Source organism: Streptococcus tangpeifui (assembly GCF_011038795.1).
Taxonomy (GTDB): domain Bacteria; phylum Bacillota; class Bacilli; order Lactobacillales; family Streptococcaceae; genus Streptococcus; species Streptococcus tangpeifui.
The window spans coordinates 1-57020 of sequence record NZ_JAAKDU010000012.1; the positions used below are offsets into that span (position 1 = coordinate 1).

Annotated in this window: 59 protein-coding genes, 3 tRNA genes, 1 pseudogene and 1 other annotated feature (1 of these 64 running past the window's edge); of the genes and pseudogenes, 51 read left to right on the plus strand and 12 right to left on the minus strand. The window is 42.5% G+C overall.

Annotated elements, in window-relative coordinates; all coding sequences use genetic code 11:
* The 16 genes from G7Y32_RS08725 to radC form a co-directional block, all read left to right on the plus strand.
* The coding region (locus G7Y32_RS08725; RefSeq protein WP_165212965.1) for a putative Ig domain-containing protein at positions 1-1007 on the plus strand (1007 nt) is incomplete at its 5' end.
* 648 nt (positions 1008-1655) lie between these two features.
* Positions 1656-2891 carry a PTS sugar transporter subunit IIC gene (locus G7Y32_RS08730; protein WP_165212967.1) on the plus strand — a complete coding sequence of 412 codons (1236 nt, stop codon included), beginning with the start codon at positions 1656-1658 and terminating at the stop codon, positions 2889-2891.
* Positions 2888-3733, plus strand: coding sequence for an alpha/beta hydrolase (locus tag G7Y32_RS08735; RefSeq protein WP_165212969.1), 846 nt, complete (start codon positions 2888-2890; stop codon positions 3731-3733). The genes G7Y32_RS08730 and G7Y32_RS08735 overlap by 4 nt, the downstream gene beginning before the upstream one ends.
* Before the next feature lie 350 nt (positions 3734-4083).
* Entirely contained in the window at positions 4084-4350 is a 267-nt protein-coding gene (locus G7Y32_RS10430) for a hypothetical protein (RefSeq protein ID WP_241154230.1), read from the plus strand.
* A 410-nt stretch (positions 4351-4760) separates the two neighbouring features.
* Positions 4761-5033: a 30S ribosomal protein S16 gene (gene rpsP, locus G7Y32_RS08745; protein ID WP_165212971.1), complete on the plus strand. Its 273-nt coding sequence runs from the start codon at positions 4761-4763 to the stop codon at positions 5031-5033.
* A gap of 11 nt (positions 5034-5044) precedes the next feature.
* A complete protein-coding gene (locus tag G7Y32_RS08750) occupies positions 5045-5284 on the plus strand; it encodes a KH domain-containing protein (RefSeq protein WP_004229971.1) in 240 nt (79 codons plus the stop codon).
* A 376-nt stretch (positions 5285-5660) separates the two neighbouring features.
* Positions 5661-5732 (plus strand) — tRNA-Gln (locus tag G7Y32_RS08755).
* A 19-nt stretch (positions 5733-5751) separates the two neighbouring features.
* Positions 5752-5835, plus strand: a tRNA-Leu gene (locus tag G7Y32_RS08760).
* A gap of 85 nt (positions 5836-5920) precedes the next feature.
* A tRNA-Arg gene (locus G7Y32_RS08765) sits at positions 5921-5993 on the plus strand.
* 226 nt (positions 5994-6219) lie between these two features.
* The gene (gene rimM / locus G7Y32_RS08770) at positions 6220-6741 is read left to right on the plus strand and encodes a ribosome maturation factor RimM (RefSeq protein ID WP_165212973.1); all 522 of its coding nucleotides are present in this window, start codon (positions 6220-6222) and stop codon (positions 6739-6741) included.
* Positions 6731-7492 (plus strand): tRNA (guanosine(37)-N1)-methyltransferase TrmD, encoded by a 762-nt coding sequence (gene trmD, locus G7Y32_RS08775; protein ID WP_165213080.1) that lies wholly within the window; start codon positions 6731-6733, stop codon positions 7490-7492. The genes rimM and trmD overlap by 11 nt, the downstream gene beginning before the upstream one ends.
* The gene (locus tag G7Y32_RS08780) at positions 7470-8468 is read left to right on the plus strand and encodes an NAD(P)/FAD-dependent oxidoreductase (protein ID WP_165212975.1); all 999 of its coding nucleotides are present in this window, start codon (positions 7470-7472) and stop codon (positions 8466-8468) included. Before trmD ends, G7Y32_RS08780 begins: the two co-directional genes overlap by 23 nt.
* Positions 8469-8841: 373 nt before the next feature.
* Positions 8842-9585, plus strand: a complete 744-nt coding sequence (locus G7Y32_RS08785; RefSeq protein ID WP_346773316.1) for a DeoR/GlpR family DNA-binding transcription regulator — start codon at positions 8842-8844, stop codon at positions 9583-9585.
* Positions 9582-10493 (plus strand): 1-phosphofructokinase, encoded by a 912-nt coding sequence (pfkB, locus tag G7Y32_RS08790; RefSeq protein WP_165212979.1) that lies wholly within the window; start codon positions 9582-9584, stop codon positions 10491-10493. The genes G7Y32_RS08785 and pfkB overlap by 4 nt, the downstream gene beginning before the upstream one ends.
* Positions 10490-12448, plus strand: a complete 1959-nt coding sequence (locus G7Y32_RS08795) for a PTS fructose transporter subunit IIABC (RefSeq protein ID WP_165212981.1) — start codon at positions 10490-10492, stop codon at positions 12446-12448. Before pfkB ends, G7Y32_RS08795 begins: the two co-directional genes overlap by 4 nt.
* A 130-nt stretch (positions 12449-12578) precedes the next feature.
* Complete coding sequence (radC, locus tag G7Y32_RS08800) at positions 12579-13274, plus strand: RadC family protein (protein ID WP_165212983.1); 696 nt, start codon at positions 12579-12581, stop codon at positions 13272-13274.
* Between the two features lie 147 nt (positions 13275-13421).
* On the opposite strand, the gene G7Y32_RS08805 is transcribed toward radC, so the two are convergent.
* From G7Y32_RS08805 to G7Y32_RS08830, 6 genes are all read right to left on the minus strand, one after another.
* The gene (locus tag G7Y32_RS08805; RefSeq protein ID WP_165212984.1) at positions 13422-14114 is read right to left on the minus strand and encodes a gamma-glutamyl-gamma-aminobutyrate hydrolase family protein; all 693 of its coding nucleotides are present in this window, start codon (positions 14112-14114) and stop codon (positions 13422-13424) included.
* Positions 14115-14326: 212 nt separating this feature from the next.
* The gene (locus tag G7Y32_RS08810) at positions 14327-14965 is read right to left on the minus strand and encodes a redox-sensing transcriptional repressor Rex (RefSeq protein ID WP_165212986.1); all 639 of its coding nucleotides are present in this window, start codon (positions 14963-14965) and stop codon (positions 14327-14329) included.
* A 125-nt stretch (positions 14966-15090) separates the two neighbouring features.
* Positions 15091-15453: a DUF1831 domain-containing protein gene (locus tag G7Y32_RS08815; protein ID WP_004227302.1), complete on the minus strand. Its 363-nt coding sequence runs from the start codon at positions 15451-15453 to the stop codon at positions 15091-15093.
* Between the two features lie 4 nt (positions 15454-15457).
* The gene (locus G7Y32_RS08820) at positions 15458-16579 is read right to left on the minus strand and encodes a cysteine desulfurase family protein (protein WP_165212988.1); all 1122 of its coding nucleotides are present in this window, start codon (positions 16577-16579) and stop codon (positions 15458-15460) included.
* A 3-nt stretch (positions 16580-16582) separates the two neighbouring features.
* Positions 16583-17548 (minus strand): ribose-phosphate diphosphokinase, encoded by a 966-nt coding sequence (locus tag G7Y32_RS08825; protein ID WP_165212990.1) that lies wholly within the window; start codon positions 17546-17548, stop codon positions 16583-16585.
* 168 nt (positions 17549-17716) lie between these two features.
* Positions 17717-18301 (minus strand): CYTH domain-containing protein, encoded by a 585-nt coding sequence (locus G7Y32_RS08830; protein WP_165212992.1) that lies wholly within the window; start codon positions 18299-18301, stop codon positions 17717-17719.
* Positions 18302-18437: 136 nt separating this feature from the next.
* On the opposite strand from G7Y32_RS08830, the gene yjbM reads away from it, so the two are divergent.
* From yjbM to G7Y32_RS08855, 5 genes are all read left to right on the plus strand, one after another.
* On the plus strand, positions 18438-19103 hold the full coding sequence (yjbM, locus tag G7Y32_RS08835; RefSeq protein ID WP_165212994.1) for a GTP diphosphokinase: 666 nt from the start codon (positions 18438-18440) through the stop codon (positions 19101-19103).
* Positions 19078-19917 (plus strand): NAD kinase, encoded by an 840-nt coding sequence (locus G7Y32_RS08840; protein ID WP_165212996.1) that lies wholly within the window; start codon positions 19078-19080, stop codon positions 19915-19917. Before yjbM ends, G7Y32_RS08840 begins: the two co-directional genes overlap by 26 nt.
* Positions 19914-20810 (plus strand): RluA family pseudouridine synthase, encoded by an 897-nt coding sequence (locus tag G7Y32_RS08845; protein ID WP_165212998.1) that lies wholly within the window; start codon positions 19914-19916, stop codon positions 20808-20810. The genes G7Y32_RS08840 and G7Y32_RS08845 overlap by 4 nt, the downstream gene beginning before the upstream one ends.
* Before the next feature lie 12 nt (positions 20811-20822).
* The gene (gene pta, locus G7Y32_RS08850) at positions 20823-21809 is read left to right on the plus strand and encodes a phosphate acetyltransferase (RefSeq protein ID WP_165213000.1); all 987 of its coding nucleotides are present in this window, start codon (positions 20823-20825) and stop codon (positions 21807-21809) included.
* Between the two features lie 249 nt (positions 21810-22058).
* Complete coding sequence (locus tag G7Y32_RS08855; RefSeq protein WP_165213002.1) at positions 22059-22814, plus strand: SDR family oxidoreductase; 756 nt, start codon at positions 22059-22061, stop codon at positions 22812-22814.
* 121 nt (positions 22815-22935) lie between these two features.
* Here the strand turns inward: G7Y32_RS08855 and G7Y32_RS08860 are convergent, their stop codons facing one another.
* Positions 22936-23322: a sodium transporter gene (locus tag G7Y32_RS08860; protein WP_165213004.1), complete on the minus strand. Its 387-nt coding sequence runs from the start codon at positions 23320-23322 to the stop codon at positions 22936-22938.
* Positions 23323-23461: 139 nt separating this feature from the next.
* Here G7Y32_RS08860 and G7Y32_RS08865 point away from each other — a divergent pair, with 139 nt between their 5' ends.
* On the plus strand, positions 23462-24307 hold the full coding sequence (locus G7Y32_RS08865; RefSeq protein WP_165213006.1) for a Cof-type HAD-IIB family hydrolase: 846 nt from the start codon (positions 23462-23464) through the stop codon (positions 24305-24307).
* Between the two features lie 246 nt (positions 24308-24553).
* Entirely contained in the window at positions 24554-25444 is an 891-nt protein-coding gene (locus G7Y32_RS08870; protein WP_165213008.1) for a lactate/malate family dehydrogenase, read from the plus strand.
* Positions 25445-25515: 71 nt separating this feature from the next.
* Here the strand turns inward: G7Y32_RS08870 and G7Y32_RS08875 are convergent, their stop codons facing one another.
* Positions 25516-26427, minus strand: coding sequence for a polysaccharide deacetylase family protein (locus G7Y32_RS08875; protein WP_165213010.1), 912 nt, complete (start codon positions 26425-26427; stop codon positions 25516-25518).
* Positions 26424-27599: a hydroxymethylglutaryl-CoA synthase gene (locus tag G7Y32_RS08880; RefSeq protein ID WP_165213012.1), complete on the minus strand. Its 1176-nt coding sequence runs from the start codon at positions 27597-27599 to the stop codon at positions 26424-26426. Before G7Y32_RS08880 ends, G7Y32_RS08875 begins: the two co-directional genes overlap by 4 nt.
* Positions 27600-27894: 295 nt before the next feature.
* Between G7Y32_RS08880 and G7Y32_RS08885 the strand changes: the two genes are divergently transcribed.
* From G7Y32_RS08885 to mmuM, 7 genes are all read left to right on the plus strand, one after another.
* A complete protein-coding gene (locus G7Y32_RS08885) occupies positions 27895-28734 on the plus strand; it encodes a thymidylate synthase (RefSeq protein WP_165213014.1) in 840 nt (279 codons plus the stop codon).
* An 85-nt stretch (positions 28735-28819) separates the two neighbouring features.
* Complete coding sequence (locus G7Y32_RS08890; protein WP_165213016.1) at positions 28820-29335, plus strand: dihydrofolate reductase; 516 nt, start codon at positions 28820-28822, stop codon at positions 29333-29335.
* Between the two features lie 11 nt (positions 29336-29346).
* The gene (locus G7Y32_RS08895; RefSeq protein ID WP_004227880.1) at positions 29347-29517 is read left to right on the plus strand and encodes a hypothetical protein; all 171 of its coding nucleotides are present in this window, start codon (positions 29347-29349) and stop codon (positions 29515-29517) included.
* Positions 29518-29544: 27 nt separating this feature from the next.
* Positions 29545-30774, plus strand: coding sequence for an ATP-dependent Clp protease ATP-binding subunit ClpX (gene clpX, locus G7Y32_RS08900; protein ID WP_004226719.1), 1230 nt, complete (start codon positions 29545-29547; stop codon positions 30772-30774).
* 9 nt (positions 30775-30783) lie between these two features.
* Complete coding sequence (gene yihA / locus G7Y32_RS08905) at positions 30784-31380, plus strand: ribosome biogenesis GTP-binding protein YihA/YsxC (protein ID WP_165213018.1); 597 nt, start codon at positions 30784-30786, stop codon at positions 31378-31380.
* Positions 31381-31592: 212 nt separating this feature from the next.
* Positions 31593-32966, plus strand: coding sequence for an amino acid permease (locus G7Y32_RS08910; RefSeq protein ID WP_165213020.1), 1374 nt, complete (start codon positions 31593-31595; stop codon positions 32964-32966).
* A gap of 45 nt (positions 32967-33011) precedes the next feature.
* The gene (gene mmuM / locus G7Y32_RS08915; protein ID WP_165213022.1) at positions 33012-33959 is read left to right on the plus strand and encodes a homocysteine S-methyltransferase; all 948 of its coding nucleotides are present in this window, start codon (positions 33012-33014) and stop codon (positions 33957-33959) included.
* Positions 33960-34273: 314 nt separating this feature from the next.
* On the opposite strand, the gene G7Y32_RS08920 is transcribed toward mmuM, so the two are convergent.
* The gene (locus tag G7Y32_RS08920) at positions 34274-35446 is read right to left on the minus strand and encodes a CynX/NimT family MFS transporter (protein WP_165213024.1); all 1173 of its coding nucleotides are present in this window, start codon (positions 35444-35446) and stop codon (positions 34274-34276) included.
* Positions 35447-35680: 234 nt separating this feature from the next.
* Positions 35681-35839, plus strand: a sequence feature (ribosomal protein L10 leader region).
* 26 nt (positions 35840-35865) lie between these two features.
* On the opposite strand from G7Y32_RS08920, the gene rplJ reads away from it, so the two are divergent.
* The 17 genes from rplJ to G7Y32_RS09005 all read left to right on the plus strand — a co-directional run bounded on the left by rplJ (position 35866) and on the right by G7Y32_RS09005 (position 52623).
* The gene (rplJ, locus tag G7Y32_RS08925; protein WP_165213026.1) at positions 35866-36366 is read left to right on the plus strand and encodes a 50S ribosomal protein L10; all 501 of its coding nucleotides are present in this window, start codon (positions 35866-35868) and stop codon (positions 36364-36366) included.
* A 72-nt stretch (positions 36367-36438) separates the two neighbouring features.
* A complete protein-coding gene (gene rplL / locus G7Y32_RS08930; protein WP_002262825.1) occupies positions 36439-36807 on the plus strand; it encodes a 50S ribosomal protein L7/L12 in 369 nt (122 codons plus the stop codon).
* A 273-nt stretch (positions 36808-37080) separates the two neighbouring features.
* Positions 37081-37632, plus strand: coding sequence for a carboxymuconolactone decarboxylase family protein (locus tag G7Y32_RS08935; protein WP_165213028.1), 552 nt, complete (start codon positions 37081-37083; stop codon positions 37630-37632).
* A gap of 29 nt (positions 37633-37661) precedes the next feature.
* Positions 37662-38729 (plus strand): acyl-CoA dehydrogenase family protein, encoded by a 1068-nt coding sequence (locus G7Y32_RS08940; RefSeq protein WP_165213030.1) that lies wholly within the window; start codon positions 37662-37664, stop codon positions 38727-38729.
* 842 nt (positions 38730-39571) lie between these two features.
* Positions 39572-40234 (plus strand): sugar transferase, encoded by a 663-nt coding sequence (locus tag G7Y32_RS08945; protein WP_165213032.1) that lies wholly within the window; start codon positions 39572-39574, stop codon positions 40232-40234.
* Between the two features lie 40 nt (positions 40235-40274).
* Positions 40275-41723, plus strand: a complete 1449-nt coding sequence (locus tag G7Y32_RS08950; RefSeq protein WP_165213034.1) for a flippase — start codon at positions 40275-40277, stop codon at positions 41721-41723.
* Between the two features lie 15 nt (positions 41724-41738).
* Positions 41739-42530: a DUF4422 domain-containing protein gene (locus G7Y32_RS08955; protein ID WP_165213036.1), complete on the plus strand. Its 792-nt coding sequence runs from the start codon at positions 41739-41741 to the stop codon at positions 42528-42530.
* A gap of 87 nt (positions 42531-42617) precedes the next feature.
* Positions 42618-43730, plus strand: coding sequence for a UDP-galactopyranose mutase (gene glf / locus G7Y32_RS08960; RefSeq protein ID WP_165213038.1), 1113 nt, complete (start codon positions 42618-42620; stop codon positions 43728-43730).
* Between the two features lie 4 nt (positions 43731-43734).
* Positions 43735-44604: a beta-1,6-N-acetylglucosaminyltransferase gene (locus tag G7Y32_RS08965; protein ID WP_165213040.1), complete on the plus strand. Its 870-nt coding sequence runs from the start codon at positions 43735-43737 to the stop codon at positions 44602-44604.
* A 61-nt stretch (positions 44605-44665) separates the two neighbouring features.
* A complete protein-coding gene (locus G7Y32_RS08970; RefSeq protein ID WP_165213042.1) occupies positions 44666-45886 on the plus strand; it encodes a hypothetical protein in 1221 nt (406 codons plus the stop codon).
* A 56-nt stretch (positions 45887-45942) separates the two neighbouring features.
* Complete coding sequence (locus G7Y32_RS08975) at positions 45943-46950, plus strand: glycosyltransferase family 2 protein (protein WP_165213044.1); 1008 nt, start codon at positions 45943-45945, stop codon at positions 46948-46950.
* A 4-nt stretch (positions 46951-46954) separates the two neighbouring features.
* On the plus strand, positions 46955-48106 hold the full coding sequence (locus tag G7Y32_RS08980; protein WP_165213082.1) for a glycosyltransferase family 1 protein: 1152 nt from the start codon (positions 46955-46957) through the stop codon (positions 48104-48106).
* Positions 48093-49085 carry a stealth family protein gene (locus tag G7Y32_RS08985; protein WP_165213046.1) on the plus strand — a complete coding sequence of 331 codons (993 nt, stop codon included), beginning with the start codon at positions 48093-48095 and terminating at the stop codon, positions 49083-49085. Before G7Y32_RS08980 ends, G7Y32_RS08985 begins: the two co-directional genes overlap by 14 nt.
* Positions 49086-49099: 14 nt before the next feature.
* Positions 49100-50161: a sugar transferase gene (locus G7Y32_RS08990; RefSeq protein WP_165213048.1), complete on the plus strand. Its 1062-nt coding sequence runs from the start codon at positions 49100-49102 to the stop codon at positions 50159-50161.
* A gap of 44 nt (positions 50162-50205) precedes the next feature.
* Positions 50206-51222: a sugar transferase gene (locus G7Y32_RS08995; RefSeq protein ID WP_165213050.1), complete on the plus strand. Its 1017-nt coding sequence runs from the start codon at positions 50206-50208 to the stop codon at positions 51220-51222.
* A gap of 15 nt (positions 51223-51237) precedes the next feature.
* Positions 51238-52245 (plus strand): acyltransferase family protein, encoded by a 1008-nt coding sequence (locus tag G7Y32_RS09000; RefSeq protein ID WP_165213052.1) that lies wholly within the window; start codon positions 51238-51240, stop codon positions 52243-52245.
* Positions 52246-52377: 132 nt separating this feature from the next.
* The gene (locus G7Y32_RS09005) at positions 52378-52623 is read left to right on the plus strand and encodes an Abi family protein (RefSeq protein ID WP_165213054.1); all 246 of its coding nucleotides are present in this window, start codon (positions 52378-52380) and stop codon (positions 52621-52623) included.
* A 292-nt stretch (positions 52624-52915) separates the two neighbouring features.
* On the opposite strand, the gene G7Y32_RS09010 is transcribed toward G7Y32_RS09005, so the two are convergent.
* Entirely contained in the window at positions 52916-53527 is a 612-nt protein-coding gene (locus tag G7Y32_RS09010) for a Fic/DOC family protein (protein ID WP_165213056.1), read from the minus strand.
* Positions 53520-53708: a hypothetical protein gene (locus G7Y32_RS09015; RefSeq protein ID WP_165213058.1), complete on the minus strand. Its 189-nt coding sequence runs from the start codon at positions 53706-53708 to the stop codon at positions 53520-53522. Before G7Y32_RS09015 ends, G7Y32_RS09010 begins: the two co-directional genes overlap by 8 nt.
* Before the next feature lie 388 nt (positions 53709-54096).
* On the opposite strand from G7Y32_RS09015, the gene G7Y32_RS09020 reads away from it, so the two are divergent.
* The 4 genes and pseudogenes from G7Y32_RS09020 to G7Y32_RS09035 all read left to right on the plus strand — a co-directional run.
* Positions 54097-54990 carry a DNA-binding protein gene (locus G7Y32_RS09020; RefSeq protein WP_165213060.1) on the plus strand — a complete coding sequence of 298 codons (894 nt, stop codon included), beginning with the start codon at positions 54097-54099 and terminating at the stop codon, positions 54988-54990.
* 90 nt (positions 54991-55080) lie between these two features.
* Positions 55081-55675: pseudogene (locus G7Y32_RS10560) on the plus strand (transposase); the annotation flags it as partial.
* 489 nt (positions 55676-56164) lie between these two features.
* Positions 56165-56857 (plus strand): gamma-glutamyl-gamma-aminobutyrate hydrolase family protein, encoded by a 693-nt coding sequence (locus G7Y32_RS09030; protein ID WP_165213062.1) that lies wholly within the window; start codon positions 56165-56167, stop codon positions 56855-56857.
* A 105-nt stretch (positions 56858-56962) separates the two neighbouring features.
* Positions 56963-57020: the beginning of an amino acid ABC transporter substrate-binding protein gene (locus G7Y32_RS09035; protein WP_165213064.1), read on the plus strand. 770 nt of this gene lie beyond the right edge of the window; 58 of the gene's 828 nt are visible here — the first part of the coding sequence; the start codon lies at positions 56963-56965; its stop codon lies off the right edge, out of view.

A 57020-nucleotide genomic window follows, 5' to 3' on the forward strand; every position in this document is an offset into this window, starting at 1 on the left:
GCAAGGACACTGAAGCCCCAGTCATTAGTTCCAATGATAAGACGGTAACCGAAAAGACCTCATTTGAGATTCCAGTTAGTGTGACTGATAATGATGATCCAGATGCCAAAGTAACAGACGTTTCAGGTCTGCCAGAAGGAGTAACTTATGATTCGGCAAGTGGTAAGATTTCAGGTTCTGCTGATCAAGAAACTTGGAGCGGTGACTCTGACGAAGTTCACACTTACCCAGTAACCATCAAAGCTACTGATGGTTCTGGCAACGAAGGTACGAAGGAGATCACCATCACGGTACAACGTGATACGGACGGTGACGGAGATCCAGACGTGACTGATCCAGATGATGATAATGATGGTATTCCAGATGATAAGGATAAAAATCCAAAATCGAAGGATGCCGAAGGTCCAGTTATTAATGCCGATGATAAGACAGTTACGGAAAGGACGCCGTTTGAAGTACCTGTATCTGTCACCGATAACGATGATCCAGACGCTAAGGTTACTGAGGTCACCGGTCTACCTAAGGGTGTTAATTTTGATGAGGCTGGTAGTAAGATTTCAGGTTCTGCCGATCAAGAAGATTGGTCAAACGATCAAGATGAAGCCCACACTTACCCTGTAACACTCAAGGCTACCGATGGTGCTGGCAATGAAAGCACTAAAGAAATCACCATTACGGTTCAGCGCGATACGGATGGCGATAGCATTCCTGATGTCGATGACTCGGATGATGATAATGACGGCCTTCCAGATGATAAGGATAAACATCCGAAAGACAAGGATACTGAAGGTCCTGTTGGCAATACAAGTGTTGAGAAGGCTCTTAAACCAAATGACACTGCTCAATCGCATCAAACTATCAATCGATCTTCTTCGGAAGCGAACTTGCCTAAGACAGGAGACTCGAATAATTATTTACCTTTAGTGGGTGTTATCTTCTTACTGTCAGCTTTAACATTCTTTGCTACCGGAAAAAGAAGAGAAGGTGATGAGGAGGATGTACTTTAATCTTTACATTGCTTGAGAGATTAAAAAAAGAATAAAACAAGGTTGGTATGATCGTTCCAACCTTGTTTTTATACGCAAAGGAATTTCCCATTCTCTAACCCAGCTACCGCAGTAGCATTGATTGCTACAGTTCTTATCGTGACAAGGTGCGGATAACTCAAAAAATGGATAAAACGAAACTTTTCACAAAAGTACAACAAACTGAAAGAAGATGCAAAGTCCTTAAGTAGTGTTTCAAAGAAAATTAGGAAGTTTGTTTGACGCAGGGTCGTTAATTGAAAGGCTTAAGGAAAACAGTTCTATTTTCGCAGCAGCATAGGTGTATTCGGTTTGCAATGACGTTTTTCAGATTGGTGATAACATCAGTTGCAGGAAAGTTTTTTTAAGAGGCCATTCGATTTTAAATTCATTTATATGTGTTTTCAGCCCAATTCATGAAGCATATCTTAGTAAAAGATAGACTTTGAGACTGCACTGCTCGTTTTTTCTTCAAATAGTTCTTAGCCATTCAGCGAGAAACTTTTCTCCATTGGCTGTATGCTATGTTATTTTTTTGCTCTTACTGTATAAGTGATATAATGGTTTTATCATTCGATTGTGCTTTACGTTGACTGCTTTTTCAAAGCTTAGCAAATGAAGGTTAATTTTATGAAAGATGCTCATTTTAAGCGTTCTCTGAGGTTTAGCTACCAACTTTATCAGAGCTTTAGTGATGTTTTTCCTTTTGCGATGATTTATGCCTGGCTGGCCATTTGTCAAAATCTTTTTGTTTCAGAAAATTCCTTTTTGGCAGAGACCTGTCAATGGGATTTTTATCTGCAAGAGTGGTGGCTGTTTTTATCTCAGACACTGGGAAATGTTTTGCGGTTCTTGATGATTTTTATAGCCGCTTATTTTGTGGCCAGTTTTATTAGACGTCATTTAAGCTTTATGAAGCGAGAATTCTACCTGACTAGTCTATTAGGGTTTCTGGTCACTTGGCTCTTTTTAGCTAGGATGGGGCAGGGGGTGGATCTTCTCGGTCCCAGTCAGCCATTTTGGTTGTTTTTGTTAGTTATTGCTTTTGTATTTCTTCTTGGGGTTAAGATTTGGCCTTTTAAATCTTCAGCTTTGTCTTATGTGGGTTTAGGAGGAGTGCTTCTCTTGATTTGTCTCGGTTCCAATCTTTTGAAGCGCTTCCCCAGCTTTAAACCAGAATATCTCTTGCAGATGGGCTTTTCGAATTGGTTGGGGGGTGGTCCTAGTCATTTGTGGCAGGTCCTGTTCTGGTCTTTATTGGCAATTTTTATGTTGAACTTTGGCTTTCTGGTTCCTAATGCCCTCCTGCACCCTTATACTGAATTAACAGTTGTAGGGGAGAATCTCGATGCAGCCCTAAGTCAGGCAACTGACAAGATTCCCCATCTTTTTACTCTTTATACCTTAAAAGATAGTTTTGCCATGTTTGGCGGAATTGGTCTCCTTTTGGCTCTCTTACTTGCTGTGTTGATTGAAAGTCGTAAAAGGGCCAGTTCACACTACCGTCAATTAGCATTATGGACTCTTGTTCCTGTAATTTTTGATCAAAATCTTCCCTTCCTTTTAGGGCTGCCAGTTATCTTGCAACCTATTTTGTTGCTTCCTATGATTTTAACAACTCTTTTAGCAGAAGGCTTAGGTGCCCTTTGCTTACAAATAGGCTGGTTAAATCCGGCAGTTTACGCAGTACCTAATGGCACTCCCAGTCTACTCTTCGGTTTTTTGGCATCCAATGGGGACTGGCGTTACCTCTTGGTCACTGCTCTGATCTTGATTCTGGCAGTATTGATCTACTTACCCTTTGTCAGACTTGTCTTGAAAAGAGAACATCAAGCTGCTGAATGGATAGAAAGAGTGGACTCATGAAAAAGCACCTGAAATCTCTGGCTTTTTCCCTCGTTGCTCTTCTTTTAATAGTCATGACAATTTTGGGAAAAGCCTATGTTAATGAAGTAACCAGACACAAGACCAAGCTTTATAATTCGCAAATGATTCCAACGATTTTAGTGCCAGGTTCAGATGCGACTCAAGAGCGTTTCAATGGACTGCTAGCTAGTCTGAATGAGCGTGGTCAAAGCCATAGTATTCTAAAACTAACTGTTAAAAAGGACGCGTCCATCACTTATTCTGGCAAGCTTAATAGCAAGGATCAACATCCATTTATCGTTATTGCTTTTGAAAATAATCAGGACGGCTATGCCAATATTAAGAAGCAGGCGGAGTGGCTTGACTTGGCTCTGACAACCTTGCAGGATAGGTATAAGTTCAAGCGCTTCAATGCTATTGGTCATTCTAATGGTGGACTCAACTGGACCATTTTTCTTGAGAAGTATTACAGCAAGGAGGATTTTCAAATACAAACCCTGCTGACGATTGCTACTCCTTATAATTTTGAAGAAACTAATATTTCCAACAAGACCCAAATGCTTAAAGATTTGATGGCTGCAAAAGAACTGATTCCAGAAAATTTGACGGTTTATAACCTTGCAGGTACGACGTCTTATGATGGGGATAAAATTGTCCCTTTTGCCAGTGTAGAGACTGGGAAATACATCTTTCAAAAGACGGCTAAACACTATACTCAAGTAACCGTATCAGGAGACGAGGCTAGCCATTCTGATTTGCCTAGCAACCCTGAAGTCATTCAATATATTGCTGAAAAAATTGTGATGGAACGTCCAGATAGGCTAGTAAAACCTGATCGTTAAATGGGGCAATTTATTTTGAAAAACGGTTATTTCTATAGAATTGTTTTTCAAAATCATAAGGGCTAGAGGTTAGTATGAAAGTGAGGAAACAATAAAAACAATTATTCTTACAGGTGGAACCTCGGGCATCGGATTAGAGCTAGCTAAACTGCTCGCCAAAGAAGCCAGACGGATATTTCAGATTGCCTGAAATTAAACAAGATTATCTCAGGCTAAAGCAACCTTGGAAGCCTGAAATGCTAATCTTGAAGTTTTTACTATTAGTGCTGAATTATCAACAATCGAAGAGATTCACCAGTGTATCCAGCAGGTTGAGGTTTTGGAGCTGAAGATCGATAGTTTGATTAATCATGTTGGCTATGGCGGCAAATGGTTTGGTTGACGGTCTTCCTTTAGATACTGTTGAGCGAGCTGTGGTGACCAATGCTATGACGGCAACTCTAATTACTCAGGCCTTTTTACCTGTCAGTGTTAAAAATCAAGGGAATATATTCTCTATTGAAGTGGGGCAGCGACTCATACTCTGCTTTACTGTTGGCAAAAATCTTATTTACGGTCTTGTCAGAGGACTTCGAGTTGATTTAAAAGGAACAGGCGTTCCTATTACAAAAATTTAACCGGCCCTTGTTGCCATGAATTTTGGAGACAGTAGCGGTGACTCTGTCTCCTCGCAAGATTTTGCGGACAATAATCCTTTCAGAAGAGTTGAAATTACACCGCAGCAGTGAGTCAAATCGCTTATCGCTTAAAGGTGCAATAAATTTATTACCTAGGATTCGGCCATCGCTTCCTGATTCGCCTGACCAAGCACATTCTTGGTCTGCTAATGGAAAAATGCTTCAAAAATTTATTTCACGCTAATATTTTGTCTGAGACAATGATGAAGCGCTGAGATTTCGGCTGACTAATTTTTAGGGCTGTCAAGATTTTTTCTTGACAGCCTGTTTTCTTTCTGCTATACTGTTCACGTAAAGTCATGGGAGAAGCTATGGCTAAGCAAGAATTATTATAGAAAAGAGACTTAAACATGTCAGTAAAAATTCGTTTGACTCGTATGGGTTCTAAGAAGAAACCTTTCTACCGTATCAATGTTGCTGATTCACGTGCACCGCGTGATGGCCGTTTCATCGAAACAGTCGGTACTTACAATCCATTGGTTGCTGAAAATCAAGTAACTTTGAAGGAAGACCGTATCCTTGACTGGATGTCTAAAGGGGCTCAACCTTCTGACACTGTTCGTAATATCCTTTCACGTGAAGGTATTATGAAAAAATTCCACGATTCTAAATACTCAAAATAAGACCTTAGCTTATGGATACCATTGAAAATCTTATTATCGCTATCGTAAAACCTTTGATTTCAAAGCCAGATAGCTTCAGTATCAAAATTGAAGATGGTCCTGAATTTATGGAGTACCATCTGGATTTGGACCCTCAGGATATTGGTCGGATTATCGGCAAAAAAGGTCGAACTATCACAGCGATAAGGTCGATTGTCTATTCGGTACCCGTTGAGACCAAAAAAGTTAGAATCATTATCGATGAAAAGTAGCAGAAGTGTCTGTTACTTTTTTATCTGTTTAGATCCTTTCCCTATTTGGAAAAGCCTTATACAAGATACTAAGCTGTTAAGTGACCCAACGAAATTTAGGGAGCTTGACGAAGAATCCCTAAAGATCATAGGAAAGCGAGTCTAATTTCACAGAGTCGTAGGCGTGTTCATTTAGGCAGAACTTCTAATGATGACTGATGGCTGTCTATGATTCGCTAGCATACAATACTGTGGATTGCTCTATCAGTGACTTATAAGCTGAACGGGTTTAACGGACTGCCTTCGCCGGTCGGAAGATTTTAGGATTTATCTTTGGAATTTTCTTTCCTAAGCTGCTTGACAAGTTTCTCATTTTTCAGTAAAATATAAGTTGTATTGGGGTATAGCCAAGCGGTAAGGCAAGGGACTTTGACTCCCTCATGCGTTGGTTCGAATCCAGCTACCCCAGTTTTTTTATTTGCTTCTAGGCCGGTGTGGCGGAATTGGCAGACGCGCTGGACTCAAAATCCAGTGTCCTCATGGACGTGCCGGTTCGACCCCGGCCACCGGTATTAGGATCTTACTTGATAAGTCGAGCCTAGAATAATGCTTCAAGGGTCGCTTATTGGTTTAGATTTGTTGTATGTGATTTAATAACACCCTTGGTTTAACTGGATAGAGTACCTGACTACGAATCAGGCGGTTAGAGGTTCGAATTCTCTAGGGTGCATCCTTAGAGAGTAGGACAAAAATCAGTAAATCTAGAATAATGTTAACGAGTCTGGACTTTTGTCCCAGACTCATTTTTGATGGCTTGATTAAGGTAATTTTTAAAGGGGACTTGACTGATATTTTTAGCCTTCTTAGATGATTGATTAAGGGATTTCACTCTTTACTTTAGTGGTTAGAGAGTGGTAAAATACTAAGAAATGACTAAAATAATATAAGGAAGTTATATGAACTATTATAAAGTTGGGACTATTGTCAATACTCAAGGGCTTCAAGGGGAGATGCGGGTCCTATCGGTAACTGATTTTGTGGAAGAGCGGTTTCAAAAGGGGAGTCAATTGGCCCTTTTTGATGATAAGGATCAATTTGTTCAAGTGGTAACTATTGCCAGCCATCGTAAGCATAAAAATTTCGATATTATCAAGTTTAAAGATATGTACCATATCAATGCTATTGAAAAATTTAAGGGCCACACTCTTAAAGTAGCGGAGGAAAATTTGGCAGATTTGGCTGAAGGTGAATTTTATTATCACCAAATTATTGGTCTACCTGTCTATGAAAACAATCAGCAGCTTGGTCTCATTAAAGAAATTCTTCAACCCGGAGCCAATGATGTCTGGGTGGTTAAGCGAAAAAGCAAACGGGACTTACTCTTGCCCTATATTCCATCGGTGGTTAAGAAGGTTGATTTGGCCAATCAACGTGTCGAGGTTGAGCTTTTAGAAGGGTTAGATGACGATGAAGATTGATATTCTGACCCTTTTTCCTGAAATGTTTGCCCCTTTGGAATATTCCATTGTTGGCAAAGCTCAAGAGAAGGGGCTCTTAGACATCACTTACCATAATTTTCGTGAAAATGCGCAAAAATCCCGCCACGTTGATGATGAACCCTATGGAGGCGGCCAAGGTATGCTGCTGCGGGTTCAGCCAATTTTTGATACCATGGCAAAAATTGATATTCAGAACCAGCAGCCTCGGGTTTTGCTCTTGGATCCTGCCGGCCGAAAGTTTGATCAGGCTTATGCTGAGGAACTGGCTCAAGAAGACCAGTTGATTTTTATTTGTGGTCATTATGAGGGTTATGACGAACGCATCAAGACCTTGGTGACCGATGAGGTCTCTCTGGGTGATTTTATTTTAACAGGTGGTGAACTGGCAGCTATGACCATTGTCGATGCGACTGTTCGCCTTATTCCTGAGGTTTTGGGTAAGGAATCCAGCCATCAGGATGATAGCTTTTCATCCGGTCTCTTAGAATATCCTCAATACACCCGTCCGTATGACTTTCAAGGGATGACGGTTCCTGATGTTCTGATGAGTGGTCACCACGAGAATATTCGTCGCTGGCGGTTGGAGCAGAGTTTGCGCAAGACTTGGCAAAGGCGGCCTGACTTGCTGGAGCAGTACCAGTTGGGTACTGAAGAAGTAGAGCTTTTGGAAAAAATTAAAAAAGAAAATAGAGAAATTGAGGAAACAAATGACGGAACAAAAGATTGCTGATATTACTATTATCGGTGGCGGGCCGGTTGGCCTTTTCGCTGCTTTTTATGCCGGTCTACGTGGTATGTCTGTTAAAATCATTGAAAGCCTGTCTGAACTAGGTGGGCAGCCAGCTGTGCTTTATCCTGAAAAACTTATTTATGATATTCCTGCCTATCCTAAGACCAATGGGGTTGAGCTGACCGAAAATTTGTTGGCACAGCTGGACCGTTTTAAGGAGACGACTGAGATTTGCCTCAAGGAAGAAGTTTTGAGTTTTGAAAAGACGGGCGAGCTCTTTACTATTGAAACCAACAAAGGACAACATTTATCCCGAGCTATTATCATCGCTTGCGGCAATGGAGCTTTTGCTCCGCGAACCTTGGGGCTTGAAGGTGAAGAAGTCTATGCTGATAATAATCTTTTCTATAATGTTCATAAGCTAGACCAATTTGCTGGCCAGAAGGTGGTCATCTGCGGCGGCGGCGATTCAGCGGTTGATTGGGCCCTGCATCTGGAGCCAATCGCTGAGAGTGTGACCATTGTTCACCGGCGGGATGCTTTTCGGGCTCATGAACATAGTGTGGAACTTTTGAATGCTTCCTCGGTCAAGATTATGACGCCTTATATCCCTTTGAGCTTACATGGAGATGGTAAAACTGTGACTGGGCTGTCCATTCAAAAGGTGAAGGCAGAAGAAGTGGTAGATTTGGACCTAGATGCCTTGATTGTCAGTTTTGGTTTCTCAACCAATAATAAGAACTTGCGTAACTGGGGGATTGACTACAAGCGGACCAATATCGCCGTGTCACCGGTCTTTCAAACCAGTCAGGAAGGTGTCTATGCAATCGGTGATGCCGCTGACTATGATGGCAAGGTTGACCTGATTGCTACAGGCTTTGGCGAAGCTCCAACTGCCGTTAATCATGCTATCAAGTATATTTATCCTGATCGTGATAATCGAGCCGTTCACTCGACTTCCCTAATCAAAGACTGAGATATTTGTGTCCTTTCATTCATTAGCCTTAGTGACAACTGGTCTAATTTTGTGAGATAAATTTTATCTAGTTATGAATCTAACCTCATCAGGGCTTTACTAATCTGATGCTGGTTGTCTGCCAATTTTAGATAATGACTAGTTTAGACTTGAATCCCTAGCTGGATTCTGTTAGTCTTACTTTCCTTTCTGGCAGTTGGCAGCTGGAAACTCAAAGGTTTTTAGATAGTTGTAATATAGACCAAGCGGTAGTTGCTGCTTGGTTTTTCTATCGATGGGGCAAGGGTTTGACTGTTTTTGGAAGAAAGTGCTTGACATTGGAAGAAATTGGCTTATAATAAAGATTGTAAACGATTGCAGAGGGGGTGTTGCTATTCTTAAGTTAGAGCGTAAAAAGCTGATTATGGAGCGAATCAGCCAGTATGATTTTGTGACCTTAGACAGTTTAGTATCTCTGTTAGAAACGTCCGAATCGACAGTCCGCCGTGATTTGGACGAACTTGAGGCTGAGCGAAAACTACACCGCATTCATGGCGGGGCAGAAAGGCTTTCCAACCTTCAAGAAGAGCTGAGCAACCAGCAAAAGGCTATCAAAAATGTTCAAGAGAAAAAACTGATTGCTCAGAAAGCCAAGGACCTGATTGATGATGGTGAAGTCATTTTTATTGAGGCCGGGACGACCAATGAACTTTTGGTGGACAAGTTAACGAGTCAAAATTTGACGGTGGTGACGAATTCTATCCATCATGGCATCAAGCTTGTTGAAAAGGGGATTCCTACGGTTATGATTGGGGGGAATGTTAAGATTCCTACTGACGCTAATATTGGGCCTATCGCCTTTCAGCAGATTAACCAGCTCAATTTTGATAAGGCTTTTTTGGGAACTAATGGGATTGATGGTGAGAATCTAACCACTCCCGATATTTATGAGGCAACCATTAAGCAGGCAGTCATTGCCAGCAGCAAGGAAGCCTTTGTACTGACTGATGCTACTAAGCTGGATCAGGTAGCCTTTGCTAAGTTTGCTAAACTGGAAGAGGTTACCTTGGTCATTAATCGCTCCTCTAAACCAATTGTCACTACTATAAAGGAAAAAACGAAGGTGATTGAAGTATGATTTATACCGTAACCCTCAACCCATCTATCGACTACATCGTTCGTCTGGACAGGGTCGTTCTCGGCAGTGTCAATCGCGTGGACAGCGACGATAAGTTTTCTGGGGGGAAGGGCATCAATGTTAGTCGAATTTTGCAACGCTTAGGTGTGCCTAATACGGCAACAGGTTTCTTGGGCGGTTTCACTGGCAAGTTCGTTGAAGATGGACTCAAGACTGAAAACATCCCAACAAAATTTGTTCAGGTTGATCAAGATACTCGAATTAATGTCAAAATAAAGGCAAATGATGAGACAGAAATCAATGGTGCTGGTCCTGAAATTAGTCCAGAGCAGTTGGCTGATTTGGAAGCCATTCTGGCAGGCCTTTCGGACGATGATACTGTGGTTTTTGCGGGTTCTGCCCCAAGTAATTTAGGCAACCAAGTTTATAATCGTTTGCTTCCTGTCGCTAAGGAAGCAGGCGCTCAAGTTGTTTGTGACTTTGAAGGGCAAACTCTCTTAGATTCCTTGAATTATCAACCGCTCTTGGTTAAGCCTAATAACCACGAACTGGAGGCTATCTTTGATGTCCAGCTCAGCGGCTTGGCAGATGTTGAAAAATATGCTAGAGAGATTCTAGCCAAGGGAGCTCAAAACGTTATCATTTCTATGGCAGGTGAGGGGGCTTTGTTGGTAACACCAGAAGCTGCTTATTTTGCTAAACCAATCAAAGGTCAAGTTAAAAATTCGGTTGGTGCAGGCGATTCAATGGTTGCTGGCTTCACAGGAGAATTTGTCAAATCTGGTGATCCAGTCCAAGCCCTAAAATGGGGTGTGGCTTGCGGGACATCGACCGCCTTTTCCGATGATCTAGCTAGTGTCGATTTTATCAAAGAAACTTATCAAAAAGTAGAGGTAGAAAAACTATGAAAATTCAAGATGTCTTGAGAAAAGAAGTCATGATCATGGATCTGCAGGCAACTACTAAGGAAGCTGCAATTGATGAAATGATTTCTTCCTTGGTTGACAAGGGAATTGTTACCGACTTTGATACCTTCAAAACAGGTATCATGAATCGGGAGGCCCAAACTTCAACTGGTTTGGGTGATGGTATCGCCATGCCTCACAGCAAAAATGCTGCTGTTAAGGAGGCAACGGTACTCTTTGCTAAATCAGCTAAGGGTGTTGATTATGAAGCTCTTGATGGTCAGCCAACCGACCTCTTCTTTATGATTGCAGCTCCAGATGGTGCCAATGATACTCACTTGGCTGCCTTGGCTGAATTATCTAAGTATTTAATGAAGGATGGCTTTGCTGATAAATTACGTCAAGTAACCACTCCTGAGGAAGTCATAGCAACCTTTGATGCAGCAGAAGAAGAAAATCAGGCAGAAGCTGCTGCTAAGGTTGCTCCAGCCGCTGACGATGACCAGCCACTGGTCGTTGCGGTTACTGCTTGTACCACTGGTATTGCTCACACCTACATGGCAGAAGAAGCACTGATTAAGCAAGGACAGGAAATGGGTGTTAATGTTCGAGTTGAGACCAATGGTGCTTCAGGCATCGGTAATGCCCTAACAGCTGATGAAATTAAACGCGCTAAGGGTGTTATTGTTGCTGCGGATAAGGCCGTTGAAATGCCTCGTTTTGATGGCAAACCATTGATTTCTCGCCCAGTCGCTGAAGGTATTAAAAAACCAGAGGAATTGATTAATGCTATTTTGGATGGTAAGGCAGAAACCTACCATGCGGCCGCAGGAGAAGCTAGCTCAGCTGCCGCTGATTCTGGTGAAAAGACCGGCCTTGGAGCCGCCTTCTACAAACATTTGATGAGCGGTGTTTCGCAAATGCTGCCATTCGTTATCGGTGGCGGTATCATTACTGCAATTTCTTTCTTGATTGATAATTTTATGGGTGTTCCGCAAAGTCACTTGTCAGACCTAGGTCACTATCATACTGCTGCAGCTCTATTTAATCAAATTGGAGGAGCCGCCTTCTTCTTCATGTTACCAATCTTGGCTGGCTACATCGCTTATTCAATTGCTGAAAAGCCTGGTTTAGTAGCCGGTGTTACGGCTGGTTATATTGCCAAAGTTGGTTATGCCATCAATATGATTGGTGTTGATGAAAGTAAGCTAATTCCATCCGGCTTCCTCGGTGCTTTAGTCGGTGGTTTCTTAGCTGGTGGTGTGGCTTTGATGCTGAAAAAATATGTCAAAGTCCCTCGCTCTTTGGAAGGGATCAAGTCTATCTTGCTCTTGCCTTTGCTTGGTGTTGCTATCACAGGCTTGTTAATGCTTTTAGTCAATGTACCAATGGGAGCTATCAACACAGCTTTAAGTAGCTTCTTGGAAGGTTTATCAGGAAGTTCGGCTGTACTTCTAGGCTTGATTGTTGGTGCCATGATGGCTATCGATATGGGTGGCCCATTCAATAAGGCAGCTTATGTTTTCGCTACAGGTACGTTGGCAGATCCTAATGCTCTTGCGCATGGTGGTACAGTTGTTATGGCAGCAGTTATGGCCGGTGGTATGGTTCCGCCGTTGGCAGTCTTTGTAGCCACTCGTCTTTTCCCTAAGAAGTTTAATAAGGAAGAGCGCGATTCCGGTTTGACCAATATTGTTATGGGCTTGTCCTTTATTACCGAAGGGGCTATCCCATTTGGTGCTGCTGACCCAGGTCGTGCTATTCCAAGCTTTATGGTCGGTTCAGCTTTAACAGGAGCTTTAGTTGGTGCTGCGGGTATCAAGCTTTTAGCTCCTCACGGCGGTATCTTCGTTGTTGCTTTGACAACAAACTGGTGGCTCTATCTGATCTTTGTTGCCATCGGAGCAGTTGTATCGGGTATCATCTTCGGTGCTCTCCGTAAGGAACAAGATGCTTAACTTAATGTTCAAAAATGACATCTATCTCTTCAGTTATTCATTTAACTGGAGGGATTTTTAATTTTTAAAATGTTGCGGAAAAATAGCATTTTTGCCACTGGCCTACGAATATAAAGTTAGGAGGTAGAACATGTATAGTGTAGAAATTCATGAAGAAGCTATGAGACCCAGAGAACGCCTGATTAGTCTTGGTGCAGAGAGCCTGAGCAATCAAGAGCTATTAGCCATTCTCTTGCGGACGGGAACTCGACGGCACCACGTTTTAACTCTGGCCAATAATATTTTGGAGACAGTTGATAGCTTAGCAGATTTTCGCAGTTTATCCTTGGAGGAGTTGCAAGCTATTCCAGGAATCGGTCGGGTTAAATCCATTGAGCTGAAAGCGGCCTTAGAATTCTCTAAGCGCATCAATCAAACATTGCCTGAGAAGTCAGAAAGGATTATTTCCAGTGACCGTCTGGCCAAGAAAATGATAGCAGAGTTGCGGGATAAAAGACAGGAGCATTTGATAGCTCTCTATTTAGACACTCAGAATCGCCTGATTAAAAAGCAAACTATTTTTATTGGTAGCGTTCAGCGCTCTATTGCAGAACCACGAGAGATTCTCCACTACGCTTGTCGAGTTATGGCAACATCAGTTATCGTTGTTCATAACCATCCTTCAGGACAGCCTGATCCGAGCCGTTATGATATTGTGTTTACAGAGAAAATCAAACGCTGCTGTGATGACCTTGGTTTGGCCTTTTTGGATCATATTATCGTTGGTTATGATCATTATTATAGTTTTCGGGAAAAAACAGATATTATCATTGATCTGCCCAGCTGAAAATATTGAAACTAACTTGCTAATAAAAAGACCAGGCAGTAGAAAACTGTCTGGTCAAAATGATAAGTAAGTAGCTTAGCTCTTGGGAAGCTGCTTAATGATATGAGAGGATAGCAGCCTCTTAATTTTCAATCGCTTTTTTCATGCCTATAGTTCGTTGACAAAATAGTTGAAGAGCTCTTGATCTTCCTGCCGACTGCCAATCAGATGCTCTGGATGCCATTGGACTCCTAAAAAATGGATATCAGGATGGTTGGAAGCAACGGCTTCGATGGTTGCATCTTTAGGATCCTCAGCAATAACATCAAGATAGGGAGAGAGTTCCTTAATGCTCTGATGATGGAAGGAGTTGATTGTGGTTTCAGAGCCGTAGATTTCAGCTAATTTTGTATTGGCTTTGATCGTCATTTCATGGGAGAGATAGTCAGTCGGAGCCTCCTGCCAGTGATTTTCAATGGCTTGGTTGAGGTTACCTCCCAGAGCCACATTCATTAGTTGGGTACCACGGCAAACGGAGAATATAGATTTTCTTTGACGAATAGCTTCATCGATAATGGCAAATTCAAAAATATCTCGGCGGTGAGAAAAATCATCATCTAATGCCTGTTTTGTTTCGTGATAGAATTCAGGATCAACATTTTGTCCACCAATCAATAGAATTTTATCCACCATACCAACATACTCGATAGCATCATCGATGGAACCAATAGGCAGGAGCAGAGGAATTCCACCAGCCCTTTGAACCGCTTGGACAAATCCTTTGGGAGTATAACTAGTGGTGATGTTATCGCTGTTAGGCCTTTCATTTGTTGTAATACCAATGATTGGTTTTTGCTTCATTAAGGAAAACCTCCTAGGTGGTAAAATATGAATTGAGAAAGAGATGGGACGGAAACTTGCCTCCCCACACATTGTGCTAATCTTTGAAGAGGAGCATAAGGCAGTTGAAAGGGCATATAATAGACAGTATCGCTAACTCATAAGATGACCTAGAAAAAAATCTATAAGCATCTATCTTACATGCTCTTCAATTTTATTGAACTTTAATACTTTTAGTGATTCTGATTCATAAAGAAGAGAAGTGTCTGGAGTTCACTGGTCAGATCGACGTATTGCACAAAGACACCCTCAGGCAGGTGCAAATTGACTGGAGAGAAGCTCAGTATTCCTTTGATACCAGCCTCTACTAGCTGATCAGCGACTTCCCGGGCTTTAAGACTGGGAACAGTCAGGATGGCCGTCTGGCAATTAGAGTTTTTGAGATGCTCTTTGACGGTCGAAATACCGTAGATAGGAATGCCATCGTCTGTCTTAGTATTAACCAGTTCATGATCATCCGTATCAAATGCCATTATAATTTGCATCTTATTGCGTTCATGAAAACGGTAGTGGAGCAGGGCTCGGCCCATATTCCCGCAGCCGACTAGGGCTACACTAGTGATAGAATGATCGTTAAGGATATCAGCGAAGAAATTCATCAACTTCTTAACGTCGTAACCAAATCCCCGTCTCCCTAGTTCACCAAAGTAAGAAAAATCTCGGCGAACAGTGGCTGAGTCGATTCCGATAGCTTCAGCAATTTGCTTGGAGCTGGCCTTTTCAATATTCCCTGCATTAAAGCGTTTAAAAGTTCGATAATAGAGCGATAGGCGTTTGGCTGTCGCTTTTGGAATAGATTTATCAATAACCATGATTGACTATCTCCAATCTATTTTAAAGTCAATAGTTCTAAGTTAATTGTAGAACAAGATTGTGAAAACTGCAACAAATTTGTGATAAAAAAATCCTATGTTAGCATAGGATTCTTCTATCGAAATCAAAGATTTGGACTGTCATTTTCTGTTTTCGTAAAAATATCTCGCTCGACCAAGCTATCCATCAAAAAGTAAAATTTATCTTGAATAATAGCTGTTTTGTCTGATTTAAAGATATTGACCAAGCGCAGTCCAGACTGGTCGGTGATACTGAGTTTAAAGGAAGACAAATCCTTGTGAATAGTAATTTTAACAGGGAAACCTTGTCCAGAATTGGGAACCTCTTCCAGAAGACGGTTAAGTTCGTAATGACCAAGTTTATTTGGTTCAAAAGTTGTATCTCTCAGTGTATATTTTTTAATCTTAGGACTGATGGTATAGGTATACTTACAGTCGTCCAAGTGAATAGATTTTTCAAATGCCATGGTATCATCCTATAATTTCTTTTAATTGTTTTGCGAGTTTGATTAATTCCTCAGGGGTATTGAGTTCTGACAGGCTGATGCGAATGGACTCGTCCAAGCGAGAGGAGTCGCTCCCGTAGTAGGCTTCCAAAACATGACTGGGGTCAACAGTACCAGCGGTACAGGCAGAACCCGTCGATACAGCGAATCCTGCTAAGTCTAATTGGGTTAGGAGAAGATTGTTATGGCTTCGCGGAAAACCGATATTGATGACATAGGGAAGGCTGTTATCACTCCCGTTGAGATAGTAGTCTAGGCCTTGCTTAGTCAATTCTTTTAAGAAGACATTGCGGAGGTGAGCTACTTTTTGATAGTTCCCATCTAAGTTTTGGTCGGCCTCTTTGAGTGCTTGAGCCATACCTGTAATGCCAATCATATTCTCAGTGCTAGCCCGTCTTTTATCCTCTTGCTCGCCACCGTGCAGGAGATTGTCCATGTGATGAGGTTTGGCATAGAGAAAGCCCGTTCCCTTAGGACCGTGAAACTTATGAGCAGAAGCAGAAAGGAAATCAACACCGAGTTCTTCGGGCCGAATAGCCATTTTGCCCATGGCTTGGACAGCATCAACATGAAAAACTGCCTGATGGTCAGCCAAAAGCTGGGCAAAGTCGCTTATAGGGAAAAGATCTCCGGTTTCATTATTGGCCATCATAGTCGAGACTAGGATGGTATCTTCTCTAAGGGCAGCTTTGAGCGCCTCTACAGTGAACTGATGGTTGGCATCAGGCTGGAGATAGGTCACTTGGAAACCAAATCGCTTTTCCAAATAGTCCATAACATGGAGGACTGAATGGTGCTCAATGGCAGTGGTAATCAAGTGTTTGCCCTTATCTTGATTGGCTAGAGCGTAGCCCTGAATGGCCATGTTATTGCTTTCGGTGGCTCCAGATGTGAAGATAATATTTCTAGGCTGAGTCTTTAAAGTCTTGGCTATAGTAAGCCGGTTTTCCCGCAAGAGATGGCTGGCTTGACGTCCATAGGTATGGATACTGGACGGATTGCCAAAATTGTCGGTCATAACCGCTGTCATTGCGTCGATAACACTTGGAATTAAAGGAGTTGTCGCAGCATTATCAAGATAAATCATCTCTTAATCCTCGTCTTCGGCAGTATAAGTGAAGAGTGGACTGAGTGGTTTGTGGTTGTGAATGCGAGTGATAGCATCACCAATCAGCCCGCTAGCTGAGATATAGGTAACATTGCTGCTGACTCTTTCTTTGGTAGCTACAGAGTCAGTCACTAGAATTTCTTTAATAGGAGCTGCTTCGAGAATTTCAGCGGCTCCACCGGCGAATAGACCGTGGCTGGCAACCGCATAGATTTCAGAAGCACCATTACGTTCGACAATTTTAGCCGCTTCAGCGAAGGTTTTACCGGTATTGAGAATATCATCAATCAAGATAGCCTTTTTTCCAGCGACCTCTCCGATAATGTACCCTTCTTCACGGTGAGTATCGTCTTGAGCATAGTCAACGATAGCAATTGGAGCATCTAGGTATTCTGCCAAGCTACGAGCTCGTTTGATACCTGAGTTTTTGGGGCTGACGACAACGACATCAGAACCCTTGAGTCCCATGTGAACATAGCGTTCCGCAAAGAGAGGAACCGTAAAGAGGTTATCAACTGGAATATCGAAGAACCCTTGTACTTGAACAGCGTGCAAATCAAGCGTTAGGATACGGTCAGCTCCGGCTTTGACCAACATATTAGCGACCAGCTTGGCTGTGATAGGTTCGCGCTGCTGAGCAATGCGGTCTTGGCGAGCGTAACCAAAGTAAGGTATGATGATATTGACTGAATTAGCCGAAGCCCGCTTGCAGGCATCAATCATAATTAGGAGTTCCCAGAGATTGTCATTAACAGGAAAGCTAGTCGACTGGATGACGTAGATATCATAGCCACGGACACTTTCTTCGATGTTAATCATGATTTCACCGTCGGAAAATTGCTTAGAAGCTAATTTGCTAAGCGGAATTCCAGCTGCTTGTGAGATTTTTTCTGCAATAGCAGTATTAGATGTCAGCGAAAATAATTTTGGGGTGCTAGTTTCTACCATGACAGTGTCATTCTCCTTTGAATAAGCGATAAGCTCAGAGGCTTATTGAGTGTGTAAGAAAATCAAGGGTGACTGAGGGGAGGAGTTTCCCTAGTTTTAGGCCTCGAAATCTTAGAATTTTCCTTTTATATTGTACCAAAAAAGGCTGATTTTTCCAGCCTTTTATCGCTATTCGAAAAATCTATCATTTTGTTTTAAGGTTGAGCAGAAGCGTGCTACTTTACTTTTAGCATATTTAAGATCAATGTTATTTTCTAATAAGAAGGCTTCAAAATCGACTTTGCCCTTATCAGGCTCCTCAACTTCAAGCTCTAGTTCATAATCAATTCGGCCTGCGTAATTGTTCTTATCTAGGGCCATGAGACCAATGGGAGATTCTTTTTCCCGCCGAACGGTTGTCAAGTGGCCTAAATTTTTAAGCTGGTCGCAGTCAACACCGTGCTCATGAATGAGGTCCTTAATGGCATTGTCAGGAAATTGACAAGATTCAATAATCTGTCTCGCTTCTTGGCGGCTAAGATCAATATTGTGTTCCAAGGTGCCCACCTCTTTAGGAATTTTCAGAGTTAGTTCGGCTCCCTTGTCAAAGGTACGAATACGCAGAGACAAACGCTTTTTTCGCATAATAAAGTCATCGGTATCAAAGTAGTAGTTGGTTTGGGTGATAGCCGGAATGTGTGAAAAGAGGGTCTCCATTCGATTGAACTCAGCCTTATTAAGCATGGTCTTGTATTCGATTTCCAAATGATTCATTTTGATTTTCCTTCTGTAGCCCTTTTTATGGTATAATTTTACTTAAACTAATTTTATAAAAATGTGGACTAATTGACAAGGCATGACTGTTGATTAGTCATAAGCCTAGAAAAACAGGAGTTTAAAGTAGACAAATATGGAATGGGAAGCCTTCTTAGACCCCTATATTCAGACTGTTGGTGAATTGAAAATTAAGTTTCGAGGCATTCGTAAGCAATTCCGCAAGCAGAATCGCCATTCGCCTATTGAATTTGTGACCGGTCGGGTTAAGCCGATTGAAAGTATCAAGGAAAAAATGCTTCTTCGTGGTATTAAGGAAGAACATTTAGCTGAGGATATGCAAGATATCGCAGGTGTGCGTATTATGGTCCAGTTTGTTGATGATGTTCAAGAGGTTTTAGAATTGATTCGCCAGCGTCATGATATGACAATTGTTCAAGAGCGAGATTATATCAATAACCGTAAGGCTAGTGGCTATCGTTCTTATCATGTGATTATTGAATATCCAGTTGATACAATTGATGGACAAAAAAATGTTCTGGCTGAAATTCAGATTAGAACACTGGCTATGAATTTTTGGGCTACCATTGAGCACTCACTTAATTATAAATATAAAGGGGATTTCCCAGAAGAAATTAAGCAGCGGCTTGAGGTAACCTCTAGGATTGCGCGTGAGTTGGATGAGGAAATGCGAAAGATTCGGGATGATATCAAGGAAGCTCAGCTTCTCTATGATCCCGTTAGCAGAAAACTAAGTGATGGTGTAGGAAACAGTGATGACACAGATGAATTATACAGGTAAGCCTCAGACTAGGGTAGCCATTATTGCTAATGGCAAGTACCAAAGCAAACGAGTTGCTTCCAAAATTTTTGCGGCTCTCAAGCCCGATCGGGATTTTTATCTCAGTAAGGAAAATCCCGATATTGTAATTTCTATTGGTGGCGATGGCATGCTCTTGTCGGCTTTTCACATGTATGAGAAGTCCTTGGATAAGGTGCGATTCGTTGGTATTCACACTGGTCATTTGGGGTTTTATACCGATTATCGGGACTTTGAAGTGGATACCTTTTTGAAAAATCTTCGCTCAAACCAAGGTGAGAAAATCTCCTATCCTCTTTTGCGAGTGACCGTAACTATGGCGGATGGTCGAGTGGTAACAGCTCGGGCTCTCAATGAAGCTAGCCTGCGTCGTTTGGAGAAGACCATGGTAGCGGATGTTTCAATCAATGGCACTCCTCTGGAACGTTTCCGCGGTGATGGGATTACGGTCTCAACACCAACAGGTAGTACAGCCTACAACAAATCCATTGGTGGGGCGATCCTCCATCCAACGGTAGAGGCCTTTCAGATGACAGAAATTGCCAGTCTCAACAACCGCGTTTATCGGACTTTAGGGAGTTCAGCCATTATTCCTAAGGGAGAAACCGTGACTATCGAGCCTAAACGTGTCGGTTCCTACACGGTCTCTTTCGATAATAAATCCTATAGTTATCGCAATGTTGCTAAGATGGAATTTTCACTGGATGATAAGAAAATTAGTTTTCTATCAACCCCTCATCATACAGGCTTCTGGGAGCGGGTTAAGGATGCCTTTATCGGTGAGGTAGAAACGTGAGATTTGAATTTATCGCTGATCGCTCTTGCAAGATCAAGACCTTCCTCAAGGGACATGATATTTCTAAGGGTCTTTTAGCTAAGATAAAATATCAGGGCGGACATATATGGGTAAATGGCATTGAACGAAATGCCATTTATTTATTGACTCAAGGAGATAAGGTAGCAGTTGATATTCCAGCAGAAGCGGGAAGCCCTAATCTGCTGCCTATTCATCACCCCTTGACTATCATTGCTGAGGATGATAATTTCTTAGTGGTCAATAAGCCAGCAGGATATGCCAGTATTCCTAGTATCCTGCATTCGGAAACTATCGCTAATTTTGTTAAGGCCTACTATCAGGAAAGGGGCTATGAAAATCAGCAGATCCACATTGTTACGCGTCTGGACAAGGATACGAGCGGTCTCATGCTCTTTGCTAAGCACGGCTATGCCCATTCACGTATGGATAAGGCCCTACAAGCCAAAACCATTGAGAAGCGCTATTACGCTTTAGTAGCTGGACAGGAGAATCTGCCAGATCAAGGAGAAATTATTGCCCCGATTGCTCGAGTATCGGATAGTATTATTACTCGTCAGGTACATCCTTCAGGCAAGTATGCCCATACTAGCTATCAGGTTTTAGAGCGTTTCGGTCGGGTCAAGTTGCTGGATATTCAACTGCATACCGGTCGAACCCATCAAATTAGGGTGCATTTTTCGCACATTGGTCAGCCTCTCCTTGGGGATGACCTCTATGGCGGGTCCTTGGATTATGGCATGAAACGTCAGGCTCTCCATTGTCATTCTCTAAGCTTAACTGATCCTTTTACGGGTCAAAAACGAGTCTATGAATCTGGCTTGACAGATGATTTCGAAAGCGCTATCATGAATTTAAAAAATAATTTAGAATAGAGGGTTTATCCTATGATAAGAAGCTTATTTGGGGAATTGCGCAGTAAGATTGCTGGTAAAGGCATTAAAATTGTTTTTCCAGAAGGCAATGATGAAAGGGTCGTTCGGGCGGCTGCTCGTTTGAAGTTTGAAGGTCTGGTTGACCCGATTATTTTAGGTGAAGCTGATCAGGTCAAGAATCTCCTTAGACGACTTGGTTTTGCTGATCAAAATTATACTATTATCAATCCTGATACTTATGAAGATTTCGATAAGATGAAGGAACTTTTCTTGGAAATTCGTAAAGAAAAGGCGACAGCAGAAGATGCTGATCGGTTTCTGCGGGATGTCAATTATTTTGGTGTTATGCTGGTTAAGATGGGCTTGGCAGATGGCATGGTCTCAGGTGCCATTCATTCAACAGCTGATACGGTTCGGCCTGCCTTGCAAATTATTAAGACGAAGCCTGGTATCTCTCGAACATCAGGTGTCTTTCTGATGAATCGGGAAAACACCAGTGAGCGTTATATCTTTGCTGATTGTGCTATCAATATTGATCCATCTCCTCAAGAATTAGCTGAAATTGCGGTAAATACTGCTGATACAGCCAAAATTTTCGATTTGGATCCTAAAATTGCACTGCTAAGTTTCTCTACTAAAGGGAGTGCCAAGGCACCCCAGGCTGAAAAGGTCCAAGAAGCTACTAGATTAGCTAAGGGTTTGGCTCCTGAGTTAGCTTTAGATGGGGAACTGCAATTTGATGCGGCTTTTGTGCCAGATACTGCAGCTATCAAGGCTCCAGATAGCGATATAGCCGGACATGCCAATGTCTTCATCTTCCCTGATTTGCAATCGGGTAATATTGGCTATAAGATTGCTCAGCGTTTAGGAATCTTTGACGCAATTGGGCCAATTTTACAAGGCCTCAATATGCCGGTCAATGACTTGTCGCGCGGTTCGAGTGCTGAAGATATCTATAAATTAGCTATTATTACAGCTGCACAAGCAGTGGAAGGATAAAAACTCTCCCCCTATACTTTTTTAAAACAGTAAGCAAGGGGGGATAGATCTGAGCTGGCGTTTAGCCTCTTATCTGCCAGCTAAGGCAGAAGGAAGTCTGACTCTCCTTTCTAGGTAAGCGATGAGTCTGGTGGGGGTGAAAAAGCTGAAAATCAACTGTGCGGAGGTGGGAAGGCAGTAGTCTATAATAGGCTATTTCCTTCCCTTTTCTATTAATGACAATGACGTTCTTCAAAATAGGAGGTATCAATGACTGAAACAGTAATGATTACAGGAGCAACAGCAGGCTTTGGTTTAGCCATGGCAGAGCTCTTTGTTAAGGAAGGCTACCGGGTGATCGGGACTGGTCGTCGTTTGGCTAAATTAGAAAAACTTGCTCAAGAACTGGGCGCTCATTTTTATCCCTTGCAGATGGATATGACATCCCAGGAAGCTATTGATTCTGCCTTGGCTAGCCTGCCATCTGATTGGCAAACCATTGATATTCTGATTAATAACGCTGGTTTGGCTTTGGGTTTAGATAAAGCTTACGAGGCAAATGTTGACGATTGGACTACCATGATTCAAACCAATATTGTTGGTTTGACCTATCTAACACGGCAAGTTCTGCCGCAAATGGTGGCTCGCAAGTCTGGTTATATCATCAATATTGGTTCAACGGCAGGCACGGTTCCCTACCCAGGTGCCAATGTTTACGGTGCCAGTAAGGCTTTTGTCAAACAGTTCTCGCTGAATCTGCGGGCGGATTTAGCCGGTACCAAAATTCGGGTTTCTAATGTTGAACCGGGCCTTTGTGAGGGAACAGAATTTTCCAATATCCGCTTTAAAGGCGATGACCAGCGGGCTAGCGACCTCTATAAGGGTGCTCACGCCATTAGGCCAGAAGATATTGCCAATACGGTTCTTTGGCTGGCTCAGCAGCCTAAACATGTCAATGTTAATCGGATTGAAATCATGCCGACCTCGCAGAGCTTTGGTCCTCAGCCAGTTGAACGGGACGAATAGAGGGAAGCGAAAGAAGTTATGACGATCTAGTCAGTCGCCTGTCTAATATAAAAAGCCTTTAGCCAAGCTAGGAAGAATCTATTTGGCTGGAGGCTTTTTGCTGTGGGTATTTTATGGAAATTCAGTCTTCGCTTTTGATAGAAGGGCCAGAAGTGGCATCGGACCAGCCAACTAAGGCTTGGGCGCTATCTTCCAGATAGGTCGTCAGGGGCTCTTTGAAATCGGTGATGGTTTCCATAATACCGATAATCTGTCCCTGTTCATCCAAGGCTGCCTGGTAAGTTTGCATTAAAATCTGGTCAAAGGCTTGAGTAGGTACCTGAAAGCTTAAAGATTTGGTGGGATTCTCAGTAAGTTTCTTTAGCAACCAATCTTCCAAGGGATGAGCTTCTTGGTCTGGCAAGAGACTGCCGTCGGCTTGACCATTATTGTAGAGAGGCAGACCCTTTTTATCATAAAAGGCTAATTTATTGGGAAGTTGGTTCATGATTGTTTTAATAGATGTCATGTCTTTATCATAACGGTTAGACTCCTAGATTGCAAATTTTGGGATTAGCATAGGATAGTATCAGTTTTTCGAAGAAAAAAGGCATCATTTCTGGCGTTAGCTCTTTATAATAACATTATAAAGAAGTGGAGGTATCAGGATGACCCAAAAAGTTGTATTTTTAGATGTGGATGGCACCTTGGTGGATTATGAAAATCATCTGCCTCAATCTGCTGTTGAGGCTGTACAAAGGGCTAGAGCCAATGGGCATTTAGTCTATATCTGTACCGGCCGCAGCCATGCTGAAGTCCAGCCTGAACTCTGGGACATGGGCTTAGATGGGATGATTGGTGGGAATGGTTCCTATGTAGAGCATCAAGGAACAGTCCTTATGCACCAAGTGATTTCTGAGGAAGATAGTCGGGCTATTGTTGATTGGCTGCATGAGCGCGGGCTGGAATTTTACTTGGAAAGCAATAGTGGTCTCTTTGCCAGTGAGCATTTCAAAGAAGCTGCTAGACCAGTTATGCGGGCTTACGTTCTGACCAAAGGAGCCAAAGAAGCCCAAGTTAAGAATATGGAAGCAGAAGATGTTTTGCATGGTTTGGTCTATGGTGGTAATCTTTATCGCAAGGACCTCAATAAAGTTAGTTTTATCCTCAAATCTTATCAAGACCACTTAGACTCTAAAGAAGCCTTCCCCCAGCTTAAGGCTGGTACTTGGGGCGGTCGTGGTGAAACGGCTCTCTTTGGTGATTTAGGCGTTGCCAATATTGATAAGGCTCATGCTATTGATGTTCTCTTAGACTATCTGGGAAGGGATAAAGCTGATACTATTGCTTTTGGTGATGCCAAGGTGGATATTCCTATGCTGGACTACTGTGCTTTGGGGGTTGCCATGGGCAACGGTGGGCCTGAAATTTTAGCTATGGCTGACTTAGTGACCGCTGATGTAGAAGATGATGGCCTTTACAAGGCTTTTGAAAGATTGGGATTGCTGGATTAAGCGGGAATGAAAGATGGACTGATGCGCTGGACGCTGGTTCATTTTTTTCTGTTTTAGAAAGTATCTGAGAGACTAATATTTAAGGGAAAGCTCAAGTTGCTGCCAAGCGATTCAGGATAAGCTTAAACCCATCATACCTTTCACCAATGCTATCTTGCTTAAATTTATAAGGTCTTATAAGCATTAACTATTTTACAGGCTTAGGCAATAGTGGTAAGCTGACTGTAAATTAGAGGAGGTAATTTTATGGCTCGAAAAGTTGGAATTATTGGAATGGGAAATGTTGGCAGTACACTGGCTGGTAACTTGGTCCGTTCAGGTCTTGCCGATGAGCTGGTGCTTCTTGATAAGCGAGAAGACAAATTATTTGCTGATCAATTAGATCTCGAGGATAGTTTGGCAACGAGTCCTCATTATGTCAAGATTGCCGCCAATGATGATAGCCTTTTAGATGATGTCGATGTCTTGGTGGTCGCTGTCGGTGATATCAAGGCCTATTTTGGTGACAATCCCGATCGTTGGGTCGAGCTCACTATTAATATTGCCAATGCTAAAGAAATTGCTGCGCGTTTGAAAAGAACGCATTTCTCTGGTTTAATTATTGTGATTTCTAATCCTTGTGATGCCATTACCACGGTCTTGCAGCGAGAGTTGGACTATCCTAAGGACAGAATTATGGGGACTGGTACCCTGCTGGATAGCAGCCGGCTTAAAAATCAATTGTCCAAGGCAACAGGACTGGCACCTCAGTCGATCCAAGGCTATGTTCTGGGTGAACATGGAGATAGTCAGTTTACGGCTTGGTCAACGGTCAATCTGGACCAGCTGGGTTCAGTTGAACAGGAACATATTGAAGCGGCTGTACGTCGAGGTGGTCAGCAAGTTTTTAACGGTAAACGCTATACCAATTTTGCTATTGCCAGCTCCACCCACCTGCTTTTAGAAGCTATTCTGACCGATAGTCATCAAATTTTGCCGGTCTCCAATTATGATAGAGACAATGCTATCTATCTTAGCTATCCAGCTATCATCGGCCGTCAGGGAGTGCTGGAGCGCGTACCTTTAGCTCTAAGTGAAGAGGAAAAACAAAAACTTCAGAGTTCGGCTAAGGCTATTAAAGGAAAAGCCTTCAACTAAATTTATAGATAAGATAGACAACCAAAAAGTCCGGCCCCACCAAAGGGCTGGACTTTCTAATATTATTATGTTTACCAAGCAATAGTATTGAGCAAATCATCGGCAGTAGTACTTGGCAGAATTCTTACCCGATTGAGGGCGTAGAGGCCATCATCTGCACTGGCCAGACCTTCATTAGTTGTCACGGCCATCTTGTAGCCGGCCTGCTCAGCCAGTGATTTGGTACTGTCATTGAAGCGGCCGGAAGGATAGGCAAGGGCTAGGGTATCTTGTTTGAGTAAACTGTCTAACCAAGATTTCGATTCTCCCAGCTCGGTGTTTTGACTATCATTGGATTGAGTTGATAAATCTGGGTGGTTGACAGTGTGACTTTGGAAGGACATACCATCCTTAGCCATCTCTTTAATCTGATCACTTGACAAGAATCCTTCCTTATCAACATAACTGGTGATAATATTATTGGTGCCGACTGCGCCATATTTTTTCATAATAGCGGCTGCATTGACAAAATCGGCATCACCATCATCAAAGGTCAACCAGACAATTTTTTTATTTCCATCAGGGAGAACATTTTCTGATAAGACCTTGTAGGCTTCCTCAGGTGTCAGGAAGTAGTAGTTCTGGTCTTTGAGAGCCTTAATGTGATTTTCAAAGGTATCAGGACTGACAATCAGATTGGCGCTGCCTTCCTCTGACGGATCCATAACATGGATAGCATGGTACATAAGAATGGGTACCTTAACTGTTTCATCTTGCTTTTCCCAGTTGACTTTCTTGCTGCTACTGGATTTAGTGTTTATACTTTGCTTTGTCTTCTTAATCGTTTGGCTGGTTTTTTCAGCTTTTAATAATTGGCTGGGTTTGAAGCTGTGGTTCTTCAACATAAAAGCCAAGGCCCCAATGACAAATACGAAACCAATGGTAGCCAGTAGGTTGCGAATAGTGTGTTTGGGCCGTGTAGGCTTTTGATTCCTAGCAGTCATAAAATCTCATTCCTCTTGTAAAGTCTCTGATGTTGATCGATACGGTCTAGGGTAAAGCTATGGGTATCATAACTGTTAAATTCGGCATTGCCTTGGTCATCCAGCTGAGCTTCTTCAAAGAAAATTTTTTCATAGTCAGCAACTGACAGTGTTTGCCGCTGTTCCAACTGAGCCTGACGGCCTTTTTCTAACTTGCTTTCAAAACCAGTGACTAGCTGACCGCTGAAGATTTCTGATACTGCCCCAGATCCGTAACTAAAGAAGCCGATCTTATCGCCAGCCTTCAAGGTTTTGGTGTTTTCCAATAAAGACAAGAAACTTAAGTAAAGCGAACCAGTGTAAATATTTCCGATCTGTCGGCTATAATTAATGGAAGCCTCAAAGTTTTGCTGAATTTGTTCCCTCTTTTCATCTGGCACCGACTTATCCAATAATTTATTAAGTCCCTTATTGGCCAGTTTAGGATACGGAATATGGAAACAAAAGGCAGCGAAGTCTTCTAAGCTCGTCTCATAGCGTTGTTGATATTCAGCCCATGTTGTTTTTAAACAGTCTAGGTATTGTTTGGTTGAAAACATCCCTTGAACAAAGGGAGTATTTGAGTAGTTAGGGCGCCAGAAGTCCATGACATCACGAGTCTGGGCTACATTATCATCATTGAGAGCCAGTATCCGAGGCTGACTGGTTACGAGCATAGCAAGAGCACCAGCTCCTTGAGTCGGTTCGCCAGAGGTTCTGAGTCCATATTTGGCAATATCACTGGCGATAACCAGAACCTTGGAATGAGGTTTGGTGGTCACATGGAGTTTAGCGTAGTTTAAGGCTGCTGTCGCACTGTAGCAGGCTTCTTTCATTTCCAGACTGCGGGCAAAGGGTTGGATACCTAGCAAACCGTGAATAAAAACAGCCGCAGCCTTACTCTGGTCGATACTAGATTCTGTTGCGACGATAATCATATCAATAGTGGCTTTATCTTCCTCGGTGAGGATTTGATCAGCAGCCGCAGCCCCCAGCGTCACGATATCTTCAGTGATTGGGGCGATACTGAGACTGTCTAACATCAATCCGACTGAGTATTTATTGGGATCAGTGTCACGGGCCGCAGCTAAATCTGCCATCTTCAACTGGTATTTAGCTGTAGCAAAACCAATCTTATCAATTCCAATAGACATAAGATACCTTCTGTTAAGTGATTTATATAGTTCCATTGTAACATAAATGTCATGAAAGCCCTGCTAAAAAAACTGAAATCGAGTCCAAGGAGGGTGAATCTATCCCGAGGTCTGATTTTATAAAACTATCAAGGCCATGGACAGAAGTGAAATTGCAGTCGATTTTTTAAACGTCTTAAGAGCAGCGGCAGTTTTCTTCGCTGTTCTGCCTGAAGGCTGATATTAGCATTTTCCAAAAAAATTAGCTAGAATAAGAGGCAGTAATGCAGTAACATTTACCAAGAGAGGTGCTTTCATGACTAAAGCAGATGCTATTTTTAGGGCTAATATTGAGAAAATTATGGACGAAGGGGTTTGGTCTGAACAGGCTCGGCCCAAATATAAGAATGGCCAAACAGCCAACTCAAAATATATCACAGGTTCCTTTGCCGAGTATGATCTGGCCAAGGGAGAGTTTCCTATTACGACTTTGCGGCCCATTCCTATTAAATCAGCTATCAAGGAAATTTTTTGGATTTATCAAGATCAGTCTAATGATCTAGGACTTCTAAATGATAAGTACAAGGTTAAATACTGGAATGACTGGGAAGTTGGTAATACCGGGACTATTGGCCAGCGTTACGGTGCCGTTGTAAAAAAGCACGACATCATCAATAAAATTCTCAAACAGTTAGAAGCCAATCCTTGGAACCGCCGCAATGTCATCTCTCTTTGGGATTATGAAGCGTTTGAGGAATCGGAAGGATTGCTTCCTTGCGCCTTTCAGACCATGCTTGATGTTCGTCGGGTAGATGGGGATATCTATTTGGATGCCACCCTGACCCAGCGCTCCAATGATATGCTGGTGGCTCACCATATCAATGCCATGCAGTATGTGGCTTTGCAAATGATGATTGCTAAACACTTTGGCTGGAAAGTTGGTAAATTTTTCTATTTTGTCAATAACCTTCATATCTACGATAATCAGTTTGAGCAGGCTAGGGAACTGCTGAAACGTCAGGCAACCGATTGCCAGCCTCACTTAGTGCTCAATGTTCCAGATGGGACGAATTTTTTTGACATCAAGCCGGAGGATTTCGAACTGCTGGATTACGAGCCCGTTAAACCTCAGCTCAAGTTTGACTTGGCAATTTGAGCCCGCCTTTATTACCGATTATTAAAAATGTGTTTGAATTTTTTCAAATGCATTTTTTCTTAATTTCTGATAGAATGAAGTCGATATGGACAACATTAAAAAAGGGAAGAAAATCATTGCTATCTGGGCTCAGGACGAGTTCGGTCTCATTGGTAGTAAGCAGACTATGCCTTGGCACTTGCCGGCTGAGTTGGCCCACTTTAAAAAGACGACTATGGGTCAAGCAGTTTTAATGGGAAGAAAAACTTTTGATGGTATGGGGCGTCGGGTTTTGCCGGGACGAGAGATTCTCATCTTAACTCGCGATAATACTTATCAGGCTGATGGGGTTAAGATAGTCTCTAGTCCAGAAGAAGTCTTAACATGGTTCAGCCAACAGGAGAAGGATCTCTATATTGCAGGAGGCTCCGGTGTCTATTCCGCATTCAGGGATTATTATGATAGCTTGGTGAAGACGACCATCCATGCCTGTTTTGAAGGAGATACCTACTTCCCAGAGATTTCCTTAGAGGATTATCAGCTGGTTGAACAGGAGGATTTCTCCAAGGACCAGAATAATCCCTATAGTTTTACTATTTCAAAATTTAACAAGATAAGATAAGGAAGACTTTCATGCAAAGAAGTATTTTTGGGGTGTTTACGGCACTATTGGCCATTATTTGTGTGCTCTGTGCTCTCCCCGCCTTTCGTAAGAATCGTTATGGCCTCGGGACTCTTTTTCTCCTCAATGCTTTAACCAACCTTATTAATACCATTCATGCCTTTTATGGCACACTTTTTTAAGAATAGATAGGACGATTGTAAGCGACTATGACAGATAATACTAATAATGACGTAATGGTCTATTGCTCATTTTGTGGCAAGAACCAAACAGAAGTTAGAAAGATTATTGCCGGTAATGGCGTTTTCATTTGTAACGAATGCGTGGCTTTGTCCCAGGAAATTATCAACGAAGAATTAGCCGAAGAAGTTTTGGCTGATTTGACAGAAGTTCCTAAACCAAAAGAGCTCCTGCAGATTTTAGATGACTATGTTATCGGACAAGATCGAGCTAAACGAGCCTTAGCTGTTGCGGTTTATAATCACTATAAACGGATTAGCTTCGTCGAAAGTTCTCAAGATGAGGATGTCGATTTGCAAAAATCCAATATTCTCATGATTGGTCCGACAGGTTCGGGTAAAACTTTTTTGGCTCAAACCTTGGCCAAAAGTCTCAATGTGCCTTTTGCTATTGCAGATGCAACGGCTTTAACCGAGGCTGGTTATGTCGGAGAAGATGTGGAAAATATCCTGCTTAAACTAATTCAGGCGGCCGATTTCAATATTGAGCGGGCTGAGCGAGGGATTATCTATGTCGATGAAATCGACAAGATCGCCAAGAAGGGTGAAAATGTTTCCATCACTCGAGATGTTTCTGGTGAAGGGGTTCAGCAAGCTCTCTTGAAAATTGTTGAAGGAACCGTCGCCAGTGTTCCTCCTCAAGGTGGCCGCAAGCATCCAAATCAAGAGATGATTCAGATTGATACTAAGAATATTCTTTTTATCGTTGGCGGAGCCTTCGATGGGATTGAAGATATTGTTAAACAACGCTTGGGTGAAAAGGTCATCGGTTTTGGCCAAAATAACAAGTCACTGGATGATGATGCTTCTTATATGCAGCAAATTATCTCAGAAGATATTCAGAAATTTGGCTTGATTCCCGAATTTATCGGTCGTTTGCCTGTTTTAGCTGCTCTTGAACAGCTGACGGTTGACGATTTGGTACGGATCTTGACTGAGCCTAAGAACGCCTTGGTCAAGCAGTACAAGACCCTCCTTTCCTACGACGGAGTTGATTTAGAATTTGACCAAGAGGCTCTTGAAGCGATCGCTCAAAAGGCTATTGAACGTAAGACTGGTGCCCGCGGTCTGCGGTCGATCATCGAAGAAACCATGATGGATATTATGTTTGAAGTACCGAGTCAAGAAGAAGTGACCAGTGTGCGTGTGACCAAGGCTGCGGTCGAAGGGACAGACAAACCTATCTTGAAAACAGCGTAGAGGTTAGTGATGGCAGAAGAAGTTTTGAATACCCATAATGCCTCAATTCTCCTGAGTGCTGCGAACAAATCCCATTACCCAAAAGACGACTTGCCGGAGGTAGCTTTGGCAGGCCGTTCTAATGTGGGCAAGTCTAGTTTTATTAATACTTTGCTGGATCGTAAAAAGTTAGCTCGAACCTCTAGTAAGCCTGGCAAGACCCAGCTGCTTAATTTTTATAATATTGATGATAAACTGCGCTTCGTCGATGTTCCCGGTTATGGCTATGCTAAAGTTTCCAAAGCCGAGCGGGCTAAATGGGGGAAAATGATCGAGGAGTACCTTGTTACCCGTGATAACCTGCGGGTTGTGGTTAGTTTGGTGGATCTGCGTCATGAGCCAACAGCTGACGATGTGCAGATGTATGACTTCCTTAAGTACTACGAAATTCCTGTGATTATCGTAGCAACCAAGGCTGACAAGGTGCCGCGCGGCAAGTGGAATAAGCAGGAAGCTCTGATTAAGAAGAAACTCAACTTTGATAGCCAAGATAGTTTTGTTGTCTTCTCATCGGAAACCAAGGACGGTTATAATCAAGCTTGGGATACTATTCTAGAAAATCTATAAATCAAGTGTTAAAGGGCTGACCGCGAAGGTTGGCTTTTTGCTTTCCGCTTTTTTATAAGCGTAAATATATTTATGTAAAACCAAATTTAAAACTTACTTTCCCAAGAAAAACTGTGCAATTAATTTTTTATATGGTTTCATAAGAAATAACTATGTCCTAAGAACTACTGATTCGTGTTATCATAGATAGGAATTCGTTACTGGGAGGTAGTATGGATAATCATAATTTTGAAAACCAAGGAAAATTTCAGCGTAAGATGACCAGTCGCCATCTCTTCATGCTCTCTTTGGGTGGGGTTATTGGGACTGGTTTGTTCTTAAGTTCAGGCTATACCATTGCCCAAGCAGGACCGCTAGGAGCTGTGCTGTCTTATTTGGTTGGAGCGGTAGTGGTCTATCTGGTCATGCTCTCTTTAGGGGAGCTGGCAGTAGCTATGCCAGTTACAGGTTCTTTTCACACCTATGCCACCAAATTTATTAGCCCAGGGACTGGTTTTACAGTTGCCTGGCTCTATTGGATTTGTTGGACGGTGGCTCTAGGGACAGAGTTCCTCGCAGCTGGGATACTGGTTGAACGCTGGATTTCCATACCAGCTTGGATTTCGGCGGCCTTCTTTGCCTTAGTCGTTTTTGCTATCAATGCTCTATCGGTGCGATCCTTCGCTGAGACGGAGTCTTTCTTTTCTAGTATTAAAGTACTCGCTATTGTTGTTTTTATTGCTCTAGGTCTAGGCGCCATGGTAGGCTTGGTTTCTTTCAATGGGCATCATCATCCTGTTCTCTTTGAGAATCTAACGGCTCAGGGTGCCTTTCCAAAAGGCTTTATTGCAGTGATTTCTGTCATGCTCAATGTCAACTACGCCTTTTCAGGAACAGAGCTGATTGGGATAGCAGCAGGGGAAACGGACAATCCAAAGGAGGCTGTACCAAAGGCTATTAAGACGACTATCGGCCGTTTGGTTATCTTTTTTGTCCTGACTATTTTAGTTTTAGCTTCCCTTCTGCCTATGAAGGAAGCGGGTGTAACAGATGCACCGTTTGTGCTGGTCTTTGACAAGATGGGGATTCCTTATGCTGGTGATATCATGAATTTCGTTATCCTAACAGCGATTTTGTCGGCTGGGAATTCTGGTCTCTATGCTTCCAGCCGAATGCTCTGGTCCCTGGCTAACGAAGGTATGCTGGATAAGCGGGTCGTAAAAATCAATAAACACGGTGTTCCTATGCGGGCGATGTTACTGTCCATGCTGGGGGCTGGTTTGTCTCTCTTTGCTAGTTTCTATGCAGCCTCAACGGTCTATCTGGCTTTGGTCTCTATTGCTGGTTTTGCCGTGGTTGCAGTCTGGCTATCTATTCCGATTTCTCAGATAAATTTCCGCAAGGTTTGGCTCAAAGATCACAGCGACAGTGACTTGGATTATAAAACACCCTTTAATCCTATTTTGCCTTATATTACTATTATCCTTTTGGGGCTATCTATCATCGGCATTGCTTGGGATAAGGAGCAGCGAGCTGGGCTATATTTTGGCCTTCCTTTTGTTGCCTTCTGTTATCTTTATCATTATTGGCGCTATAAAAAGTTTTGATAGATAAACGTTTAATCATTGTTTTTGTTTTGAGGAGGAAAATTCATGGGAAGATTTAAGGATTTATTGATCAGTCAAGACAACCTGATTTTGCATGGGGCTTTGGGAACAGAGCTAGAGTACCGCGGTTATGATGTCTCTGGTAAGCTCTGGTCAGCCAAGTACCTTTTGGAAAACCCACAAGCTATTCAGGATATTCATGAAACTTATCTGAGGGCAGGCAGTGATATCGTTACTACGGCTTCTTACCAGGCAACTTTGCCGGGGCTTAAAGAATATGGCCTGTCTGAAGAGGAGGCTAGAGCGGTTATTGCTTCGACAGTCAGTATTGCTAGGGCTGCCCGAGATCAAGTCTGGTCTGAACTGACAGAAGATGAACAGTCTAAGCGTCCTTATCCTTTAATCTCTGGAGATATCGGTCCTTATGCTGCTTATCTAGCTGATGGTTCAGAGTATACTGGTGACTACGGCTCTGTCACGAAGGAAGAACTTATGGCCTTTCATCGCCCTCGGATAGCTATTTTGCAGGAGCAAGGAGTGGACTTGCTGGCTTTAGAAACAATGCCTAATTTTCTTGAAGTTCAGGCTCTGGTTCAACTGTTGGCAAATGAATTTCCGGACATGGAAGCCTATATGAGTTTTACTTCTCAAGATGGTTTGTCTATTTCAGATGGGACGTCTATTAAAGAAGTAGCTCCCTTGGTTGATGACAGTCAGCAGATTTTAGCACTTGGGCTCAATTGCAGTTCACCCAGTGTTTATCCCAGCTTTTTGCAAGGGCTGAGAAACTATAGCCAGAAACCTTTGGTAACCTATCCTAACTCTGGTGAGGTTTACGATGGTGCTAGTCAGACTTGGACCAAAGATCCAGACCATTCACACACCCTCTTGGAAAATACGTTGGACTGGCAGAAGTTAGGAGCTAAAGTAGTCGGTGGCTGCTGCCGAACCAGACCGAGCGATATTCAAGTCCTGTCCAGTCGCTTAAGATAGGTTGTTGGCTGCTAAGTCAAGGATTAGCTTATTTACATACTAGGTATCTATAATAATTCTGTCTTAAGAGAACGAGGCTGAGATAGGCAGCCATGAGTAAAGGCTGCTGCCTTCCTCCTGGGCTGCAAGACCTCCTATTAAGAGTTTTGCCTTCATTTGTAAGGTGTTATCACCTGTGAAGATGTCGTATAAGAACGGCAGCCATATTAAAAAAAACGAACAAGATTAGGTTTCTGATGAAAATTCTAATTTTGCTCGTTTTTTTGTATCAATAAAGATTTGAAACTCTTCTTACTCAGTCTGGCTTCATAGTTTTATAAAATTTTATCAGCCTTTTCAAAGGCTACTAAGGCAAGTCCCATTATCCCAGCCATGACGGCTAAAATCCAGAGCAGAGCCTCCCAAGATCCAAAAAGTTCTTGACTGTAACCCAGAAGGACTGGACCGATGGCTGCTAAAAGGTAACCACCTGTTTGCACCATACCTGATAAATGTGCGGTATTTTGAGCTGTGGTCGTTTTAAGATTGAAACTAACAAGCATATAGGGAAATAAAGCAGCGACGGATAATCCTAGACTGACGTGCCCTACAGCCCAAAAGAAATAGGTTTTTGGAGCAAAGAGAAGAATAGCGATCCCAAGAAAGGTCAAACCAGCAAATCCTGACATGGTCCAAGTACGCTGTTGGCTCTTTTGACTTGTAACCAGATTAGGGATCATCAAAGACATGGGCAAACTAACCAGATTGTAGAGCCCGAGGAGCGAGCCAGCTTGACTGGCTGAGAAACCAGCAGCCTGAGATAAAGTAGGAAGCCAGGTCATCTCGGTATAAAAAAGCAGCGATTGCAAGCCACCAAAGATCAAAAGGGCCAAGGCATATTTATTTGTCCAGAGATTTTGCTGGGAAGGCTCTGCTGTCTTAGTCTCCATTTGGACTTGAGCATTTTTGCTGATATTTGGCAGCCATAGGATAAAGGCTAGTAAAACGATAGCAGACAGACAAAGAATAAAGCCGCGCCAACGGACAATATGAGCGATAGGAGATGCTAATGAGGTTAATATTGTGGAGGATAAGCCCATAACGCTGGTGTAAAGGGTTGTATAAATCCCAACCTTATGCGGGAAATAGCGAGATACGATACTAGGCAAAAGAACATTGACACAGGCAATAGTAGCCCCGACGACCACTGTTCCTAGGTAAAGAGCCGGTAGAGCAATAACCCGCAGAGCAGAACCTATTGCCATAAGAAACAAGGTGGCTGCCATCAAGCGCTCCAGACCAAAGCGCTGGGCCAGCTTAGGAGCCAATGATGAAAAGACGGCAAACATCAGCAGCGGTATGGAAGTCAAAGCTCCCAAAGAGCTAACAGAAACCTCCAAACTCCTAGCGATATCGGATAATATGGTTGGAATAGTGGTAAATGGTGAGCGCATGACAATCCCCAGCATAACTAGTCCAACGACTATCCAGATGCTTTTTTGTTTCATGGTGAATACCTTTCGTAATAAATTTACTATCATCATATCAAATCTTATAGGAGTTTTCATCTCCTTATGCAAACTTCAACGTTAGTGTTTTACAAAAGGTAAGCTCCTCCATAACACATGTTATCTTGTGCTTATATAGGTGAGTCATCATAATGCGCCCTATAGAGATAAGGAAGTGCCAGATATTTAAAATAAAAGTCTTGACAGGAGAGTATTGGCATGTTAAGATAGTTACGGTTTTAAGAAAACCGACCTAAGACAGCAGGGGAGTTCAACTCATAAACATCCTGCCGAGGCACAAAAACGTAAAATCTTGGCCAACTTGCTTGGCTAGTCTATAAACGTATTTGTACTTTCGTGTCTAGGTTTGGATGCGATTTTTTCGTTTCCAGACAAAATAAAAACGGAGGTAAAACTTAATGAGTGAAGCTGTTATTGCTAAAAAAGCTGAATTGGTTGATGCAGTTGCCGAAAAAATGAAAGCTGCTGTGTCTATCGTTGTCGTTGACTCACGTGGTCTGACAGTTGAGCAAGACACCAATCTTCGCCGTTCACTTCGTGAATCTGGTGTTGAATTTAAAGTCATTAAAAACTCAATCTTGACTCGTGCTGCTGAAAAAGCGGGTCTTGACGATATGAAAGACCTTTTTGTTGGGCCATCTGCTGTAGCCTTCTCAAACGAAGACGTCGTAGCTCCAGCAAAAATCATCAACGATTTTGCTAAAGAAGCTGAAGCACTTGAAATTAAGGGCGGTGCCGTTGAAGGTGCTGTTTCTTCAGTCGAAGAAATCAAAGCTCTGGCTGCTCTGCCAAACCGCGAAGGTATGCTTTCTATGCTCCTTTCTGTGCTTCAAGCGCCTGTACGCAACGTTGCTTACGCTGTCAAGGCTGTTGCCGAAAGCAAAGACGAAGTGGCATAAGTATCAGTCGCTTTTCAGACGCAGCCTAGTGCTGCAAACCATTAAACAATAAAATTTTTGGAGGAAATCACAATGGCATTGAACATTGAAAACATTATTGCTGAAATTAAAGAAGCGTCAATCCTTGAATTGAACGACCTTGTAAAAGCTATCGAAGAAGAATTTGGCGTAACTGCAGCTGCTCCTGTAGCTGCTGCTGGTGCTGCTGGCGGAGAAGAAGCTGCAGCTAAAGATTCATTCGATATCGAATTGACTGCTGGCGGCGACAAGAAAGTTGCTGTTATCAAAGTTGTTCGTGAAATCACAGGCGAAGGCCTTAAAGAAGCTAAAGGTCTTGTTGATAACGCACCATCTGTTCTTAAAGAAGGCGTTGCAGCAGCAGAAGCTGAAGAACTTAAGGCTAAACTTGAAGAAGCTGGAGCTACTGTTACTCTTAAATAATCATTTACTGATTGTTTAAAACAGAAAGCCGAGTTTTAAAGCCTTTTCGTGTTAGTGTTAAGGCAATGAAATACCGAAGTCTCCTCGTTATTTTACGGGGAGGCTTTTTGCTGTTTCTCGAGGTGAGTATACTGTACCTTGCTTATTTTCTGAATGCTTGTCCTCATATTTGCCATATAGATTGTTTATGGCTGACCATAAAAAATTTAGACTATGCAGAGTGCGCGGGAGATGGTATCCTATCAGCAATATAAAAAGAATCGAGGTTATTTTATGTCTAAATTTACTATACATACCATTGACACTGCACCTGAGGAAGTCAAAGAAACCCTGCGCGCGGTTGAAAAGGATAACGGCGGTTATATTCCTAATCTTATCGGGTTATTGGCTAATGCACCGACAGCACTGGAAACTTACCGCACCGTTGGAGCTATTAACCGCCGCAATTCCCTGACAGCGACAGAGAGGGAGGTTGTTCAGATTACTGCGGCTGTAACCAATGGCTGTGCCTTTTGTGTTGCCGGTCACACGGCCTTTTCGATTAAGCAAATTCAAATGTCCCCTGATCTTTTGGAAGCGCTGCGCAACAGTACGCCTATTGACAGCGATCCCAAGCTGGATACGCTGGCTAAATTTACCATTGCCGTGATTAACACCAAGGGACGTGTCGGAGATGAAGCCTTTGCTGATTTTTTGGAGGCGGGTTATACTCGAGAAAATGCTCTTGATGTTGTCTTAGGGGTTAGCCTAGCATCGCTCTGCAATTATGCTAATAATATGGCGGATACACCGATTAATCCAGAATTGCAGCAATATGCAAAATAGTTCCGCATGAGGAAAAAGGGGGGATGACGATGGCTTACTTTTCAGAAAAATTTATAACTTGGCTGGATGCCCATGCCGATCAGATTGACAAAGAGTCCGGTGAACTGGCTGATCAGCTCTTAGAGCGCATTGCAGCAGAAGGTGTTTTTGGTATTGCGGTGCCTGAAATCTATGGCGGTCAAGGCGGCAGCAAGACAGAAGTAGTCGAATTTTTGTCAGAGCTGGCTCAGCATTCACTGACGGCTTCCTTTATATCGTGGGGCCATCGGACCTTTATTGAAATGCTTCTTGCTAGTAGCAATGACCTTCTGAAAAAGTCTTGGCTGCCGGATTTATTGACAGGGAAGCTGGCCGCCGGAACAGCTCTGTCAAATGCTACTAAATTTTTATCAAAGATTGAAGAGCTCAATGTTACCTTGGTGGAGCAAGATGGGAAATATTATCTGAGAGGAAGGCTTCCTTGGGTAACGAATCTGCGTTCAGATCGTTTTGCGGCTGTTTTTGTCGCTCAATTTGAGGACGGCAGCAAAGAACCTATCGTTTTGGTCATTCCTTCCGAAGCAGCTGGATTATCGCGGTCAGCTGATTTAGAATTTGCAGCCCTGCAAGGTTCTAACACGGCAGCCCTAAGCTTTGATAATGTGCCTTTGGATGATAGTTGGATACTATCTGGTGATGCTAGAAGCTTTTTGGCTCAGACGCGTCCGGAATTTTTGGGCTATCAATTCGGTCTGGCCTTTGGCTTAATAGAGCGCTCATTGGATGAGGTAGCGCAAAGCCTAAGCAGCAATCGTTCGGTACTCAAGCAGGAGTACGATGATACCAAGGACAAGCTGACAGCTCTTCGGCAGTGCCTATTTACAGGTCTGGAATCAGAAAAGGACTTTATTGCAGATCCTCGTCAGCTCTTTCAGCTGCGCATTGATATTGTTGATATTGTCGCTGACAGCTTACTGTTAGAATTGCAGGCAAGCGGTGGCAGAGGTTATCTTAAAGGGTCTGCCTCTGGTTTTATCCGTCGCTGGAATGAAGGAGCTTTTTTGCCGATTGTTTCTCCAAGTGCTGTGCAGCTTCGGCATATTTTGGCAAGGGCCTAATCAGATAAACACGGGATTACCGTATGTCTTCTCTGCAGTAGCTAGTGATAAATAGAGCTTCATATCATCAACTGTAGTTGTTAGTGATAGATGAGAGGCTAATTGCCTTTAAAAATCAAAAGCGATAGGCCATTTATCGGTCTGTCGTTTTTGGGTTTTAAGACGATAAGCCTAAATATTCCAATAGACTTTTTGAGTAAGGCAGCAAGTTACATCCCTGTTCACTTCAGTCGATACTAATGAAACAAACAGGTTAGTAAGAGGGCTAGGCTTTCTACTTTGACAGACTTGTGACAAGATGATAGTCAAGCCATCTGTGCGTCACAATCTTTCGGATAAATGAATGAAAAAGCCCAGCTCATATAGATCCATAGATAGGAAGTTCAACTAAAAAAGTCCCTTAGGATAAGAGCTATAGTAATTGCTGCTACTGCGGTAGGTGAGTTGTTAGTGGGAGCTTGGGCCAAGGTTCCATAGGATTCAACTAAGATTTTGTCTTATTATTTTTGGATTTTCCTTGAGTAGCAGAGGAGGGATGCATTCCAAAAAAATTGACGTTTTGAAAAATGATTTAGATTAAAGCGGTCATCTCCATGCGGGATTTTATAGTCAGGGTGGATTGAGTTCTATCGATGCTCAATCCGCTTTTTGAGTGTGCTCTTAAAGAAAAGTTAAGAAGCTTTACGAGGATTGACATTTTAAGTTAACACCATTGAAATAGAAGTCTAAAAATGATAAAATTAAGCTACTTTATCGTGTGTTTTAAGCTATTTGGGAGAGCGATTGAAGATACAGCCGTGTCTTTAAACGGAAGAGTAGAATTTAGATGGAGAGATGTTCCTGTGTTCAATGGTAGAACCTATAAACACAAAGTTCAAACGAGTATTTACAGTCGATTTATCAAGCGTTTATTGGATATTTTAGTCGGCCTAGTTGGGACGGTTGTTTTTTTCGTGCCCTTGGCTTTGATTATTGCTGTCTTTTACCTTTTTGGAAAAGATAGGGGCCCTATCATTTTCAGACAGGAGCGGATGGGCTTACATGGCAAAAGCTTTAAGATTATGAAGTTTCGATCCATGGTGGTTAATGCTGAGGAGCTCTTGGAGAGGGACGAAAAACTTTATCAAACCTACGTTGCTCACGGATACAAGTTTCCGGAAGGCCAAGATCCTCGCCTGACTAAGATTGGCGCCTTCATTCGTAAAACGAGCTTGGATGAATTTCCCCAGTTTATCAATATTCTCAAAGGGGATATGAGTCTGATTGGACCGCGGCCGATTTTAGCAGCGGAATTAGAAGAATATACTGAGCGGGAGCAAAAAAAGCTCTTGTCTGTTAAGCCCGGAGCGACTGGTTGGTGGCAAGTTTCTGGGCGCAGTGATGTCCATTATCCAGAGCGTTGTGAATTGGAGCTCTATTATCCGCGAAATTTTTCCTTTGGCTTAGATGTTAAAATTTTCTTTTTAACGATCAAGCAGGTGTTTCGGGGAGAAGGAGCTCATTGATGTGTAGACTTTTTGTTGTGAAGGAATTGGGGAATTGCTGATGGTTCAGAAAAAAGTTTCTGTTCAGATGAACATCATCATGAACTTCCTGCTGACGATTTCTAATATTATTTTTCCTCTGATAACGTTTCCTTATGTCTCTCGGGTCTTGATGCCTGTCGGGACTGGTAAGGTAGCCTTTGCCACCTCTATCGTGTCTTATTTTGCTATGGTGGGGATGCTGGGTATTCCAACCTATGGGATTCGGGCTTGTGCCAAGGTGCGCGATGATAAGGATAAACTGTCTAAGACGGTTCAGGAAATTATGGTCATCAACACTGTGGCTATGACCTTATCCTTGGTGACTTATATCATGGCCATTATGGCTGTTCCGAGGATGGCTCAGGATCGCACCCTCTTTATGATTAATATTGCTACGCTGGTATTCAATCTGATTGGCTGTGAGTGGCTCTACAAGGCCTTAGAGCAGTATACCTACATCACTGTTCGTTCTGTCGCTTTGAAATTTGTCTCGCTGGTTCTTATGTTTCTGGTGGTACGCCAAAGAGGAGACTATGTCCTCTACGGTGCTATTACCATTTTGGCTAGTGTTGGGTCTAATTTCTTTAACTTTATCAATTTGCGCAAGTACCTCAATCTCAAGTGGTACAGTGGCATGGATCTCAAGCAGCATATTCAGCCGATTTTCAGTTTCTTTATGATGACAGTAGCGACTACCATCTATACCAATTTGGATTCGGTCATGCTGGGCTTTATGAAGAATGATACAGCCGTCGGTTATTACAATGCTTCGGTCAAGATTAAGACAATTTTGGTCAGCTTAGTGACGTCTATGGGAAGTGTCCTCCTGCCTCGTCTCTCTTACTATGTCAAGCATGGTAAGAAGGAGGAGTTCAGAGTTTTGACCGTGCGCTCCCTGCAGTTTATTGGGTTTATTGCCATTCCCCTTTGGGCTTACTTTACCCTCTTTGCTAAACAAGGCATTGATTTCTTATCTGGACCGGATTATGCCGGCTCCGTTCTGCCTATGCAGCTCATTATGCCGACCCTCTTTTTCATCGGTCTATCTAATCTTTTGGGCATCCAAATTCTGGTTCCTATGGAGCGGGAAAATCAGGTGCTGAAATCGGTTATCCTCGGAGCTTTTGTTGATTTGGTCATCAATGTTATGGCTATTCCGAGATTCGGGGCAGCAGGGGCTGCATTTGGCACGCTGGTAGCTGAATTTTTTGTTGTTGCCTATCAGATTTTTGTCCTAAGGGATTTCTTGAAAGAAGTATTGCCTCAGGTTCGGATCTATAAAAATATCTTGGCTACTGTTTTAGCGAGTTTAGCTGCCTGTATGCTCTACGCTAGCTGCTTAACCAGTTTGTCCAGCTTTCTGGTGTTAGTGGCATCAGCAGCGGTTTTTGGCTTGGTTTATCTGCTCGTCAGCTTCCTGCTCAAGGATGCCTTCTTGCTGTATTTCGTTAGTTATTATAAAAAATAAGAACAAGGAGACAAGGTGAAGAACATTCAACTTATCGTAGCGACCCACAAGTCCTTCGTCATGCCCGACGATAGCCAGCTCTACCTGCCTGTGCATGTGGGTGCTCAAGGAAAGGCGCCTATCGGCTATACTCCGGATAATACCGGCGATAATATCTCTGAGCTCAATCCTTATTTCTGTGAATTGACGGGCCTTTACTGGGCCTGGAAGAATCTGGATTGTGATTATCTGGGGCTGGTACACTATCGGCGGTATTTTGCTAAAGATGGGGTGCGTTATAAGGAAGGTCTGGATATCAATCAGGCCATTCTCACGCAGGCTGACTGCGTGAGGCTCTTGGATCAGGCTGATGTCATTGTTCCTAAACGTCGTAAATATTACATTGAAACCCTTTATTCTCATTATGACCACACCTTTGACGGGGGGCATTTGGATGAGGCAAGGGCCATTATCGAGAAAATTCAGCCGGATTATCTGGCGGCCTTTGACCGCGTCATGCAGCAGCGCTCAGGCTATATGTTTAATATGTATCTCATGTCTAAGGCAAATTCGGATGCCTACTGTGCTTGGCTTTTCCCGATCTTGCAAGAGCTCTACCAAAGGATTGATACCAAGGTTTTAACGGCCTTTGAAGCCCGTCTCTTCGGCCGAGTCAGTGAGATCCTCTTCAATGTCTGGTTGGATAAGCAGGATTTCGTTGTTAAAGAGGTGCCCTTTATCTACATGGAAAAGGTCAACCTATGGAAGAAGGGGCTGTCCTTCTTGCAAGCCAAGTTCTTTGGTAAGAAATACGGAGCCAGCTTTTAAAAAGCAATCACTTTTAGGAGCTCGGCTTCCTTTTGTCAAGAGATTATCATAGTAGATGAAATGATTTTAAGTAAGAGAGAGAATACGATGTCACAATATGATTATTTAGTTGTTGGTGCGGGTTTGTTTGGGGCTGTCTTTGCCCACGAAGCGGCCCTCAAGGGTAAGAGGGTCAAAGTCATTGAAAAGCGCGACCATATCGCTGGAAATATCTATACCAAGGAAGTGGAAGGGATCCAAGTACATGAGTACGGGGCTCATATCTTCCATACGTCTGACAAGGAAATTTGGGATTATGTCAACCAGTTTGCAGAGTTTAACCGCTACACCAACAGTCCCATTGCTAATTATAAAGGTGAGATTTATAACCTTCCTTTCAATATGAACACCTTCAACAAGCTCTGGGGTGTGGTGACACCGCAGGAGGCTCAGGCTAAGATTGATGAGCAGCGGGCTGTCTTAGGTGGTAAGAAACCTGAGAATCTCGAGGAACAGGCTATTTCGCTGGTTGGAACCGATATCTATGAAAAGCTGATTAAGGACTATACACAGAAGCAGTGGGGCAAGCCAACGACGGAACTCCCTGCCTTTATCATCCGTCGTCTGCCGGTGCGTCTGACCTATGACAATAACTACTTCAATGATACCTATCAGGGTATCCCAATCGGGGGCTATACTCAGATTGTTGAGAAGATGCTGAATCATGCCAATATTGATGTGGAGACAGGCGTTGACTTCTTCGCTAAAAAGGACCAATACTTGGCAAACTTCCCTAAGATTGTCTTTACTGGTATGATTGATCAGTTCTTTGATTACCAACTGGGTGAGCTGGAATACCGCAGCCTGCGCTTTGAGACAGAAACCCTCGATATGGGAAATTATCAGGGCAATGCGGTGGTCAACTATACGGATGCAGAGACACCGTACACACGGATCATTGAGCACAAGCATTTTGAATTTGGTACTCAGCCTAAAACCATCATCACCAAGGAACATTCTAAGACATGGAGCCGTGGAGATGAACCCTACTATCCCGTCAACAACGATCGCAACAACCACCTCTACAAGGAATACAAGAAATTAGCTGACCAAGAAGGTCAGGTTATCTTCGGCGGCCGTCTCGGACACTACCGTTATTATGACATGCACCAAGTCATCGCCGCCGCCCTGCAGTGCGTGAGAAGTGAAGTAGGAGAATAAGTCTTTGCAAGCAATTTTGATTTTAGCTCATCAGAACTTTGACCAAGTTTATCAGCTGGCTCAGTATTTACATTCTGAATTTGAGATTTATATTCATTTTGATACCAAGATGCCTTTAGGCCAGTCGCAAAAGAACCAATTAGAACAGGTGGGCATTCACTATATTTCAGAGATCGATGTTCATTGGGGAGCGTGGACAGTTACTCAAGCTATGTATCGTCTGATGGAAGAGGCCCTGAAAAATCCTGAAGTTGAATGTGTTCACTTCATTTCAGGGCAAGATTGGCCAGTGCAGAAGCCCAGTCGGATTAGGGAATTTTATGAAAAGAATGACAGAATTTATTTGATGGCTAAGCCTGCCAGAGCGGAAACTAAATCGGGCGAACGTTTGATTTGGTGGCAACAATTCTACTTTAACTATGATAAAATCAATCGCCGTTCGACCTTTGGTAAGATTTATCACCGTATTTCGCTCGTGCTTCAAAGGCTTTTGCGTGTCAATAAATTTAAAAAACTAGACATCCAACAAGAAATCTATTCTGGACCTGCTTGGTGTGATTTACCGAGAGATGTCGCCCAGTATTGTCTGGACTTTATGGTTCAGCATCCTAACTATGTCAAGATGTTGCAGACCAGCTTTTGTTCGGATGAATTTTGGCTGCCAACTATGATTTACAATGAATCTAAATTTTCGGACAGAATAGTAGGCGAATACTATCGCTATATCAAGTGGGAAGAGCAGCACGGTTCCTATCCAGCTATTCTCGATGAGCGAGATTTTGCAGCCATCAAAAATAGCGGGGCTTTTTTCTCCCGCAAGTTTGACACCGCTTATTCACAAGAGCTCATCGCTCGATTAGCTCAGGAAGATTAAAAGCAAGTCCGTTTCAATTTTTGCTAAATTGACCCCTATTTTTACCACAAGAAGGAAGCCCATGAAAATTAGAATTGACAAGGAATCCATTTCAGATTTTATTCTTTATGCTGTTCTGGCAGCCTATATCTTTTTTGCCATTCTTAATGCCAGCTTTTTTGTCCAACATATTCCGGGGGCTTTGTTTAATCTGGTCAACTACACAGCCTTAGCTGCCATGGTATTTGTTGAAGTTCTGAATTTGAATTACACGCGTCGAACGATCTTTGCTATTCCTGTTCTTTTGGTACTCTTCGCTATTTCTTATAAGGTTGCTGGCATTTTTTCTAATGTTTCGATTATTATCCTCTTTAGCTATTTTTATCGGCGGCAGCCATTAGAAAGTGTGGCTAAAGTGGCCTGTGTCAGCAGTGTTTTTGCCTTGCTTTTGGTCATTTTTAGCAGTCGTATCGGTTTTATTCCGAACTACTTGGAAGCCAATGAAGGGCGGGTTCGTCATTATATCGGCTTTCGCTATTCCCTTTTTCCGTCAACGGTCATGCTCAATATCAGCTTGATTCGCTTTTTCCTCAAGCGAAATGGGGTTAAACTCTATGAACTGGCTGTTTTGCTGCTGGCTAACTATTGGATTTTTAGGCAGACTAACTCACGGCTGACCTTCTTTACCGCTATTTTGCTCTTGCTAATCTGGGGAGTTCTTAAATATTATCCGCAACTCATGACCAAGTTTCGGCCAATTTTGTCCATTTTCATCTTATCCTATCCCTTCACCTTTTTAACCAGCCTCTGGTTTAGTTTCAACTATTCGCAAGTCTCTTCCTTCCAGCTTTATCTCAATAATGTTATGGGGGGGCGGCTCTATCTGATGCACAAGTCCATGGGGCTCTATGGATTTAAGTTGACAGGTCAGAAGATTTCTTGGGTCGGTAATGGCTTGAATGATTTGGGGCGAGTGACGCATTCATCGTACCTTTACGTGGATAACCTCTATATGCAGTTTCTGCAGAATTTTGGTCTGATTATCACCCTAGCCTTTGTGGCAGGTATGACAGTGCTGATGTATAAGCTTTATCGTCAGAAAGCTATGTATCTTTATATCATTTTCATCAGCTTAGCCTTCCATGGCTTGATTGATGATTTGATTTCAAATTTGCACTATAGTATTTTCCCGATTCTACTAGGTATGCTTTATATTGAGCATTACCGTCTAAGGTCTAGGGATGAGGGCGTTGAACCGACCAGACTAGGAGATGCTCCTGCCATTAGTCCGAAGAATTTCTAAATCAAGGGACTCACAGTCTTGATATTTAGTCTTAAAATAGCGGAAAGGAGAAGCAGATGCCAACTAGCAGCGAACCATTTATCAGCGTGATTATTCCTGTCCATAATGCCGAGACGACACTTTTGCGTGCTCTGGACAGTTTGGCTTTTCCCGACTGTGAAATCATTTTAGTTGAGAATAGCTCAACGGATCATTCCTACCAGCTAGCCTGTGATTATGCTATGGAGAATAACCGCCTCAAGGTCTTTCAGTCAGCTCCGGGAGTTTCCAATGCCCGTAATAAAGGGCTGGAGCAGGCCAACGGTGAATGGATTTTCTTCTTGGATGCCGATGACTTTTTCTTCAAGGAAAATCTGGCAAAAATCGCAGACAAGCTTAAGTCCAGCCAGAGTGACATCGTTACTTATAACTTCCACAAGGGAGGGCATCTGGTTGAGCTTTTTGAGGTGGTTGAAGATTTCCGCCGGCCAGAGGAAAGAGAGGCTTTTATCGGCCGCTGCCTTCATCAGCCAACCCAGTACATGACGGTCTGGAGTAAGGCTTTCCGAGCACGTTTAGTTAAAGGCTTGCGATTTGATTCTAATTTGCGAGTATCTGAGGATAGCAATTTCTTCCTGCAAGCGCTCTTGCGCGCTCAGGCTATTTCAACCTCACCTGATCTGCTTTACCACTATTCTATTGATAGTCCGTCAACCATGCGAACGTTTGATCAATCTAAATTAGAGGGGTATTTGGCAGCCCTGACTCGGGCTCAAACCATTATCGAAGATCAATCAGCAGCCCTACAGGAGGCCTTTGCTGCCTATAGTTTGGCGCAGTTCAATCTAGGAATGGTGCGAGAGGTCTTTCACCAAAACAATCCGCAGTCGTATAAGGTGAAACTTGCTAGGCTGAAGGAGCTCAGCCATTCAGAGCCCTTTGCTCCCGCTTTTGCTGGTATGAGTCTGAAAAAAATCAAAGGGCTAGGCGATATCCCCCACTGGTTGATCAAGTACCATGCTTATCGTTTGGCCTCGCTCGTCTATCTGGTTAGAGTCAGACAGAATGCCCGTAAAGAAAGGTAAACTTGTGAAAAAAGTTCTAATTTTTGGTATGAATGAGAACCCTGGCGGGGTCGAATCTTTCTTGATGAATTATGTTAGGCGATTTGATCAAACCAAACTTCATGTCGATTTTTTATGTAATTCCATGAGTCCCATCGCCTATGAAGATGAGCTTGTTCAAAAGGGAGCAAGCGTTTTTCATGTGACGGCTCGCAGCCAAAACCCCTTCAAATACTATGGCGAGCTCCGTCAATTCTTTGAGGTACATGCCAAGGACTATGATGCCCTCTGGGTCAATATCAATAGCCTAGCTAATATTGACTATCTCAAGCAGGCTAAGAAGTACGGAATTCCCGTACGTATTGTTCACAGCCATAATAGTCAGAATATGGACAGCCGCTTGCGGGGGAAGCTCCACAACTACAATAAAAAGCGGATTGCTAAGTGGGCAACAGACTTTTGGGCCTGTTCGGACAAGGCTGCCGCTTGGTTCTATGAGGGAGAGGCCCTCAAGCAGGCTAAGATTATTCCCAATGCCATTGATATTGAGGCCAGTCGCTTTTCTGAAGCAGCCCGCCAGTCTATCCGTCAGCAGTATCAGCTCCAAGATGCCTATGTTATTGGCCATGTCGGTCGCCTGCATTTTCAGAAAAATCAAGATTTTATCCTCCGTGTGTTTGCTGAGCTGGTCAAAACGAAGTCCCAAGCTCGCTTGGTTTTGATTGGTCAGGGAGATGATGAAGCCATGCTCAAGGCTTTGGCTGACGAGTTAGGCGTGGCTGATAAGGTAATCTTTGCTGGTGTGCAAAAGAATGTTTCCGAATGGCTCAGTGCCTTTGATCTCTTTTTCTTCCCGTCCAAGTTTGAAGGCCTGCCCTTAGCACCTTTTGAAGCTCAGGCCAATGGCTTGCCAGTGTTAGTGTCAGCAGAAGGGGTGCCTGAGGAGAATAAGATTAATCCTAACGTTTATTTTGCCTCGTTAGAAAAATCGCCTAAGGACTGGGCAGAACTGATCCAAAAGCTGTCTGAACAGGACAGTCGCCTGTCTGAGCAAGAAACTGCTCAGCACTTTCAAAACTCTGGTTATGACATCCGCTATGCCGCACAAGAGTTAGAAAACAACCTGCTGAACATTCTTAACCAGAGAGGGAAAGGAAATGATAATGCCCAAAATTGATTTTGTAGTTCCTTGGGTGGACGGCAGTGATCCCGATTGGCGCAAGAACAAGGCTAAGTATGAGGTCGGTCCAAGTGTGGAGGCGCCTCAGGCAGATAGTGTTAACCGTTACCGAGAAATGTCTGCTTTTAACTACTGGTTTCGGGCGGTTGAAGCCTATGCTCCTTGGGTTAATAAAATTTTCTTTGTCACCTACGGCCATGTTCCTGACTGGCTGGATACCAGCCACCCCAAATTACGCTTGGTTCGGCATGAGGATTATATTCCAAAGGATTACTTGCCAACCTTTAATTCTAACGTGATTGAGCTCAATCTGCATCGTATTCCTGACTTGGGTGAGCATTTTGTCCTTTTTGGTGACGATATGTTTATCAATCGCCCTGTTGATCCGGATGATTTCTTCCACAAGGGTTTGCCGAGGCTGCAAGCCATCTATCGTCCGATCATTCCTAGAGGTGAATTTGATCATATCGAGGTTAATAATGGCCGCCTGCTCAACAAGTATTTTTATCACAAGCCTAATTTAAAAAAACATTTAGGCAAATATTTTAATTATCGCTATGGCAAGTTTAATCTCTATAACTTCCTGAGTCTCTTTTATTCAGGAATCATGGGCTATGAAGATGCTCATGTTGGGATGCCTTCGCTCAAATCCACCTATGCCGAGGTTTGGGGCAAGGAAGCGGCCTATCTAGACGAGATGTGCCGCAATCGCATCCGCAGCAGTCAGGATATCAACCATTGGGCTATGAGTTATTGGAACATTGAGACCAATCGCTTTTATCCGCAAACCCGAAAAATTGGGAAGTATATTCCGATTGCAGATAAGGATCAGATTGCTAAATTCGTTCGTCAGTCGGCCTATAAGATGGTTTGTATCAATGATGATGAAAGTTCTGTTGACTTTCAAGCAGAGAATGCCTGGATTAGTAAAATTTTAGCGGAAAAGTTTCCTGACAAGTCTTCCTTTGAGAAATAGAACAGAAAATAATAATGAAAAAATATCAAATTGTTGAAGTGCGCAGCGCTGATATGCAGCATGCTGGCAGTAAGGCAACAAGTGATGTTGCCAAGATTGTAGAATCGCAAGGTTTTGAGACTCTTAATATTCGACTGCAGTTGCAAAAATCTAGTTTTTTGACTAAGCTGGTTAATCAAATCGTTTTTTATCAAGATTGGAAAAGAGCTTATCAGAAGATTGAAAAGGGGAGTACCGTCCTTTTGCAGCATCCTTTTCATCACCGTCAGTTGGGACGAGAAAAGTTTTTGCGTCGTTTGAAGAAAAAGAAGCAGATCCGTTTCATCTGCCTGGTCCATGATGTAGAGGAGCTTCGCAATGTGGCCTATCTCAATAATGATCAGCATAGGAAAGAATTTGATTGCATGCTAGAGCTGGCTGATCAGCTGATTGTCCATAATCAGGCTATGAAGGACTTTTTTCTGTCCAAGGGTCTGTCTGAGGACAAGCTGGTGGTGTTAGGAATTTTTGACTACCTAACCGAATTTGAGCCAGCAGAGGCCCGATTTTCTAAGTCAGTGACCATCGCTGGCAACCTCAGTTCGCATAAGAGTCCCTATATTGAAAAAATTGCTGACATCAATGGTTTGAGCTTTGATCTTTACGGACCTAACTATGTGCAGCAAAAAGCTAAGGATCAAGTCCGTTACCACGGCTCCTTCCCACCTAATCAGTTACCCAGCCAGCTTAAGCAAGGCTTTGGCTTGGTCTGGGATGGGGATTCGATTGATGAATGTAACGGTCCCTTTGGGAACTACTTGCGTTACAACAACCCTCACAAGCTATCCCTCTATATTGCCTCTGGTTTGCCAGTTATTGTTTGGAGTCAGTCAGCTTTGGCTGGCTTTGTGCAGGATCAGGGAATTGGTCTGATTGTTGATAGCCTGCAGGATTTGCCGCAAGACTTTGCTGGCTTAACTCAGGCTAGCTACCAGAGTTTTGCCCAAAACAGTTTACGACTCAGTCGTGACCTCCGCTCAGGTCGCTATACTAAACAGGCGGTAGGTGAGGCAGTTGCTAGGCTGAACGGCCGCTGACTCTCTTGCCTTTGCGACTGATTTTCTAGCACAGTGGATAAAAAATGACAAAAAAATATTTATTAGATTTTATCAGAGATGATACCAATACTGCGGCTTCTAAGGCCGAGCGTGATGTTAGCAGTTTTCTTAAAACGATGGGCTTTTTAGGTATTAATTACGACATGAGCCTTCCCAGAGCTGTTAAGATTTTGGGTGAGGACTATATCTTAGCCAAGAAAATCAAAGGGATTCAGGCTGACGACATCTGCTTTCTGCAGTACTCCATGTTCGGCCGCCCTTCATTGAAGAAGCTCTTCAAGAAATTAGCTTTTAATCGGCACAAGATTCTTCTCATCCATGATATTGAAACCCTGCGGGAGCAAAGGGAAGCTGGTCAAGTTGCAGAAGAACTGGCTCTCTTTCAGGAAGCCCAGTGTCTGATTGTCCATAATGACCGGATGATAAACTGGCTGCGTAACCAAGGCCTTGAAGTCCCGATAATCTCCTTAGAAATTTTTGACTACGCTCAGCCTGTCGATCTGCCAGAGGAAACTGTCCAGAATTGGAAAACAGTGGTCTTTGCAGGAAATTTGGATAAGAGTGGCTTTTTGAGTAAACTTCATACGCAAACACCTTTTTACCTCTACGGTCTCAAGAGCGATGCCCAGCCTTATCCGGAAAAATTGACCTATTGCGGGTCAAAGACATCTACGGAGATTCCATCAACAATTAGTCAATACGGTTTTGGTCTTGTTTGGGATGGTCCTGCGGTGGATTCTTGTCAAGGACCTTTTGGCGACTATATGCGCTACAACAATCCTCATAAGGTTTCGCTTTATCTCAGCACTAATCTGCCAGTCATCATCTGGAAAGAGGCGGCTCTAGCCTCCTTTATCGAGGACCATGGTTTGGGCTTAACCCTAGATTCTCTGGCAGACTTAGATAACCGACTGGCTCAACTGAGTCAAGATGACTATGACCAGATGAAAGCTAATTGCAAGGCCATGGGCAAACAACTACGAAACGGCTACTACACCATCAAGGCTGCTCAAGCAGCGGTGGAAGTGGTTATTAAATGATAAGAGGAGACTCAGATGAAACGTATTCAATGGTTGGATTTTGGTAAGGGATTTACTATCTTTTTGGTGCTAATTGGTCATGTCTTTAAGGGCATGCAGACCTCAGGGGCTTTTGAGGCCTATCATAACAGTTTTCAATTTATTATCCAGTGTTTTTATATCTTCCATATACCGGTTTTCTTTGCCCTATCAGGTTACCTCTTTAAGCCGGTCAAAGATCTGCAGGCTTATCCCAAGTATGTTCTCAAGAAATCCTTGAATCTCCTGATTCCCTATCTTCTCTTTTGTGTGACTTACTTCTTTTTCCAGAAATTAGGTGGTGGGAGCGTCAGAGAGGGGACTTCGCTGGTGGATTTATTAGCTATTTATAAGCGACCGATTGCCGTCTCTTGGTATCTTTATGTGCTTTGGGGTGTCAGCCTCTACGTTGGTTTGCTCTCAGTTTTCATCAAGGATCAGAAGAAGTTCTTGGCTGTAACTGCTGTTACCAGTATTCTCAGCTATCCCTTACATTCTTCGATCTTCCTCCTGCAAGGAACCCTGCTCTGGTCTGGTATCTATTGTCTGGGACATTTCTTGAGTCAAGTATCACTGGAAAAGTTAGCCCCCCACCTAACTCAGAAAGTTTTGGTCATCTTGGCTTTAATAGCTCTTTACCTGTTCTGGTGGATCCAGTTTGATTTCAAAAATGGGGTCAGCTACCTAACCCCTGGCCCAGAAGGACTGGTCTTTGTTCTTAGTGTTTTTCTGGCCTTCTTGATTTATCCGCGTCTGCCTCGCAACAGCTTTTTCAACTATTTTGCGGATAAGGGAAAATCCAGCCTGATCATTTATATCTTCCATTCACCAGTGCTCAGTGCCATTCGGATTATGCTTCTGCGGCTTGGAGTTCAAAGCATGCTCCTCCATGTCCTGATTGGTATTGCAGGCGGTTGGCTGATTAGCCTCTTTATCGCCTACCTCTTCAATAAGGTGAAATTTCTCAATTTCTTTGTTGCTCCGACTAAGTATATTAGATTTTAAAAATAATTATTTTAACTTTTATATTGCAAACACGCAGTGCGTGTGTTAACATATGTATAAGATGACAACCCCCCACTTCCTTATGGACAGATACGTCTGACGTGGGGCTTTTTTTGTTGTAAAGGAGAAAAAATGAGTGATAAACCAGTTGCACTTTCATGGAAGGAACAGTTAGACCTTTTCAAAAGTAGAGGAATGATTGTCCATAAAGGTGATATTGATAAACTAAAAAATATTAGTTATTATCGCCTAAAGGAGTTTGCTCGCCCTCTGTCCACGGTTAAAAAATGCCAAAATCATACTGAAATCAGTTATGATGGGATAGAATTCAAAGAGGTTCTTAGCCGTTATTATCAAGACAAAAATTTGAGAATTTAGTACAAAATTTTTATAAAAGGAATAAATGGTGGCAATATTGACATCATATTCTTTACTAAGTTAGGAACAAGCCCCCGCATTTTTTCTTAGCTCAGATATTCATTTATCGTCGTAATTTAATTTCATAAGAAAAGCACCCCAAAAGTTAGACACAAAATCTAACTTTTGGGGTGCCGTTCATATAGCAGATGACAAAAGGATTTTTTTATAAAGGATGCCATCAATAGAATATTATTGCGTACGTTCAAGTGGAATTAATTAAATATAACAGCAGATAAGAAAGCAAACTAATTTACAATTTTTCAAGTATTTTACCAAGTAGTTCTTCTAACTTCCCTAAATCTCCATAGACTGTTCCGTCCATATAAAGATTATAAATGTCATCATCTTGTTCAACGCGTATTTGTGCCGAATATCCTTTTGATAGTGCTAAAGAACGAATAACTTCTCGTTGAGTTCGTCCGTTACCTTCTCGAAAAGGATGGAAATAATTAAGGTTATCAAGGATTTTTGCTAATTGTTTAATAATCTCATCTTTTGAATTAGCCGTTTGATGATAGGTATGAATAAGCTGGTTCATATAGGTTTCAGCGGTGTTAAAAGATTGTAATGGCATAAAAGGATTACCACTTTTTGAAATATTAACCCTACGATATTGCCCTGCCCAAGAATAAACATCTTGAAACAAATAGTTGTGAATAGCTAAAATATCACTAATAGAATTGACCTCAATAGTCTTTAATCGCAAGTCTGCGAGCCTTCTAGTAACGAATAAATGTTCGTTTCGATAGGCTTCTTCAATATTTGTAATGTTTTGTTTGTTGATTAAGACTGTAGAATTTGGATAGGTGTATTGATTATTAGGGTCAATGTACTCATAGCCTTCGTATTGATTTTTAACCAAGGTTCAATTCCTTTCGCCTGTTGATAACATAAGCTTTTAAATCAATCACATCTTGAACAGTCGGTTCATAATTTTCAATCATTGATGAACCAATGGCATACCAGACGGTATCAAAATCTGTAAAGTTATCAAAAGGAATCCCTAAAATTGTTAATTCTTCCTTATTTACATCAAGGGTCATAGCACACCTCCTTGTATAACAGTGTCTCTATTGTACCATAAAATAAGTATGTTCACATGAAGAGATAAGAACTGAAAGATAGATTGGGTTAAATTAAATGTAGGTTTTATCATAAAAAGAAATAATAGAGGTGTAGCATGGAGCCATATATCACAGAAGAAAGTAGGATTGAATAGGTTACACTAAACTAGACAGAATTTATAAAGTGTTCTACACTTAAACCAACAAGGAGAACCATACCCTAATATATTGGTGGAGAATATCGTCATGCAGTTTTAGATGATAACATAAAAGCCACTATTGTTCCGCAAATGTCTTAATGTTATTCCGCAAATAGACCTATTGTTCCGAAAATGCTACAATTGAAGTCAGAAAAGAGGTAGAGCAGATGTACATTACAACAAAAGAAGCTGCTGAACGTTGGGGAATCTCTGATAGGCGCGTGCGAACCTTGTGTGTTCAAGGGAAAATTGAAGGCGCTTATCGCGATGGGAAAATTTGGAGAATACCAGCGGATGCAGCACAGCCAAGTGATGGTCGTTATAAAAAGGCTTCTAGTTTACTATCAGTGATTGAAGAGAAAAAGTCACTCCTAGCAACAAGGAGGCCTTTGACTAGTGGTGAGCTAGATAGGCTAAATGAGGAATTTCTTGTAGAGTACACCTATAATTCTAATGCGATTGAAGGAAATACCTTGACCCTTCGGGAAACCGATATGGTGCTAAGAGGGTTGACCATTGATCAGAAACCTTTGAAGGATCACCTTGAGGCCATTGGTCACAAGGAAGCCTTTCAATTTGTGCAAACACTGGTTTCAGAAAACCATCTCTTAACGGAGCAAGTCATTAAAGATATTCATTACCTTGTTCTGTCAGATAAAAAGGAAGATAGAGGTGTCTATAGAAAAGTTCCTGTTAGAATCATGGGAGCTGCTAATGAACCCACTTCGCCTTATATGATACGCCCTAAGATAGAGCGGCTTCTGCAAGATTATCAAAAGGATTCAAGCTCAATCATTACCAAGCTAGCCAAATTTCATATCGATTTTGAAAGTATCCATCCCTTTATTGATGGCAACGGCCGAACAGGCCGGCTTTTGGTTAATCTTGAGTTGATGAAAGCAGGATTGCCACCGATTGATATTAAATTTACAGATCGTCTATCTTATTATAAAGCTTTTGATGACTTTCATGCCAAAGGTCAAGTGTCTACCATGGAAGATTTGTTTGCTAAGTACGTCAACGAACGTTTAGATGAATACTTAGCAATTTTAGTAGAGTAAAAAAGACAACAAACCACGAGGTATAGTTGAGCCCACTGAAAAAGTCATCAATTGATGGCTTTTTTTCTATACTAAAGTTTAGGCGATTGTATGCTTGATAATCAGTTAACTTTAGAAGTTAGTCCCTATTTCAAACTCTATGATATCGTTGTTCCAAAGACTCATTTTTTTACGCCAATTAATGGAGCTCTGTGATTTCAGTTTTATTTATAATGAATTGGAAAAGAACTATCGTCTTGACTTTGGACGCAATTACCAATCATGATGTTTAAATATCTCTTATTAAAAGACATTTATAAGTTGTTCGATTTCGATGTGGTGGAGCGCTCGTCTTCAGATATGGCCTTTAAATGTTTTTCTCGGTTTAGTCCTAGAGGATTCTGTCATTGAACCGTCCTCTCTGACAAAATTCCGGAAACTTCGGATCAAAGATGGACACTTACTTGACTTATTAATCCATAAATCCGTTCAAATCGCCATTGAACACCATTTGATTACCAGTAAGATTCTCATTATGGAGGCGACTCATACCAGAGCTCATTACAATCACAAGAAACCGCATGAAGTTTTTCGGGAGTGCTCAAAAGCCTTGCGTAAAACGATTTACCAGTATTCAGAAGATAATAAGGCTAAGCCTCAAGAAGATAATCTTGAGGCTGAATTAAGCTATACACAAGCATTGATAGAACCCAAACTTATATAGCCGATATTGGCTAGTTTTAGATCAGTGTTACTTGTATTTAGTTAGCGAGAGAGGATAGAGTCTTTCGCAGAAGCTAACCCTATCATTTGGCCGCCTCCTAGGGTCTTCTGGGTTCCCTGCGACCTGATAATTCAAGACGTTCAGTTGCAACGATACATTGACCTTCTAGTGGTTTTCTGCTAGAAGTTTTTTATTGGAAAAATGGCGGAAAAGCTGAAGTTCTTTTAGCCATTCAGGCTATTAAAGTAAAGCATACTTTTGATAAGCAAAACGAAGTCTTGTTGCCTTCGCTAGATATTGCCTGTCCTGCACCGCCTTGTTTATTTTTGATTTTCTTTGTTTTTTAGATGTTCCCAGATAACTATCACTCCATAAAATAAGGTTATTACTTACCATAAAAAATATAGATTATGCAGAGCCGGCAGGTTAGGGTATGATGATAGCATAAACTTATTTTTCAAGGAGGTAGCTGTGGGGAAACGTCCGATTATTGGAATTAGCAGCAATGAGAAGCCTATTAGCTCAGATTCGCCTATCATTCATCTGAATGTCTCCAGAAATTTTGGTGACGGAGTCAAGCGGGCTGGCGGCCTGCCTTTCTACATCCCCATGAGTGAGCAGGAGCTGGCTGCTGATTACATTGCAGCTATTGATAAACTGATTTTGACAGGCGGTCAGAATGTTAGTCCTGAATTATACGGAGAGGAAAAGGTGACGGATAGTCAGGATTATTTCCCCGAACGGGATCGCTGGGAACTAGCTCTAATCAAAGAGGCTCTGAGTCAGGCTAAACCCATCTTTGCAGTCTGCCGCGGTCTTCAGCTCTACAATGTTGCTCAGGGAGGCAGTCTTTATCAAGACATCCCCAAGCATGCTGGTCAGCCCCCGACCCAATTAGCCCATTCGATTGAGATTAAGGAGGGCAGCTGTCTGTCTCGCTTACTGGCTGATGGCAGTCTGGTTAATTCAGTTCACCATCAGGCTATCAAAGACTTGGCTTCCCATTTGGAAGCGACAGCTTGGAGCGGAGACGGTGTGATTGAAGCTGTAGAGTCCAATGATAACACCAAACTCATCGGTGTCCAGTGGCATCCAGAATTTTTATTGGATGGTGGCCTCTCAAGCCAGCAGGCTCTATTTGATTACTTTGTCCAAGAACTCTAGCTTGGAAAGCAATCCAGACACGTTTGCAAGGTTTTTGATGGCTGTGTGGTGATTAAGCCATTTTCACATGTCATCTTGCTGAAGAATTAGAAGAAGGAGTATTCTATGCGATTTAAAAAATTATTAGGACTTGTCGGTCTGGGACTATCATTGGTTTTCATCG

Bases quoted from the DNA above. Each gene is read 5' to 3' on its own strand.
- pta (WP_165213000.1), top strand. From the start codon at position 20,823: ATGATAAGAAGCTTATTTGGGGAATTGCGCAGTAAGATTGCTGGTAAA.
- G7Y32_RS08860 (WP_165213004.1), bottom strand. From the start codon at position 23,322: ATGACATCTATTAAAACAATCATGAACCAACTTCCCAATAAATTAGCC.
- G7Y32_RS09015 (WP_165213058.1), bottom strand. From the start codon at position 53,708: ATGACCCTTGATGTAAATAAGGAAGAATTAACAATTTTAGGGATTCCT.
- G7Y32_RS08895 (WP_004227880.1), top strand. From the start codon at position 29,347: ATGCAAAGAAGTATTTTTGGGGTGTTTACGGCACTATTGGCCATTATT.
- G7Y32_RS08990 (WP_165213048.1), top strand. From the start codon at position 49,100: ATGAAAAAATATCAAATTGTTGAAGTGCGCAGCGCTGATATGCAGCAT.
- G7Y32_RS08815 (WP_004227302.1), bottom strand. From the start codon at position 15,453: ATGGCATTTGAAAAATCTATTCACTTGGACGACTGTAAGTATACCTAT.
- G7Y32_RS08795 (WP_165212981.1), top strand. From the start codon at position 10,490: ATGAAAATTCAAGATGTCTTGAGAAAAGAAGTCATGATCATGGATCTG.
- G7Y32_RS08875 (WP_165213010.1), bottom strand. From the start codon at position 26,427: ATGACTGCTAGGAATCAAAAGCCTACACGGCCCAAACACACTATTCGC.
- glf (WP_165213038.1), top strand. From the start codon at position 42,618: ATGTCACAATATGATTATTTAGTTGTTGGTGCGGGTTTGTTTGGGGCT.
- G7Y32_RS08920 (WP_165213024.1), bottom strand. From the start codon at position 35,446: ATGAAACAAAAAAGCATCTGGATAGTCGTTGGACTAGTTATGCTGGGG.
- radC (WP_165212983.1), top strand. From the start codon at position 12,579: ATGTATAGTGTAGAAATTCATGAAGAAGCTATGAGACCCAGAGAACGC.
- rimM (WP_165212973.1), top strand. From the start codon at position 6,220: ATGAACTATTATAAAGTTGGGACTATTGTCAATACTCAAGGGCTTCAA.
- G7Y32_RS09005 (WP_165213054.1), top strand. From the start codon at position 52,378: ATGAGTGATAAACCAGTTGCACTTTCATGGAAGGAACAGTTAGACCTT.
- G7Y32_RS08890 (WP_165213016.1), top strand. From the start codon at position 28,820: ATGGACAACATTAAAAAAGGGAAGAAAATCATTGCTATCTGGGCTCAG.
- pfkB (WP_165212979.1), top strand. From the start codon at position 9,582: ATGATTTATACCGTAACCCTCAACCCATCTATCGACTACATCGTTCGT.
- G7Y32_RS08810 (WP_165212986.1), bottom strand. From the start codon at position 14,965: ATGGTTATTGATAAATCTATTCCAAAAGCGACAGCCAAACGCCTATCG.
- G7Y32_RS08940 (WP_165213030.1), top strand. From the start codon at position 37,662: ATGGCTTACTTTTCAGAAAAATTTATAACTTGGCTGGATGCCCATGCC.
- G7Y32_RS08825 (WP_165212990.1), bottom strand. From the start codon at position 17,548: ATGGTAGAAACTAGCACCCCAAAATTATTTTCGCTGACATCTAATACT.
- G7Y32_RS08735 (WP_165212969.1), top strand. From the start codon at position 2,888: ATGAAAAAGCACCTGAAATCTCTGGCTTTTTCCCTCGTTGCTCTTCTT.
- G7Y32_RS09020 (WP_165213060.1), top strand. From the start codon at position 54,097: ATGTACATTACAACAAAAGAAGCTGCTGAACGTTGGGGAATCTCTGAT.
- G7Y32_RS08830 (WP_165212992.1), bottom strand. From the start codon at position 18,301: ATGAATCATTTGGAAATCGAATACAAGACCATGCTTAATAAGGCTGAG.
- G7Y32_RS08970 (WP_165213042.1), top strand. From the start codon at position 44,666: ATGAAAATTAGAATTGACAAGGAATCCATTTCAGATTTTATTCTTTAT.
- G7Y32_RS08840 (WP_165212996.1), top strand. From the start codon at position 19,078: ATGACACAGATGAATTATACAGGTAAGCCTCAGACTAGGGTAGCCATT.
- G7Y32_RS08935 (WP_165213028.1), top strand. From the start codon at position 37,081: ATGTCTAAATTTACTATACATACCATTGACACTGCACCTGAGGAAGTC.
- G7Y32_RS08950 (WP_165213034.1), top strand. From the start codon at position 40,275: ATGGTTCAGAAAAAAGTTTCTGTTCAGATGAACATCATCATGAACTTC.
- G7Y32_RS08975 (WP_165213044.1), top strand. From the start codon at position 45,943: ATGCCAACTAGCAGCGAACCATTTATCAGCGTGATTATTCCTGTCCAT.
- G7Y32_RS08995 (WP_165213050.1), top strand. From the start codon at position 50,206: ATGACAAAAAAATATTTATTAGATTTTATCAGAGATGATACCAATACT.
- G7Y32_RS10430 (WP_241154230.1), top strand. From the start codon at position 4,084: ATGTTGGCTATGGCGGCAAATGGTTTGGTTGACGGTCTTCCTTTAGAT.
- trmD (WP_165213080.1), top strand. From the start codon at position 6,731: ATGAAGATTGATATTCTGACCCTTTTTCCTGAAATGTTTGCCCCTTTG.
- G7Y32_RS08985 (WP_165213046.1), top strand. From the start codon at position 48,093: ATGCCCAAAATTGATTTTGTAGTTCCTTGGGTGGACGGCAGTGATCCC.
- rplL (WP_002262825.1), top strand. From the start codon at position 36,439: ATGGCATTGAACATTGAAAACATTATTGCTGAAATTAAAGAAGCGTCA.
- G7Y32_RS09000 (WP_165213052.1), top strand. From the start codon at position 51,238: ATGAAACGTATTCAATGGTTGGATTTTGGTAAGGGATTTACTATCTTT.
- mmuM (WP_165213022.1), top strand. From the start codon at position 33,012: ATGGGAAGATTTAAGGATTTATTGATCAGTCAAGACAACCTGATTTTG.
- yihA (WP_165213018.1), top strand. From the start codon at position 30,784: ATGGCAGAAGAAGTTTTGAATACCCATAATGCCTCAATTCTCCTGAGT.
- rplJ (WP_165213026.1), top strand. From the start codon at position 35,866: ATGAGTGAAGCTGTTATTGCTAAAAAAGCTGAATTGGTTGATGCAGTT.
- rpsP (WP_165212971.1), top strand. From the start codon at position 4,761: ATGTCAGTAAAAATTCGTTTGACTCGTATGGGTTCTAAGAAGAAACCT.
- G7Y32_RS08870 (WP_165213008.1), top strand. From the start codon at position 24,554: ATGGCTCGAAAAGTTGGAATTATTGGAATGGGAAATGTTGGCAGTACA.
- G7Y32_RS08780 (WP_165212975.1), top strand. From the start codon at position 7,470: ATGACGGAACAAAAGATTGCTGATATTACTATTATCGGTGGCGGGCCG.
- G7Y32_RS08820 (WP_165212988.1), bottom strand. From the start codon at position 16,579: ATGATTTATCTTGATAATGCTGCGACAACTCCTTTAATTCCAAGTGTT.
- G7Y32_RS08865 (WP_165213006.1), top strand. From the start codon at position 23,462: ATGACCCAAAAAGTTGTATTTTTAGATGTGGATGGCACCTTGGTGGAT.
- clpX (WP_004226719.1), top strand. From the start codon at position 29,545: ATGACAGATAATACTAATAATGACGTAATGGTCTATTGCTCATTTTGT.
- G7Y32_RS08750 (WP_004229971.1), top strand. From the start codon at position 5,045: ATGGATACCATTGAAAATCTTATTATCGCTATCGTAAAACCTTTGATT.
- yjbM (WP_165212994.1), top strand. From the start codon at position 18,438: ATGGAATGGGAAGCCTTCTTAGACCCCTATATTCAGACTGTTGGTGAA.
- G7Y32_RS08910 (WP_165213020.1), top strand. From the start codon at position 31,593: ATGGATAATCATAATTTTGAAAACCAAGGAAAATTTCAGCGTAAGATG.
- G7Y32_RS08855 (WP_165213002.1), top strand. From the start codon at position 22,059: ATGACTGAAACAGTAATGATTACAGGAGCAACAGCAGGCTTTGGTTTA.
- G7Y32_RS08880 (WP_165213012.1), bottom strand. From the start codon at position 27,599: ATGTCTATTGGAATTGATAAGATTGGTTTTGCTACAGCTAAATACCAG.
- G7Y32_RS08805 (WP_165212984.1), bottom strand. From the start codon at position 14,114: ATGAAGCAAAAACCAATCATTGGTATTACAACAAATGAAAGGCCTAAC.
- G7Y32_RS08885 (WP_165213014.1), top strand. From the start codon at position 27,895: ATGACTAAAGCAGATGCTATTTTTAGGGCTAATATTGAGAAAATTATG.
- G7Y32_RS08730 (WP_165212967.1), top strand. From the start codon at position 1,656: ATGAAAGATGCTCATTTTAAGCGTTCTCTGAGGTTTAGCTACCAACTT.